A 55382-nucleotide genomic window follows, 5' to 3' on the forward strand; every position below is an offset into this window, starting at 1 on the left:
CACCCTGGACGACGCGGCCGGCGAGTGCTTCGACAAGGTGGCCCGGATCCTCGGCCTGCCCTACCCCGGCGGCCCCGCCATCGACCGCGCGGCCCGCGAGGGCGACCGGAAGGCGGTGCGTTTCCCGCGTCCGCTGACGGGTGCTCAGGACGCTCCCTACGCCTTCTCCTTCTCCGGCCTGAAGACCGCCGCCGCCCGCTGGGTGGAGGCCCAGGAGCGCCCGCACGTGCCGGACGCCGCCGCCGCCCTCCAGGAGGCGGTGGCCGACGTGCTCACCCGCAAGGCCGTCCGGGCCTGCACCGACCACGGGATCACCACCCTGGTGGTGGTCGGCGGGGTGGCCGCCAACTCCCGGGTGCGCGAACTGGCCGAGCGCCGCTGCGCCTCGGCCGGCATCACCCTGCGCGTCCCGCCGCTGGGCCTGTGCACCGACAACGGCGCGATGATCGCCGCCATCGGCGACCTGCTGGTCCGCGCCGGCGCCGAGCCCGCCCCGGCCGACGTCTCGGTCGACCCCTCCGCCCCGCTGGAGCACGCCGCGCTGGTCCCGCTCGCCCACCGGCGGCGGGCAGCAGCCTGACGGTACCGTCGGCCCCGGACGTACGACGGAGGAGGGGCATGACCACCACGGTGCTGGACGCCAGGGCGCTCAACCGGGCCACGCTGGCGCGCCAACTGCTGCTGGAGCGGGCCGGGCTGACGGTGCCGCAGGTGCTGGAGCGGCTGGCCGGGCTCCAGGCCCAGACCCCGCAGACCTGGTACGTCGGGCTGTGGAGCCGGATGGACCGCGACCCCGCGGCGGAGGCCTCGGCACTGCTGGCGGACGGCGCGGCGGTGCGGATCGCGGTGATGCGCGGGACGATCCACCTGCTCACCACCGAGGACGCGCGCTGGCTGCGGCCGCTGGTCGATCCGGTGATCGAGCGCGGCACGCTGTCCGCCTTCCGCCGCAAGCTGGCCGGGCTGGACCTGGCCGAGGTGACGGCGGCCGGGCGGGCGGCGTTCGCCGAAGGGCCGCTCACCTTCGCCGAGTTGGGGAAGCTGCTGGCCGAACGCTGGCCCGGGCACGACGGCGCGGCGATGGCACAGGCGGTGCGGGCGGCGGTGCCGCTGGCGCAGGTGCCGCCGCGTGGTCTCTGGGGCCGCAGCGGGCCGGTGGCCCACCTGCCGCTGGAGCAGTGGACCGGGCAGGGCCTGCGGGCCGCTCCGGTGGACGAGCTGGTGCGGCGCTACCTGGCGGCCTTCGGGCCGGCCACCGTCAAGGACGTGCAGCAGTGGTCGGGCCTGACCAGGCTGGCCGAGGTGCTGGACCGGCTCCGCCCGGAGCTGGTGACCTTCCGGGACGGGGAGGGCCGCGAACTGTTCGACCTCCCGCAGGCACCCCGCCCGGACGGGGACGTCCCGGCGCCGGTCCGCTACCTCTACGACTTCGACAACCTGCTGCTCTCGCACGCCGACCGGAGCAGGGTGCTGACGGTGGACTTCGCCGACCAGGGCTTCGCCGGGGTGAACGAGATGCCCCGGTCCGTGCTGGTGGACGGCTGGGTGGCGGCCACCTGGCGGATCGAGGCCGGCAAGCGGGAGGCGGTGGTGACGGTGCGTCCGTTCCACCGCCTGACGGCCGCGCAGCGGCACGACCTGGTGGAGGAGGGCACCGCGCTGGCCCGCTTCCTGGCCCCGGAGGCGGCGCGGCACGAGGTCCGGATCACCGCTCCCACGACCACCTGACACTGTCCCGGCCGGACCATGGCGACCTTCACGGCCCGTCCACATACTCGGTCGTGCGCCGAACCCTCGACGACGCGGCGCCACGGGCACGTTGACCGGAAGAGGTGATGGTCGGTGCGCAGGGTGAGTGCGACGGAGGGCTTCCTCGGTGCCGAGCCGTGGCGGGCGAACGGCCACTGGGACGTGGTGGTGGTCGGGCTCCCGTACAGCGGGAGCAGCGCGGCCGGGCGGGCCGACCTCGGCCCCGGGATGCTGCGCAGCGTCTCCCGGGCCGTCAGCCCGGGGCCGCTCCGCGGGCCCGTCCCGGGCTGGTGGGACCGGGCGGAGCAGGAGCTGCTCTGCGCCGGGCTGACCTTCGCCGACGCCGGCGACCTGCGGATGGACCCGCTCAACGCCGGACAGGACCTCGACCTGGTGCCGGAGGTGCTGGAGCGGCTGCGGGGCACCTGCCGGCTGCTGGTGGTGCTGGGCGGCGACGACTCGCTCGGCTACTGGGTGCACGAGGGCTTCGCCGGCGTGCTGGTGCACCTGGACGCGGAGCAGGACGACCAGGAGCCGCGCTGCCCCTCCGGGCCGACCAGGAGCGACTTCGTCCGCCACCTGGAGCGGCTGGAGGAGCTGCGGATCGTCCAGTACGGGCAGCGCGGCCTGGTGCAGGGGCGCCCCGAGGGGCCCGGTGACCGCCGGGACCTGGCCCGGGACGTGGCCGAGCTCAAGTCGCTGGTCGCGGGCTCCGGCGCGGCCGCCTGCGCGGTCCTGCTGGACGTGTCCGTGCTCGACCCCGGGGTGGTCCGCAGCGTCGCCGCGCCGCTGCCCGACGGGCTGACCACCGATCAACTCGGCGGCACCCTGCGGGCGGTGGGCTCGGCGGGCGTCCCGGTGCGGCAACTCACGGTGACCGAGTTCGCCCCCGAGGGGGCGGAGGGCGCGGCCGGGCGGCTGGACGCGATGCGGCTGGTGCAGCTGGTCGTCCGGGCCTGTCACGACTGGCTGACCTGAGGCGGTGCCCCGCGGTCCGTCACCGAACTGACCGCCCCGCTGGTCCGCCCCGACGGCTACGCCGCCTGGAGCTCGGCCTCCCCGGCCCCGCTCACCACCGCGCTGACCCGCCGGTTCGGCGAGCCGTCCGGCAGCTGACGGCGGTTCAGAGCAGCGAGAGCGCCTGGTCGGCGGCGGCCCGGATCCGGACCCGGTCCGGGGCGGCCCGGGCGATCACCCGGATCCCCTGGAGCAGCACCAGCAGGAAGCGGGCCAGTGCGTAGGGGTCCTTGGACCCGTCCAGCTCCCCCTGGGCGTGGGCCCGGACCAGCGCGGAGGTCAGGGCGGTCTCCAGGACCGTCCAGCTCCGTTCGACCTGGGCGGCCACCACCGGGTCGCGGGAGGAGAGCTCGATGGCCGCGTTGACCACCAGGCAGCCGCGCGGCTCGGAGTCGTGCAGGGCCTCGTGCACCCAGCTCTCCACCAGCGCCCGGACGGCCGGGAGGGCCGGGCCCGGCTGCGACAGGGCCGCGACGAACCCGGTCTCCCTGCTCTCCAGGTAGCGCTTGAGGGCGCTGAGGTAGAGGTCGTGCTTGCTGCCGAAGGTCCCGTAGATGCTGGCCCGGGCGATGCCCAGGTGCTCGACCAGGTCGGCCATCGAGGTGGCCTCGTAGCCGCGCTCCCAGAACAGGTCCATCGCCTGCACCAGCACGCTGTCCGGATCGAACTCCTTGGTCCTCGCCATGCCTCCGACCGTAAGTCATTCGAGACCGTTCGGTCCAGTAGCGGACCGGGGATCAGGGCGCCGGGCTCGGAGGGGCGATCATTGCTCTATCTGGACCAAGCGTTCTTGAACTGCTACGGTTCGGGAGCAGTCGAGGTCTGGCGAACTGGTCTCTATCTGGAACGATTGGTCTGGAAAAGCTGGAGGGGTGTCATGGCTGCGGATCCGGCCCTCGGGCCGCCGGTCTTACGGCAGCGGGCCGCGTTCGCACTGCTGGGGACGGTACAGGTGGTGCTGATCGCCACGATCACCGTGATCACGGTCGCGCTGCCCGCGATCCAGGCCGAACTCGGGCTCACCGAAACGGACTTGGTGCTCGCCATCTCGGCGTACAGCCTCTCCTTCGGCGGGCTGCTGCTGCTCGGCGGACGGCTGGCCGACCTGCTCGGCCACCGCCGGGTCTTCACCGCCGGAGTGCTGGTCTTCGGACTCGCCTCGGCCCTCGCCGCCGCCGCGCCGAACCTGGCGCTGCTGGTGGCGGCCCGCTTCGGCCAGGGCGTCGGTGCGGCCGCCGCGGCCCCGGCCGCGATGGCCCTGCTCGGCTCGGTCTTCCCGGCCGCCGAGCGGCGCGGACGGGCCCTCGCGGTCTGGGGCGTGCTGGCCTCGATCGGGGCCGGCACGGGGAACATCGTCTCCGGCGTGGTGCTGCACTGGGTCTCCTGGCGGTGGACCTTCGTGGCCCCCGCGGCGGTGGCCGCCGTGGTGGTGCTCGCCGCCCCCAGGGTGCTGCCGTCCGGGCCCGGGCCCCGGCGGGAGAAGCTCGACCTGCCCGGCGCGGTGCTGGCCACCGCCGGCCTGGCCGCCCTGATCTTCGGCCTGACCGAAGTCCACAGCCTGTGGATCGCGGTGGGGACCGTCCTGCTGGCGGCCTTCGGGCTCACCCAGCTCCGCGGCTCCAGCCCGCTGGTGCCGCCCTCCTTCCTGGCCTCGCCCCGCCGGGTGGCCGCCCTGACGGCGATCGCGCTGACCGCCGCCTGCATGGCCACCTACTTCTTCGTGCTCGCGCTCTACTTCCAACAGGTGCTCGGCTACTCGACCCTGGCCACCTCGGCGGCCTTCGTCCCGCCGGCCCTCGCGGTGGTGCCGGCCGGTTCGCTGGCCGGCCGGGCACTGGCCCGGTACGCCCCCGCCGCCGTCACCTCCGCCGGGCTCGGGCTCTCCGCCCTGGGGCTCGCGGTGCTCGGCGGGATCTCCGCCGACAGCGCGTACGTCGGCCCGCTGCTGATCGGGGTGGTCCTCTTCCCGGTCGGGGCCGGCTTCACCTTCTCCGCTGCCACGGTCTGGGCGGTCGGCGACGCCCCGGCCCACCAGGCCGGCCTGGCCGGCGGGGTGATGAACACCGCGATGGAGATCGGCCCCCCGATCGGCCTCGCCGTCCTGATCCCCCTCGCCACCGCCCACGCGGGCACCACTCCCACCCCGGCCGCCGTCTCCTCCGGCTACGCCTTCGCCTTCCTCCTCGCCGCAGCCACCCTCACGGTGGCGGCCGCCCTGACGCTGCTGCTGCGCACCAGAGCAACTCGCTAGAGCGGCGCACCTGGCTACGCCACCAGGGGTGCGAGGAACTGCGCGAAGCGGAAGGCGGCCCAGAGCCGGATCGGGGCACGTCAGCCAGTTGCACGCGCTGCCGTTCCCCAGCGCGCAGTTCCTCGCGCCCCCGGCCTCACCACCTACGTCCCTCACGCCCCTCGGGGCCAACCCATCTGCGAAACCTAGGAGTTCTCATGTCCGCCCGCTTCACCGACAAGGTCGTCCTGGTCACCGGCGCCGCCGGAGTCGTCGGCCGCACCACCGCCCTCGCCTTCGCCAGGGAGGGCGCCACCGTGGTGGTGGCCGACCGCAACGAGGACGGCGTCGACGAGACCGTGAAGCTGATCGAGGAGGAGGGCGGGAAGGCCGGCGGCGTGCTGGTCGACGTCGCCGACTCCGCCTCGATGGCCAACGCGGTGCGGCACGCCGTCGAGACCCACGGCGGCCTGCACGTGGCCTTCAACAACGCCGGGATCCTCCGCGGCGGCACCCCCATCGCCGAGCACGACGAGCAGGCCTGGCACGACTCCATCGCGGTCAACCTGACCGGCGTGTTCTTCGCCCTCAAGCACCAGATCGCCCACATGAGCGCCCACGGCGGCGGCACCATCGTCAACACCGCCTCCAACCTCGGCGCCCACTGGCGGCTGGCCAACATGGCGGCGTACTCGACCTCCAAGGCCGGCGTCTCCTACCTGACCAAGACCGCCGCGCTGGAGGCGATCCCGCACGGCGTCCGGATCAACTCGATCAGCCCCGGCCCGATCGACACCCCGATGTCCTACCTGCCGGGCGAGACCCGTGAGCAGCGCGACGCCCGCCTCGGCCCGACCGTCCCGCTGGGCCGGGTCGCCGACCCGGCGGAGATCGCCGAGGCGGTGCTCTGGCTGGCCTCCGAGGAGTCCAGCTTCGTGGTCGGCCACGACCACGTGATCGACGGCGGCGCCACCGCCTGACGCCGCGTCACACCGCTGGGCGGGCCCGGACCACCACCCCGTGGGTGGTCCGGACCCGCCCTGCCGCCACCCCCTGCGCCCTGTCCCGTTCTCAGCCCCGCTCGGCCGCGGAGCGCTCCACCTCGGCGATCACCTGCCCGGCCATCCGCTCCGCGAAGCGGTTTCCGACCACGCAGCCCACCACGATCGCCGCCACCAGCATCACGGTGCCCAGCCACACCATGGTCTCCACCGGCAGCACGTACGCGCAGACCGCCTTGACCGCGCACTCCGCGACCAGCACCGACCCCCAGGCCAGCGAGAAGTTCCGCTCGTTCCGGCGGAACGCCGCCGAGGTGGCCATCAGCCGCCCCCAGGCCGCCTCCCGCCCGGCCCGCCCCTTCACCACGAAGGGCTTCATCCCCGCCGTCATCAGCGGCCGCCCGAGCAGCGCGGTGACGATCATCGAGCCGCCGATCACGCTGCTCAACAGCGCGTCCTTGACCAGCATCAACCGGGCGTCCCCCGCCACCAGCGACAGTCCGATCCCGGCCACGTTGACCACCAGCATCACCGCCGCGAGCGCGTTCACCCGCCGCTCCCGCAGCAGCCCCGCCACCGTCCGCACCACCGGCACCGCACTCGCCACCGTCAGCGAGGCCACCAGCCCCATCCCCAGCACCGAGTGCGCCAGGTAGTACGCCCCCAACGGCAGCGCCACGTCCACCGCCAGCGGCTTCAACCCCGCCCACGCGTCCCCGCCCCGCCCCTGCTCCGCCTGCTGGACCGCCGTGCCCTCGATGACCGCCATGACCGCTCCCCGTTGTCCGTCCCCGCCGTTCTCCGACCCCTCAAGACTCCCGCCGACCAGGCCCCCTGATGCAGTGCCACCCGTTGCCGAAACCGCATGACGGTTGTCACGCCGTCGCCGACGGTGTCATCACTTCCAGGCGCGGATCGCCTCGAAGGTCGCGGGGTCGAGCACGATCGCGGCGGCGCCATCGGGGAGCCGCTCCATGGCCCGGAGCACTGCGGCGAACGGCGACCTGCGCAGGGCCAGGGCTCGCCGTTCCGCCTTGTCCGAAGCCCCCGACAGGTGGTGCCGGTGCCAGGCCACCAGGACGTCCTGGGCCGTGACGAAGGCGTCCTGACGGCCCGCTCGGAGTTCGATCCGGTTGAGGTCGAAGACCCTGATCGTCTCGGCGCCCCGGCGCGACTCGGGCTGGTACTCGCCTGAGGCGAGCAAGAGGGTGAGGTGCTCGGCGGGGTCCTCGCGGGACGGGTCGACGAGCAGTGCGTTGCCATCAGGGTCGCAGGGGTACTCGTCCCGCTTCTGGTTGCTGTTGCAGTGGGAGCACGCCAGCAAGTGGTTCGGCCAGTCGAAGGCGCGCTCCGGTGCGACGGCGATCGGCTGGAAGTGGTCGATGTCGGTGCCGAGGTTGTCTTCGCAGTACATGCACCTGTTGATGCCGCTGGCCATGCCCTGCAGCAACTCCCGGACGTCTCGCCTGGCCGGATGCGCCTTGCGCCATTCAGCGCGAGCGGCCTCCGAGCCTGTGCCCAACCGGCGGATGTTCGCCGTCCTGCGGTCGAGCAGCCGCTGAGTACTCGACGGCGCGGAGACCCGTCGTACCGGAATCACTCGAGTTCGCCCAGGCGCGCTGCGACTTCCGCGACGCGGGTCCCCAGAGAGCTGACCAGAAGTGAGCTCAACCCGCGGTACTCCTCGGTCTCGGCTGCACTCGCGGTACCGGCGTAGACCTTGCGCTCCAACACCACGAGCCGGCGGCGCTTCTGTTCTGCCCGGTCCGAGTACGGGGTATCGAGCCCGAAGAGCTCGGACAGGGCGGCGTCGTCCGCGCTCCCGAACACGATCCGCCGGTACAGCTCGTCGTCCACCACCTCTGGACCTCGCTGCTCCCCCGGGGCGGCCATCCGGATCAGTCCGCCAGGGTCGGCGTCCTGGCAGATGTAAGGGCTGTGACTGGAGACGACGAACTGGATCCGAGGGAAGTGGAGCCGCAACCAACCGGCGATCTCCTGCTGCCAACTGACGTGCAGATGGGCGTCCACTTCGTCGATGAGGACGACGCCGGGGGCGTCGATGACGACCCTGCCGTCGTTGTCGGAGCGAACGTCAAGGTCGCCGAACGACAGGTAGAGCTGCCGGAGCAGGTCCAGTACCAGCGCCGTGACGGCCCGGTACCCGTCGCTCATCTCGCGGAGCGGGTGGGGGGCTTTCCGATCCGGAGGAAGGACCCACAAGCCGTCCGAATCGATGCGTGAGACCTTGTGTCCCTCCGGCAGAAGCCCGTCGGAGAGGAGCGACAGGACGATCTCCAGTACCCGGGCCGCGTTCTTCCGATGCTCCAGGCGGCGGAGGTGGAGCTCGATCATCCAGGAGACGCTCTCCGCCAGCGAAGCGTCTTCGTGGAAGAGTGAGGCGAGCCGTGCGGTGGGACCCGGGGCAAGCATCAGGCGCTGGGCTTCCGAGGAACCGCCGAAGAGTCGGCGAAAGGGGCCGTAGCCCGCACAGAACCACCCTTGGGGGTTGTCGTCCCAGGGGCCGTGGGCAGCCTCCGGGTGTCCGAAGGTACCCAGTGAGAGGCGGAGCGCCCGTGGATCGTCGCTGCGTCCGGTCGGCTGGATCCACCTCAGGCCGAGCTCCCAATCGCCCAGCAGATGCTTGCCGCGGCCGAGTACGTAGTCGGCTCGGGGGTCCCGGACCACATCCACCCGTACCTGGCCCGACGTGCTCTCCTGGGAGAGCCAGCCACTGAAGTCAGGAACGAGGGACCGGGCCACGGACGGGCCGACGAGTGCGAGGGCCATTGCCCTCAGGAGTGTGGTCTTGCCGGAGCTGTTGCGGCCTGCGAGCACCGTCCAACTGCCGCGTGCGGGCAGGACGAGGTCCACCGAACGGTCACCACGGAAGCCCTTGATCCCCGCGAGGCTGATCCGCGAGACGTACACCCGTCTGCCCTCCTTGTCATGACGCGTACTCACCTTCTCACGCGCGGTCCGGCTCGGGTGGCGGGACGGGAGCCGGGCGGTGAGGGTGGGGCGCGGGGGTCGGCGATGGAGAAGGAGACGTGCGGATGGTCGAGGTGACGGGACCGTATGCGGTCGGGACGCCCTGTTGGGTGGACCTGACCTCGAAGGACCAGCAGGCGGCGCTGGACTTCTACCGGGACCTGCTCGGGTGGCAGGGGCAGGTCGGGCCGGAGGAGTTCGGCGGGTACGCGGTCTGTGACCTGAACGGCCGTCCGGTGGCCGGGGTGATGGGGCCGGTGCCGACGGAACCGGGTCAGCCGGCGGTGCCGCCGAACTGGACCACGTACCTGGCGACCGACGACGCGGACGCCACGCTGACCGCGATCGGCGACAACGGCGGGACGGTGCTGTTCCCGGTGATGGACGTCGGCACCATCGGCCGGATGCTGGTGGCCGCCGACCCGACCGGTGCGGTGTTCGGGGTCTGGCAGCCGCTGGAGTTCCCGGGTGCGGGGGTCTGGGGCGAGGCGGGGGCGGTGGTCTGGAACGAGCTGCGCACGCCCGCGCCGGACGCGGCCGGCGTGTTCTACAACGCCGTCTTCGGGGTGCAGATCGCCCCGATGGAGCAGATGCCCGAGTACCTGTCGTTCAACGTGAACGGCAAGAGCAGCGGCGGCGTCACGACCCTGGAGGGCGACCCGCCCGGCACCCCGCCGCACTGGCGCACCTACTTCGGCGTGGACGACACCGACTCCACCGTGGACGCCCTGGTCAAGGCCGGCGGCACCGTGCTGGAGCCGCCCACCGACTACCCGTGGGGGCGCAACGCCCTGGTCCAGGACCGGGACGGCGCGGTGTTCGCCCTGCTGAAGCCCAATCCGATGTGACGGACCGCCAGGCGGCCGGAGCCGCCCGTTCGCGACGCGCCAGAAACGCCGCGAATGGGCGGTTTTCCGTGTCATTCGGGCCAGACTGAAGGCCATGCTGGGGCTTCCGGACCACATCCACGCGTTCCTGTTCGACCTCGACGGCGTGTTGACGCAGACGGCCAAGGTGCACGCGGCCGCCTGGAAGGACATGTTCGACGCCTTCCTGCGCGAGGAGGCCGACCGCACCGGCGGAGCCTTCGTGCCCTTCGACCCGGTCGCCGACTACGACACCTACGTGGACGGCCGCCCCAGACTCGACGGCACCCGCACCTTCCTGGCCGCCCGCGGCATCACCCTCCCCGAGGGCACCCCGGACGATCCGCCGGGCACCCGCAGCGTGGCCGGGCTGGGCAACGCCAAGAACGAGACCGTGCTGCGGCTGATCGAGGAGCAGGGCGTGCAGCCCTACCCGGGGTCGGTGGAGTACCTGCACCGGCTGGCCGCGCTCGGCCTGCCCCGGGCCGTGGTCTCCTCCAGTGCCAACTGCCGGGACGTGCTGCGCGCGGCCGGCATCGACGGGCTCTTCGACGTGGTGGTGGACGGCCTGGTGGCGCAGCGGGACCACCTGCCCGGCAAACCGGCCCCGGACACCTATCTGGCCGCCGCGAAGGCGCTGGGCACCGAGCCGGCCCGGGCCGCCGTCTTCGAGGACGCGCTGGCCGGGGTCGCGGCCGGCCGGGCCGGAGGTTTCGGCACCGTGGTCGGGGTGAACCGCACGGGGCAGGCCGAGGCGCTGCGCGAGCACGGCGCCGACCTGGTGGTGGACGACCTGGCCGAGCTGATCCCGACGCAGGAGGACCGCGGATGACCGCGCACGGCAGCTTCACCGTCGACCCCTGGGGCGTGCTGGAGACCGGCCTCGACCTGGCCGCGATGGCCCGCTCCGAGTCGGTCTTCGCGCTCTCCAACGGCCACATCGGCCTGCGGGCCAACCTCGACGAGGGCGAGCCGCACGGCCTGCCGGGTACCTACCTGAACGGGGTCTTCGAGCTGCGCCCGCTGCCGTACGCGGAGGGCGGCTACGGCTACCCCGAGTCCGGTCAGAGCGTCATCAACGTCACCAACGGGAAGATCATCCGACTGCTGGTGGACGACGAGCCCTTCGATCTGCGCTACGGCGAACTCCGCAGCCACCAGCGGCGGTTGGACTTCCGGGACGGCCTGCTGCGGCGCGAGGCGGAGTGGACCTCCCCGGCCGGACGGACCGTCAAGGTGGTCTCCACCCGGCTGGTCTCGCTCACCCAGCGGGCGGTCGCCTCGGTGGACTACCGGGTGACGGCGGTGGACGGTCCGGTGCGGATCGTGCTGCAGTCCGAGCTGGTGGCCAACGAGCAGCTGCCCGGCGGCCAGGAGGCCGACCCGAGGGCCGCCGCCGTGCTGGAGGCCCCGCTGCTGGCCGAGGCCTCCTCGGCCGCCGGCACCAAGGCGGTGCTGGTGCACCGCACCCGGCACAGCGGCCAGCGGGTGGCGGTCGGCATGGACCACGTGATCGAGGGCCCGGATGGCTTCAACGTCACCGGGGAGAGCGACGAGGACCAGGCCCGGATCAGCGTCACCACCGTGCTGAAGCCCGGCGAGGAGCTGCGGCTCACCAAGTTCACCGCCTACGGCTGGTCGGCGACCCGTTCGCTGCCCGCAGTCCGGGACCAGGTGGAGGCCGCGCTGACCGCCGCGCGGTACACCGGCTGGAACGGGCTGGTGGCCGAACAGCGGGACTACCTGCGGGAGTTCTGGGAGACCAGCGACGTCCAGATCGAGGGTGACGTCGAGCTCCAGCAGGCCGTCCGGTTCGCCCTCTTCCACGTCCTCCAGGCCGGTGCCCGGAGCGAGGAACGGGCCATCCCCGCCAAGGGGTTGACCGGCCCGGGCTACGACGGGCACAGCTTCTGGGACACCGAGACCTTCGTGCTCCCGGTGCTCACCTACTGCCTGCCCGAGGCCGTCAAGCAGGCCCTGCGCTGGCGGCACACCACCCTGCCGCTGGCCCGCGACCGGGCGGCCCAACTCGGCCTGGCCGGCGCGGTGTTCCCCTGGCGGACGATCCGTGGCGAGGAGTGCTCCGGCTACTGGCCGGCCGGCACCGCCGCCTTCCACATCGGCGCCGACATCGCCGTCGCGGTGGCCCGCTACGTCCGGGCCACCGGGGACGTGGAGTTCGAACGCACCCACGGGCTGGAGCTGTTGGTGGAGACGGCCCGGATGTGGCGCTCGCTCGGGCACCACGACGCGGCCGGCCGGTTCCGGATCGAGGGCGTCACCGGGCCCGACGAGTACAGCGCGGTGGCCGACAACAACGTCTTCACCAACCTGATGGCGCAGACCAACCTGCGCGCCGCCGCCGAGGCCGCCGCCCGTCACCAGGTGGAGGCCGCCGCCCTGGGCGTCGGCACCGAGGAGACCGCCGCCTGGCGGGACGCCGCCCGGGCCATGTACGTCCCCTACGACGAGAAGCTCGGCGTGCACCCGCAGGCCGACGGCTTCACCGACCACCAGTTCTGGGACTTCGACGCCACCCCGCCGGAGAAGTACCCGCTGCTGCTGCACTACCCGTACTTCGACCTGTACCGCAAGCAGGTGGTCAAGCAGGCCGACCTGGTGCTGGCCATGCAGGTGCGCGGGGACGCCTTCACCGACGAGCAGAAGGCCCGCAACTTCGCCTACTACGAGCGCCTGACCGTCCGGGACTCCTCGCTCTCCGCCTGTACCCAGGCGGTCATCGCGGCCGAGGTGGGCCAGCTCGACCTGGCCTACGACTACACCGCCGAGGCCGCCCTGATGGACCTCCACGACCTCGGCGGCAACACCAAGGACGGCCTGCACATGGCCTCGCTGGCCGGCGCCTGCCTGGCCCTGGTGGCCGGCTTCGGCGGCCTGCGGGACCACGCCGAGCACCTCTCCTTCCGCCCCCGGCTGCCCGCCGGCCTGCGCCGGCTGGCCTTCGCCCTGGTGGTCCGGGGCAACCTGCTGCACGTCGAGATCACCCACACCCGCACCACCTACACCCTGCGCCGGGGCAACCCGATGACCGTCCTGCACGAGGGCGAACCCCTGCGCGTCGAAGCTGGCCGCCCCGCCTCCCGCCCGATGGCCGCCCCCGCCCCGGTGGAGCGCTGCGCCCAGCCCCCCGGCCGCGAACCCGCCCGCCGCCAGCAGACCCCCGGCCCGGCCGTCGGCAGTGGCGTCGAGCCCTCCACCCACCTCGCGGCCGAGTAGCCGCAGGACCCCTGACGTACCGTCCGACGAGAGCGGGAGGCCCTGTGGGCAGCAGCGTGGCCGAGCAGATGGTGGAGGTGCTCCGGGAGGCCGGGGTGGAGCGGGTCTACGGGGTGGTGGGCGACAGCCTCAACCCGGTGGTGGACGCGATCCGGCGGACGGAGGGCATCGAGTGGGTGCACGTCCGCAACGAGGAGGCCGGGGCCTTCGCGGCCGCCGGGGAGGCCGAACTGACGGGCCGTCCGGCGGTCTGCGCGGGCTCCTGCGGGCCCGGCAACACCCACCTCATCCAGGGCCTCTACGACGCCCAGCGCAGCGGGCTGCCGGTGCTGGCGCTGGCCTCGCACATCCCGTCCTCGCAGATCGGCACCGGCTTCTTCCAGGAGACCCACCCGGAGCGGGTGTTCACCGACTGCAGCAGCTGGTGCGAGACCGTCTCCACCCCGGCCCAGCTGCCCCGGCTGCTGCGGATCGGCATCCAGCACGCCCTCGGCTCGCCCGGCGTCGCGGTGCTGGTCTTCCCCGGCGACGTGGCCGCCCTCCCCGCCGCCCACCCGACCGGCACCGGCCACTACCTGACCGAACGGGCGGTGGCGGCCCCGCCCTGGTCCCAGGTGCAGGAGCTGGCACGGAGGCTGAACGCGGCCGAGAAGGTCGCGGTGTTCGCCGGGGCGGGGGTGCGGGACGCGCACGCCGAGGTGATGGAGCTGGCCGGCACGGTGCTGGCCCCGGTCGGGCACTCGCTGCGCGGCAAGGAGTGGATCCAGTACGACAACCCGTACGACGTCGGCATGAGTGGCCTGCTCGGCTACGGCGCCTGCCACCAGGCCCTGCACGAGGCCGACCTGGTGCTGCTGCTCGGCACCGACTTCCCCTACGACTCCTTCCTGCCGGGGCGCGACACCGTCCAGGTCGACCACGACGCGACCCGGCTCGGGCGCCGCACGCCGCTGGAGCTGGCGGTGCACGGCGACGTGGCGGCCACCCTGCGGGCGGTGCTGCCGCTGCTGGAGCAGAAGACCGACCGGGCCTTCCTGGACGACCTGCTCGACCGGCACTGCAAGGCGCTGGAGGAGGTGGTCGGCGCCTACACGAAGAAGATCGAGAAGCACGTGCCGATCCACCCGGAGTACGTCGCCTCGGTGCTGGACGAACTCGCCGACGAGGACGCCGTGTTCACCGTGGACACCGGCATGAACAACGTCTGGGCCGCGCGGTACCTGAGCCCGAACGGGCGGCGCCGGGTGATCGGGTCCTTCCTGCACGGCTCGATGGCCAACGCCCTGCCGCACGCGATCGGGGCCCAACTGGCCGCCCCGGGGCGGCAGGTGGTCTCGATGTCGGGGGACGGCGGGATCGGCATGCTGCTCGGCGAGCTGCTGACGCTGGCGAAGTACCGGCTGCCGGTGAAGACGGTGGTGTTCAACAACGGGGCGCTCGGCATGATCAAGCTGGAGATGCTGGTCAGCGGCTACCCCGAGACCGAGACCGACAACGGCGACGTGGACTACGCGGCGCTCGCCCGCGCGGTCGGCCTCCAGGCGATGCGGGTCACCGACCCGGCGAAGGTCCGCGAGGTCCTCGCCGAAGCCCTCTCCCGCCCCGGCCCCGTCCTGGTCGACGTCGTCACCGACCCCAACGCCCTCTCCATCCCGCCCCACATCACCGCGGCCCAACTCAAGGGCTTCGCCCTGGCCGCCGGCCGGACCGTCCTCTCCGGAGGCGTCGGCCGCATGATCGACCTCGCGAGGAGCAACCTCCGCAACATCCCGAGGCCGTGACGACGCTCGGCAGGGCAGCGACCTCAGGGGCGCGGGGAACTGCGCGAGTACGGAAGGCGGACCAGGGCCAGATCGGGGCACGCGAGCCAGTTGCACGCTCTGCCGTTCCCCCGCGCGCAGTTCCTCGCGCCCCTGGCATCACGTTCTGCCGCGCCCTGCGAGACGGCCACCTTGCCTCACAGGCAAAAAGCTTGCCCGGAGGGCAGGGAAGCGGTGGACTGGGTCCATGAACGCGGACCAGTTCGAGGTGGACGGCCTCGGGGCCCGGCTGCGGGAGCACCGCTCCGCCGCACGCCTCACCCTGGAGGCCGCAGCCGCCCGGGTCGGGCTCTCGCCAGCGTACCTGTCGAGGCTGGAGACCGGGCAGCGGCAGCCCTCCCTCCCGGCGCTGCTCGGGCTGGCCCGGGAGTACGGGACCACCGTGTCGGGCCTGCTCGGCGAGCAGCAGGGCGAGCCGGAGCCGGTGATCCGGGGCGGGGTGATCGAGCCGGGGCGGACGGGCGGCTGGGGGTACCGGCGGGCGGGCGCGCCCGGAAGGGCGATGCAGGCGCTGCACGTCCAGGTGCCGCCGGATGTCCAGGACGCCGTCGTGAGGGTCCACCCGGGGGAGGAGTGGCTCTGGGTGGTGAAGGGACGGCTCCGGCTGACCCTGGCCGACCAGGACCACTTGCTGGAGCCGGGCGACTCCGCGCACTTCGACTCGCTCACCCCGCACTGCATCGCCGCCGACTCCCCGGCCGGCGTCGAACTCCTCTTCCTGCACACCCTGTTGCAGAGTCCGGGCAGCAGCCTCTGCCTGCCCGCTCCCCACTGAAAGGGGCACCACCATGGCCAAGTCCACCCTCGTCCCGGGCCGCCGCTTCGACCGCCGCGTGCTCTGGCGGGTCGTCATCTACATGGCCGCCACGCACGCCTTCCTGGGCTTCCTCGCCCTGCTCTTCGAGATCGGCGCCCGCAAGGGCTGACCGGCCCTCACAGCCGCGCCAGCGTGCACAGCGCGTCCAGCGCCCCCGGGAAGGCGTGCTCCGGCGGGGTCGCGTACCCGATCACCAACCCCGACCTCGTCCCGGCCGGCGCAGGCCCGGCCGACGGCGTCCGGCACCCGCTCAACGTGTTCAACGACAGCCCCGACCACCCGGCGTGGCGCAGCAGTTCGGCGTCGCTCAACGAACCGGCCGGAAGCCGCAGCACCGCGTGCAGCCCGGCCGCGATCCCGGTCACCTCCACCTCGGGGGCCCGCTCCGCCAGGGCGGCCACCAGCCGGTCGCGCCGCCGCCGGTAGTGCAGGCGGCAGCGCCGGACGTGCCGGTCGAAGCCGCCGGAGACGATCAGCTCGGCCAGCGTCAGCTGGTCCGTCACCCCTGACTGACCGTCCGCCAACTCCTTCTGCCGGACGACCGGTTCGACCAGTTCGGCCGGCAGCGCCAGCCACCCCAGCCGCAGGCCGGGGGCCAGGCTCTTGCTGGCGGTGCCCGCGTACACCACCCGCTCGGGGTCCAGCGCCTGGAGGGCCCCGACCGGTTGGCGGTCGTAGCGGAACTCCCCGTCGTAGTCGTCCTCGATCACGAAGCCACCGCTCTCCCGGGCCCAGGCCACCGCGGCCGCCCGCCGGGCGGGACGCAGCGGCACGCCGGTCGGGTACTGGTGGGCGGCGGTGAGCACCACCGCGCCCGTCCCGGCCCCGGCGGTCAGCCCGCCGAGCAGGTCGGTGCGGGCGCCGCCGGCGTCCAGCGGGACGGAGACGGTCCGCAGACCGTTGGCGGTGATCACCTCCTGCTGCGGCGGCAGCCCGTACTCCTCCACCGCCACCGACCGCGCGCCGCGCTCGCCGAGCGCGCGGCAGAGCAGGCCGAGGCCCTGCTGGTAGCCGGCGCAGACCAGGATGCGCTCGGGGTCGGTGCGCACGCCCCGGGCGCGGGCCAGGTAGTCGGCCAGGGCTCGGCGCAGTTCGATCCGGCCGCGCGGGTCGGTGTAGCCGAAGGCCTCGTGCGGGGCGGTGGCCAGCGCGCGGCGGCCGGCCGCCAGCCAGGCGGAGCGGGGGAAGAGGCTGAGGTCGGGGCGGCCGGGCATCAGGTCGTAGCGGGCCGCCGGGACGCGCGGCGGGGTGCTGGGCGGGGCCACCGCCGGGGCACCGCCCCGGTCGGCGACCACGGTTCCGGAGCCCTGACGGGCGGTCAGCCAGCCCTCGGCGGTGAGCTGGGCGTAGGCCTCGGCCACGGTGTTGCGGGCGATGCCGAGGTCGGTGGCCAGGGCCCGGGAGGAGGGCAGCCGGGTGCCGGCCGGCAGGCGGCCGCTCCGGGAGGCCTCCCGGACCGCCTCCTCCAGGGCGGCCCGCAGGCCGAGGCCCCGGGCCCGGCCCGCCGTCAGGTCGAGGTGCAGGTCTCCGCCGAAAGTGGCCCACGATTCCATGGCGTCAATGAACCACGGGAGCGGGCCGCCGCGCACCTACGGTCGAGGCATGAGCAACGGAGAGAACGACTACGTGACCGCCCCCGAGCAGCGCTTCTCGATGCCGGAGCTGGCACCGGACTGGTACCGGGCGATGATCGGGATGGACCGGGAGTCGCGGACCCTGGTGGACCCGGCGCTGGCCGAGCTGGTCCGCACCCGGGCCTCGCAGATCAACGGCTGCGCCTACTGCGTGGACATGCACGCCACCGACGCCCGGCACGGCGGCGAGCAGGAGCACCGGCTGTACGCGCTGCCGGTCTGGCAGGAGACGCCCTACTTCACCGCGGCCGAGCGGGCCGCGCTGGCGCTGACCGAGGCGGTCACCCGGATCGCCGACGGGCCGGTGCCGGACGAGGTGTACCAGGAGGCGGAGAAGCACTTCGAGCCGGCCGCGCTGGCCCAGCTGGTGACCGTGATCATCGCGATCAACGCCTGGAACCGGATCGGCGTCACCGCGCGGATGAGCCCCGCGCCGAAGCGGAGCTGAGGCCTCCGGAAAGAAGTTTCCGAGCGGCCGTCACATCCGGGCCGCGGGCCGTGTCGGTGGGGTGAGAGCGGCCGGAGCGGCGAGCAACCGCCCCGGCTCCCCATCCCGAACGAGGAGCCCACCGATGAACGTCACCACCACCGTCGTCACCGTGATCGCCGCCCTGATGTCGGGCTTCTCGGCCTACGCGCTGCTGTCGCGCCAGGTCTGGGTGGTCCAGCCGCTGGAGCAGTACGGCGTGCCGAAGGGCTGGTGGAACCTGCTGGGCGCGGCCAAGGCGGCCGGCGCGCTCGGCCTGCTGGTCGGCCTTGCGGTGGAGCCGCTCGGCCTGGCCGCCGGGATCGGCCTGGTGACCTACTACGGCGGCGCGGTGGTCACCGTGCTGCGGGCCCGGGCGTGGGGGCACGTCCCGTTCCCGATGGTCTACGCCGCCCCGGTGGTGGCCGCGCTGGTGCTCGCCGCCTGAGCCGGCCGGCCGGGCCCGACGGGTCGGGTCCGACCAGCCGGGGTCGGGTACCGGAAACCGCCGGTCGGCCCCGCACGGAGCTGAGATGGTGAAGGACATGACGACGACTCAGAACGACCAGCGGGCCAAGGCCGAACTCCTGCACGCCCTGCACACCCCGGGCGATCCCCTGGTACTGGCCAACGTGTGGGACGCCGCGACCGCCCGCCTGGTGGAGGCGGCCGGGGCCCCCGCCGTGGCCACCGCGAGCGCCAGCGTCTCCTGGACCAGGGGCGTGCCGGACGGCGGCGGCCTCGACCTGGCCGGGGCGCTGGCCCAGACCGCCCTGGTGGTCCGGGCGGTGGAGGTACCGGTGACGGCCGACCTGGAGGACGGGCTGGCGCCCGACGCCGCCGGGGTCGGCCGGGCCGTCACCGAACTGCTCGCGCTCGGCGCCGTCGGCGTGAACCTGGAGGACGGCCTGCGCCCGGTCGCCGAGGCGGCCGAGCGGATCGCGGCGGCCCGGGCGGCGGCCGAGGCGGCGGGCGTGCGGCTGTACGTCAACGCCCGCACCGACGTCTTCGTCCAGGGCGACCGTGACGTCACCGAGACGGTGGAGCGGGCCCGGGCCTACCTGGCGGCGGGGGCCAGCGGGATCTTCGTGCCCGGCGCGGGCGACCCGGCGGTGATCGCCGAGCTGCTGGCCGCGCTCCCCGGGGTGCCGCTGAACGTGATGGCGGGCCCCGGCGCCCCCGCGGTGGCCGAGCTGGCGAAGCTCGGCGTGGCCCGGATCAGCCTGGGCCCCGGCCTGGCCAAGGTCGCCTACGCCGCCGCCCGCCGCGCCGCCGAGGAGCTGTACGCCCACGGGACCTACCAGGCCCTCGAAGGCGGCCTGGAGTACGGCGAGTTGAACGCCCTGTTCGACTGAGACCGCCCGATCGGGGTGGTGGCCACGCCTTCGGGGGCGCAGATCAGCAGAGCCCCGCGCCCCTGCGGGGCGCTCCCCGGTCCGCCTACTTCGGCACGGCCGTGCCCGCGCTGCAGAGCGGGGCGGCGGCGGAGGCGTTCTTGCCGAGCAGCGGGATGCCGCCGATCTGCTGGACGCAGGTCTCGGACGCCGAGGTGGAGGCCGAGGCCGACTTGCCGGAGTCGAGCTTGCCGCCCATGTTGCTGCCGGCGTGGGCGGCCGGGGCGGCGAGGGAGAGACCGGCCATGGTGAGGGCGGCGAGCGCCGTGATCTTACGCATGGCCGGTCCAACGACCGGGCCGCCCCGGCGGTCACCGGTGCGGGCCCGGATCAGCCCTGACGGACCAACAGGGTCCTGACGCTGTTGCTGACGAACGAGGCGATCGGCTCCGGCGCCGGACCGTCCGCGAGCCGCAGCCCGGGGAAGCGGGTGAAGAGCAGCCGCAGCGCGGTCTCCGCCTCCAGCCGGGCGAGGCCCGCGCCCAGGCAGAAGTGCGGGCCGTGGCCGAGCGAGAGGTGCTTGGCCGGGGCCCGGCTCAGGTCGAAGCGGTCCGCGTCCGGGAAGTGCCCGGAGTCCCGGCCCGCCGCCGCGTACGAGGCCAGCAGCGCCTCGCCCTGACGGATGGTCACCTCGCCGACCTGGATGTCCTCCGCGGCGTAGCGCAGCGGGAACTGGCCGACCGGGGAGTCGTAGCGCAGGGTCTCCTCGACCACCGCGCCCCAGCTGTACGTGCCGTCCAGCACCGCGGCCAGCTGGTCCGGGTGGGCCAGCAGGGCGCGGACCGCGTTGGTGATCAGGTTGAGCGTGGTCTCGTGTCCGGCCACCAGCATCAGCAGCAGGGTGCCGACCAGCTCCATCTCGGTCAGCCGGTCGTCGGCCTCCCGGGCGGCGATCAGGTCGGTGGTCAGGTCGTCGCCCGGCTCCGCCCGCTTGGCCGCCGCCAGCCCGCCGAGCAGGGCGAACAGGCCCTGCTGCGCGGCCACCGCGGCCCCCGGCGTGGCGGAGCTGCTGACCAGGGTGTTGGAGAGCTCGTGCAGCTCGTCCTGCTGCTTCGGCGGCAGGCCCAGCAGCTCGCCGATCACCTGCATCGGCAGCGGGTAGGCGAAGTGCTCGCGCAGGTCGAAGTCGCCCTCCAGCAGGGCGACCCCGTCCAGCAGGGCGGTGGCCCGGGCCTCGATGGCCGGGGCCAGCTCGGCTATCCGGCGCGGGGTGAAGGCCTGGGTGACCAGTCCGCGCAGCCGCCGGTGGTCCGCACCGTCGGCGGTCACCATGCCGGGCACGGTGACGAAGTTCATCAGCGGCCAGCCCTCGGGCAGCCGGCCCTCCCGGAAGGTGGTCCACAGCTGCGGGTTCTTGCCCACCCGGGGGTCGTTCAGCAGCGACTGGAGGGTGTCGTGGTGGGTTACCGCCCAGACCACCACCCCGCCAGGGAGTTCCACCAGGACCGCAGGCCCGGCCGCCCGGAGCCCGGCGTTCTCGGTGTGCTGGTCGGCTCCGAAGGGGTCGAGGCGGACGGGCTGGGGGGCGAGGGCGGAGTCCATGCGGGCCTTTCGACGGGGGGAGTGCGCGGGGGAGTGAAGGCGCTGTAGAGCACCGGCAGGGCGACCAGGGCGCGCGACCAGGGGGACGGCCGCCAGGCCAGTTCGTGGGCGGGGACGGCCAGTTGGAGGTCGGGCAGCCGGTGGAGCAGGGTCTCCACGGCGGTCTCCACGATCATCCGGGCCGGGTGCTGGGCCGGGCAGACGTGCCGGCCGGCGCCCCAGGCCAGGTGCGCCCGGTTGCCGCCGAGCCCCTCGCCGGAGGGCTGCTGCACCGCCGGGTCGGCGTTGGCGGCGGCCAGGCCGAGCACCAGCATGTCGCCCGCCGAGATGTACTGGCCGCCCAGCACGGTGTCCGAAGTCGCCCACCGGCCGGGGAAGTTCTGGGTGGGAGGGTCGCGCCAGAGCACCTCCTCCAGGGCGTCCGAGACGGTGAGGCGGCCACCGGTCAGGGTGGCCCGGAACCGGCGGTCGGTGAGCAGCAGGCGCAGCGTGTTGCCGGTCCAGTTGATGGTGGTCTCGTTGCCCGCCACCATCAGCACCACCAGGTGGTGCACCGCCTCCTCGTCGGAGAGCCCGGCGGGGTGCGCCAGCAGCCAGGAGGTCAGGTCGGCGGCCGGGGCCTGGCGCCGGCTGCGGACCAGGTCCAGCAGGATCGCCTGGAACTCGGCGTTGGCCCGCACCGACTTGTCGCTGCTGTCCACGAAGTGGCTGATCAGCTCGACGATGTGCGGCCCGGCCTCGGCCGGAAGGCCGATCAGCTGGGTGAAGACCATCAGCGGCAGCCGGCGCGCGTACTGGGCGATCAGGTCGGCGGTGCCGTCCGGGCCCCAGCCGTCGATCAGGGTGTCGGCGGCCGCCTCGGTCGCCTGCCGCAGCTGCCGGTGGTCGACCTGGGCCAGGGTGTCCGACACCGCCGCGCGCAGCCGGGCGTGCTCGGCACCGTCCAGGTTGAGCAGCGTCGGACGCCAGGAGGTCATCGGCAGCAGCCGGGAGTCGGCGCGCAGCCGCCCCTCGGCCGGCACCCGCCAGCGGCGCGAGTCCTTGGAGAACAGCTGCTCGTTGCGGGTCAGTTCGAGCAGCTCGGGGTAGCCGAGCACCAGCCAGGCCTCCACCCCCGGCTCCAGCTCGATCGGGGCCACCGGGCCGTACTGCGCGCGCAGCCGGGCGTACAGGCCGTGCGGGTCGTCGGCCACGGCGGCGCCGTACAGGCCGGTGACCGGGGGGGCTTGGTGCGCGGGGCAGCCGGGCGGCGGCGAGGCCGCCGCGTCCGGCTTGGGGGTGGTCATGGCTGGAGCTCCAGAACGGCGGTCGAGTGGAGGTGGTCCACGAAGTCGATCAGGACGTCGTAGGAGGCCCGGCGGTCCCGGGCGTCGCAGTGCAGGATCGGCACCTCGGGCAGCAGGTCGAGCGCCGCCCGGAGCTCCTCCTCGGGGTAACTCGGGGAATCCGGGAAGGTGTTGACGGCCACGGCGAAGGGGATCCGCTGCTGTTCCAGCTGCCCCAGCACGTCGAAGCTCTCCTCGATCCGGCGCGCGTCCACCAGTGCGATGGCGCCCAGTGCCCCGCGCGAGAGGTCCTCCCAGAGCGGCCAGAACCGCTGCTGCCCCGGGGTGCCGAACAGGTAGAGCGCCAGCCGGGGGTTGAGGGTGATCCGGCCGAAGTCCAGCGCCACCGTGGTGGTGGTCTTCTCCGGACGGCCCGTCAGGTCGTCCACGTCCGCCCCGGCGGCGGTCATGGTCTCCTCGGTGCGCAGCGGGTCGATCTCGCTGAGCGAGCCGACCAGCGTGGTCTTGCCGACCCCGAACGGGCCGGTGACCAGGATCTTCACGGCTCCCTGGACGGTGTCCGGCAGGTAGGACGGGTGTGGCTCAACGGAGTTGGCGGAGGCCAACGAGCACCTCCTCCAAGAGGGCGGTGGGCAGCAGGTCGGCCTGCGGCACGGGGGGACGGACGTGGACGGCTCCGGCGTCCCAGAGGTCGCCGATCAGCACCCGGACCACGCCCAGCGGCAGCCGCAGGTGGGCGGCGATCTCGGCCACCGAGAGCAGCTCCCGGCAGAGCGTCAGGATCCGCAGCTGCTCACGGTTCAGGCCGGGGGCGGGCTCGGTGCCGGTGGCGGCGACCAGGCTCTCCAGCGCGAGCGTGTTCCGGCTCGGCCGGCTCCGACCGCCGGTGATCACGTACGGCCGGACCGGGCCGCCGGCACTCACCGGGTGCTCCCGGCCGCCTGCTCCACCCGGGGCGGGCTGGTCAGGTGGGCCCCGATCCGCTCCACCAGCACCTGCATCTGGTACGCCACCAGCCCGGCGTCCACCGCCTCGCCGGTCACCACCGCGAGGTGCGCCCCGGCCCCGGCCGCCACCACGAAGAGGTAGCCGCCGCCGTACTCGACCACGATCTGCCGGGTCGAGCTCTGCGGGCCGCCGAAGCCCTGCGCCACGCCCCGGGCCAGCGACTGCAGGCCGGAGCAGGCGGCGGCCAGCCGCTCGGCGTCGTCGCGGTGGATCCGCTCGCTGCGGCCGATCTCCAGGCCGTCGTTGGACACCACGATGGCGTGCTGGACCTCGGGCACGTTGACGATGTCGGCGAGCAGCCAGCCGAGGTCAGGATTGGGGGTCATGGAAGTCTCCGGGGCGCTGGGGAAGTTCGGGGGAGTGGGAGAAGCCGTCCTGCTGTCGTCCGGCCGCCGAGCGGCCGCTGGCGGTGCCCGCCTGGAAGAGCGACATGAAGGCCCGGGCCTCCCGGGCGGAGCGCGGCGGCACGGGGGTGCCGCCGGTGGTGCCGCTCCTGGGAGCGGAGTCGCCGCGCCGGTTGGTGCGGCGGGGAAGGCTGCTGCCGGAGACCGGCGGGGGTTCCACCGGCTCGGGAAGCACGGCCCTGGTCTGGTGCGGCAGGGGCGTGGGCAGCGGTTCGGTGAGCAGCGCGGTCGGCAGCAGCACCACCACCCGGACCCCGCCGTACGGGGAGGGCGCCGAGCTGAGGGTGACCCGGAAGCCGTACTGCTCGGCCAGCCGGCCGACCGCCGCCAGGCCCAACTGCGGTACCTCGCCCAGCCGGGAGAGCTCCAGGGTGGAGCCTCCGGCCAGCGCGGCGGCGGCCTTCTCGACGGCGTGCTCGGCCATCCCGACGCCGCCGTCGTCGATCTCGATCACGGCGCCGTTGTGCACCGGCATCAGGGTGACGAAGACCTGGGTGCTGGGCGGCGAGTACCTGGTCGCGTTGTCCAGCAGCTCGGCCACCGCGTGGATCAGCGCCTCGGCGGCCGCGCCGATCACCGCGGTCTCGATCCGGCTGCTCACCACCACCCGCTGGAACGGCAGGATCCGCGACTGGGCGCCGCGCACCACGTCCTCCAGCGCCACCGGCTCCGGCCAGTGCCGCCCGGCCCGGGCGCCGCAGAGCACCGCCAGGGTCTGGGCCAGCCGGGCCTGTTGGGCCGCCGCGTGGTCGGCCCGCAGCAGGCCCTCCAGCAACTCCGGGTCGTCGTGGTTGCGTTCCATCTCGTCCAGCCCGGCCTGCTGGTCGTGCGCCATCACCAGGATGCGGCGGGCGACGCTCAGGAAGGCGCGCTGGGTGTTGGCGTTGAGCTCCTGCTCGCGCTGGACGGCGGCCGTCTCGGAGGTCCGCCGGGCGGCCTCCGCCCGTGCCCGCTCGTGGAGTTCGGCGTTCTCGCGCTCCTGCCGGTCCAGCGCGGTGCGCAGCGTCCGGCCGACCGCGCGGTACCGGGCGGCGGTCAGGAGGGCGAGGACGGCGACGGCTCCGAGGGCCGCCGCGATCCACTGAGTCATCGTCACGCGGCGAATTCTAGGGTGGTCATCCTACGGGCGGATGAACGGATCTGACGTTCAGTGACCTCATCGGACCGGATGGTGGGACGCCGCCGACCAGCTCTGACGCATCCGTGCAGGTCGGCGGCGGTACACCGTCAATTTTCGGTACCCACAGGTAATTTCAGTCGAGTACGGGGACCCGGTGCAGGAGCAGCAGGGCCACGTCGTCCGGCCGCGAACGCCGTTCGGTCACGTTCAGCGTGAGCAGGTCCGCCATCCGCTCCAGCCCCGCCTGCGGGGTGGCCCTGGTCGGCCCGCCGGTGCGCCGGCTCCACAGCTCCAGCCCGCCCAGCATCCGCCGCACCGAGTGGTCGTAGTCCTCCGCCCGGTCCTCGACCAGGCCGTCCGTGTACACCAGCAGGGTGTCGCCCACCCCGAGCCGACCCGTCGTCAACGGGTAGGCGGCGCCGGGCTCCACGCCCAGCGGCGGCCCGCCCGGCAGCTCCAGCTCCACGGCCCGGTGCCCCGACACCCGCACCGGCGAGGTGTGCCCGGCCCGCGCACCGGTCAGCTCCCCGGTGGCCGGATCCAGCACCAGGTACAGGCAGGTGGCGAACAGGTCGGTGTCCAGCTCGGCCAGCAGCCGGCTGGTCCGGGCCAGCGTCGCCGCCGGATCGTGCCCGTCGGTCGCGTACGCCCGCAGCCCGCTGCGCAGCTGCCCCATCACCGCGGTGGCCTCGGCGTTGTGCCCCTGCACGTCGCCGATCACCACGCCCACCCGGCCGTCCGGCAGCGGCAGCAGGTCGTACCAGTCCCCGCCGATCTGCATCCCCTCGGTGCTCGGCAGGTACCGCGCCGCCGCCACCACCCCGCGCACCCGCGGCAGGCTGCGCGGCAGCATCGCCCGCTGCAGCTCGGTCGCCCGGTGGTGGTGGGTGTCGTACAGCCGGGCCCGCTCCAGCGACTGCGCCAGGATCCCGGCGAAGGCCGAGTACATCGTCCGGTCCTCCCGGCCGAACACCCGCTCGGTGGCGAAGGTGATCAGGCAGGAGCCGACCTGCCGCCCGGAGGCCACCAGCGGCAGCACCGCCCAGGCCGCCGGAGTCAGCGGCCCCTGCGGCCGCGCACCGCCCGGCTCGCTGAACAGCGGCACCGACCGGGTCAGCGAGGACTGCATCACCCCCGCCGAGAGGTCGTGCAGCCGGCTCAGCTCGCTCCGGTACGGCCCGCCGAAGACCTCGTGCGAGATCGGCAGTAAGCGGCCCTCGTCCACCAGGTCCAGCACCAGCCCCGAGGCGCCCAGCGCCGGCCGGGCGATGTCCGTCATCGCCGTGGTCACGTCCCGCACCGTCACCGCCCGGGAGAGCGTCCTGGTCAGCGCCAGCAGCAGCGCCGAACGCGCCGCCGCCCCGGCCGACCCCTCCCCGTACGGCTGTGACCCGCACGGCTGTGACCCGTACGACTGCGCGGGCGGAGCCGCCCCCACCCGCTGACGGTCCGTCAACAGCCCCGCCACCCGCACCGGCCGCCCGTGCACGTCCAGCATCACCTCGCCGTCCTCCCGGACGTGCGTCAGCTCCCCGTCGGCCCGCACCACCCGGTACGCGAAGCGGTACGGGCCGCCCGAGGAGAGCGCCTCCGCCATCGCCGCCTGCAGGTCCGGCAGGTCCTCCGGGTGCACCAGCCCGGTGATGTCCGGCGCCGGCGCGGTGTCCGCCTCCGGCGGCGGTTCCAGCCCGAACAGCCGGTACGCCCGGGCGTCCCAACTGGTCTCGCCCGTCACCAGGTCCCGCTCGAACGCGCCCGCCCCGGCCGCCCGGGCCGCCAGCGCCAGCAGCGGCCGCCCGGCCGCCGCCGTCCCGGCCCGCACCCCCGGCGGTATGCGGTCGGCCGCCTGCACGTGGTCGATCAGGTGCGACAGCCGGTGCGCGACCGCCTCCGCGAGGGTCTCCAGCACGTCCACGTCCCGGCGCGGCACCGTCCCCCGGTGGGCCAGCGACAGCGCCAGCGAACCGATCGCCACCCCGTCCACCACCAGCGGCAGCACCGCCAGCGCCACCAGGCCGGTGCCCCGGCCGGCGTGCGTGCCCGGATAGTCCGCACCGGTCTGCTCCGGGCTCAGCAGCACCGGCTCCCGGCGCTTCAGCGCCAGCGCCGCGGGCAGCTCCGAGGCCGGGTCCACCAGGCCGTACCGCTCGTGCGCCCACTCCGGCAGGCCGTGCGAGGCCGCCAGCCGCAGCATCCCCTCGCCGTCCGTCAGGTACAGCGCCGACCCCTCGCCCGTGATCCACCCCGGGCCCTCCGACAGGATCGTCCCGAGCAGCTCGGCCGCCCCGTGCGCCCGCAGCAGCAGCCGCACGCAGCGCATCACCGTCCGCGGCCCCTGGGTACGGGCCGCCCCCTCCTCGGAGGCCAGCCACGGCTCGGTCAGGTCCATCGCAGACTCCGGCCCTTCCGCACGCGGGGTAGTGCGCCCATCCTATTTGCGCGCCCGCCCTTTCGGCGGCTCCGGCGCACCAACCCGGCCGTGCCGCGCCCGGCAGGACGGCGCCCGGCAGGGCAGCGACCCAGGGGCGCGAGGAACTGCGCGGGTCCGGAAGGCAGCCCAGCGTTGGGTCGGGGCACGTCAGCCAGTTGCACGTGGTGCCGTTCCCCCGCGCGCAGTTCCTCGCGCCCCTGCGGGGCGCTAGCCGAGGCGGCGGTGGACGACGACCACGGTGCGGTCGTCGGCGACGTCCGGGGCGACGGCGTCGAGGAGGGCGGTGGCGGGGTCGCCCACCGCGGAGCGGAGCAGCGGGGCGGCGGTGGCGAGCATCCGCCCGATCCCGTCGTCGATGTCCTCGCCGGGGACCTCGACCAGGCCGTCGCTGTAGAGCAGCAGCGAATCGCCGTGGTCGAGCTGGCCGTGCACGGGCGGGTACCGCGACCCGGCCAGGATGCCCAGCGCGGGCCCGCCGTCGGTGGCGAGCAGCCAACTGCCGCCGTTCGCCCGGTGGTAGTGGGCGGCGGGCGGGTGGCCGGCGTTGAAGAGGCGGTAGCCGCCGTGCGAGGGGTGCAGGGCCAGGTGGACGGCGGTGGCGAACTCCTCCTCCCAGTCGAGCCGGGCGAGGTAGTCGTTGGCGGTGGGCAGGAAGGCCTCCGGCGGCACCGAGCCGAGCAGCATCGCGAAGGCCCCGGAGAGGTGCATCGACCGCGCGGCGGCCCGGCTGCCCTTGCCGGAGACGTCCACCAGCACCACCTCCAGCAGGTCCTGCTCCGGCCGGTGCGAGGCGAGCAGGAAGTCCCCGGAGAAGAAGGTGCCGGAGACCGGCGCCAGCGCCTGATGGAAGCGCCAGTCGAGCAGCCGGCCCGGGAGGCGCCCGAGCGCGGTGGTCCGCTCGGAGAGTTCGAGCAGCATGGCGTCGCCCCGGGTGCCGCGGAGCCCGAGCCGGCTGCGGTGACGCGAGGTCAGCAGCACGGTCAGCGCGGAGACGATCACCACCCAGGTGGAGCCGGGGGTGAGGCCGAGCGGTTCGCGCCAGAGGAAGCAGGCGCCCAGGCCGAGCGCGACCGGGACCAGCAGGGCCAGCTGACGGCGGGTGTGGAGCAGGAAGCCGCCGAGGATCACCGGCAGCACCAGTGCGGACGGCGGGCAGCCGGTCGGGAAGACCACGGCCAGCAGGGCGAGCAGCAGGGCGAGCACCGAGAGCAGGCCGAGCGCGGCCTTCTCGGCGGACGGGTCCCCGTCCAGGAGCTGGCTGGCCCAGCGCCCGCCGGGCCCGCGCCGCAGCCGGTCCGCGAGGCGGCGGCCGATCGTGGTGACTGCGGGCACCTGACCTCCGCCGGTGGCTGACCTTCCGTCAGGCCACTCTAGGCAGGAACCCCGTGCGGCACCCGCCGGCCTGGGCCAACGGGCCTACCGGCGGCCGGACTACTGCCCGTCGCACTCGCCGTAGGACTCCTGCCGGCGGGCCGGGACGCTGCGCAGCGAGCGGATGCCGAGCGCGATGGCCAGCAGGCGGCGCCCGGTGGAGACGGTGGGCGCGGCGGCCGGGGTGCGGCCGGAGCCGGCGAGGGGGGTGCGCTGCGCCGGGACCAGCCCGGTGGCGGGCCGGGCGGCGGGCGTGGTCTGCGTCATGCGCACGTCCTTCGGACTGGTGTCGGTACGGGTACGTACCGGAAGGCTGTCAGTGTCACCCGGCCTCGGCGACGGTTCGGTATCGAAAACCACCCGAACGGATACCGTTCCCGTGAACTGGTATCTAACCCCCCGTCGGCCAGTTCCGCAGCCCCTCGACCACTACCCCGATCAGCCGCTCCCGAGTCACCGTCAGTTCGGCGCTCAGCCGGAACGCTCCGGCGGCGGCCAGCGAGGCGAAGCCGTGCGCCGTCGAACGGACCGCGCGGGCGGCGTGCACCGCCTCCTCGCCGGTCAGCCCGTAGCCGTCCAGGACGGTGAGGATCACGCCGACCAGGCGGGCGGCCGCGGCGGTGAGTTCGGGGTCGTCCTGGGGGGCCTGCGGGAGGGCGGCGTAGCGGCGCGGGTACCGGTCGGCGTAGTCGAGGTAGGCGCCGAGCAGCGCGGTGGCGGCCGAGTCCCGGCCGAGCCCCCGGACCGCCGCGGCCAGCCGCTCGGCCAGCTCCTCGGTGACCCGGACGGCGACCAGCCGGCGCAGCTCGGCCAGGCCGCCGGGGACGTGCTTGTAGAGCGAGGGGGTGGCGACGCCCGCGCGGGCGGCGACCGAGGCGAGGGTGAGGGCGTCGGGCCCCTGGGCGTCGATCAGCTCCACGGCGTGGTCCACCACGCCGGCGGGGGTGAGTCCGACCCTGGGCATCAGCGAACCTCGTGCAGGAAGGGGAGCAGGGCGTCGGCGGTGGCCTGCGGGTACTCCGCCATCGGGTAGTGCCCGGCACCGTCGATCATCACCTTACGGGCCGTCAGGGCCGCCGTCTGGCGGTCGGCCACCGCCTCCGGGTCCGGGAAGTCCGGGTCCTGGCCGCCCATCAGGACGAGTGCGGGGCAGCGGACCCCCGCCGTCCAGCCCACGGGGGAGGAGTCGCCGGTGACGTAGCCCCGGGTGGCCTTCTTGCGGCCGGGGGTGCGCAGGGCGGCGACCGAGGCCGCCTTGTACGCGGCGAAGTCGGCGGGCTTGGCGCCCGGGTAGGCCTTGTCCAGGTAGAGGCCCCAGAAGGCGGGGACGTGCACCAGGGCCAGGCCCAAGGCCTTGAGCAGGGCGCGCTGGGCGGCCGTCGGCGGCAGGTTCTCCACGAAGGCGTCGATCAGGGCGATCCCGGCGATCCGCTCCGGGGCGTCGGCGGCGGCCCTGACCACGGTGGCGCCGGTGTAGGAGTTCCCGGCCAGCGCGGCGCGCTCGACGCCGAGGTGGTCGAGCAGGGCCAGCACGTCGCCGGCCAGGGCGGCGGGGGAGTAGTCGTCCCAGTCGACCGAGGACTCGCCGAAGCCGCGCAGGTCGAGGGTGATCACCCGGTGGCCGGCCGCGGCCAGCAGCGGGCGCAGGTACCGGTAGACCGTGCGGGAGTCGAGCATGCCGGGGAGCAGGACCACCGGCAGGCCGGTGCCCGGGGTGTCGTCGTAGGCCAGCCGGCCGCCGGGGAGGTCGAGGTACCGGGTCTCGGGGTGCGTCAGCGTCGTCATGCCTCAAAGCTAAGGCTAATAGCCTTAGCCGTCAATGGGCACGGCGGTGCTAGCGTGCGGACCGGAGAAGTCCGAATGCGGAAGGGGCGTCATGCCGTTCATCAACGTCAAGCAGCTGTCCGGCCGGAGCGAGGAGCAGCGGGCGGAGATCGCCCGCGAGCTCACCGCGACCTACGCCCGGATCACCGGCGTGAGTCCGGAGAACATCTGGGTGGCGATCGAGGAGGTCCCGGCCGAGAACTGGTCCTCGGGCGGCGAGACCTTCGCGGCCAAGCGCGCCAAGGGCTGACGGCCGGTCAGGCGGGGGAGTCCGGTCGGGGGGCCGGCCGGGGAGGTCAGGGCGCGTCCACCCGGAACGGGTCGTGCTCGGCGAGGAGCTTCTCCAGCCGGGCCTGGTCGACCCGGGTGGTGATCTCCCCCTCCTCCTGGCGGTCCCGGATCACCTTCGCGAGGGTGAATGCCGAGGTGATCTCCCAGAGCAGGCCGACCGCGAGGAACGCCCGCATCCAGGCGTTCACCGGCAGGTACAGGACACCCAGGGCGAGGGCGGCGGTGGCCAGCGCGAAGGAGAGCACGGCCTGGGCGTAGTAGGCGTTGGTGGTCCGGGGCTGGGTGGCTGCGGTCATGCTCCCAGGATGGCCAACTCCCTTGCGCCGCACCTGAGTACGGGTGCTCAATCCCGGCCGGTGCGGGGGGCTGAGTACCCGGCCCGGCGGCCCCGGCCCGCGGTGTGCCGGAAAGAGATGGACTGCACCACTCAAGGCGCTTGGAATCATGGGCTCCTAGGATTAACGTTTGATAACGCAGCGCGGTCGGCAACGCCGTACCCGAACGGCACCGTGCGCCGTCGCCTAATCCCACGGCCCTCCCACGGGAGGGTCAGGGAGCCGGGGAACCACGTTCCTTGGGGTGAATCGGCCGGGCACCACCCGGCCGTAGGAGACCTTCCTGCTCCGAACCCGTCAGCTAACCCGGTAGGCGCGAAGGAAGGAAAGGAGCGCGCCTCCGTGGCGTCGACGCACACCCAGGCACACCCCCGGCACGACGGCAACGGCACCACCCAGCTGCTCGACCACCCCCTCCCGCAGGAGGCGGCCCGGCATCGGATGCCCCGTCAGACCCGCTCCTCCGGCCCGCTGCTCGGCGTCACCGCCATGGCCGCCTCGCTCGGCGCCACCGGCCTCGCGACCGCCGTCCCGGCCGCCGCCGCTCCCGCCCCGCCCGCCGTCGCCACCGCCGACCAGGCCGACGCGGACCGCACCGACGGGGAGCGTCCGCTCTCCGCCGACCCCGGGCTGGCCCTCGCCGCCCGCATCCAGCAGCAGGCCGACGGCCAGCGCACCACCGCGGAGGAGACGGCCCGGCTGGCCGCCGCGCAGGAGGCCGAGGCCAAGCGCAGCGCCCAGGCCGAGGAGCTCGCCGCCGCCGAGGCCGCCGCCGCGAAGGCGGCCCGGGCGGCCGACTTCACCCTCCCCACCAGCGGGTACCAGCTCACCGCGCACTACGGGCAGTCCGGCTCCTACTGGTCCCACCTGCACACCGGCCTGGACTTCGCCGCCGCCACCGGCACCCCCGTGGTCGCCGTCGCCGGAGGCACCGTCAGTTCGGCCGGCTGGTCCGGCGCGTACGGCTACCGGGTGATCCAGACCCTGCCCGACGGCACCGAGCTCTGGTACTGCCACCTCTCCTCGATCACCGTCGCCTCCGGCCAGGTCGCCCCCGGCACCGTGCTCGGCAAGGTCGGCGCCACCGGCAACGTCACCGGCCCCCACCTCCACCTCGAGGTCCGCCCCGCCGGCGCCACCCCGGTCGACCCGCTGACCTGGCTCCAGGCCCACGGCCTCAACCCCTGACACCCCGTCGGGCCCGCCGCCTCCCCGGCCGCGGGCCCGGTCCGTCAGCCCCGGTCCGGTCAGTCCTGCTCCTGCTCCTCGTACCCCTGGGCCGTCAGGTACGCCTCGATCTCCTCGTGCCCCGGCTCCGGAGCCAGGTCCGGGTACTCGTGCACCAGCAGGGCGGCCAGCCCCGGCACCGTCCACTCGCCGCACAGGCGCAGCGCCTCCTCGGCCACCGCCGCCTCGAACGCGTCGAAGTCCCCCGAGAGTTCCTCGGGCATCGGCAGCCCGAGCGCGTTCAGCCCCGCGAGGTTCCGGTAGGAGCGCTGCATCAGCCGGTTCTCCAGCAGCATCCGCGCCCCGTCCGTCGCCATCCCGACGGAGATCACCCGGGTCGGCCCCCACCCGCCGTCCGAGCCGACCTCGTCCAGCCCGGCCAGGGCCCCGTACGCCTCGGCCCGCTGCTCCGGCGTCAGCTCGCGGAACCCGTCCAACCAGGCCCGCACCGCGCCCTCGTCCGCCGTGTCCACCCCGTCCGCCCGCAGCAGCAGCGCGTACAGCCGCGGCCAGGTCACCAGGTGCGGCTGGCGCAGCAGGCCGCAGAGCAGCTCGCCCTGCCACTCGGCCTCCGCGTGCAGCTTCTCCTGCCGCTTGGCGTTCAGCCGCTTGGTGGCCCGCTGATGGTCGATCAGCAGCTCGACCGCCCTGCCGTACGCCTCCGGCTCGGACTCCGGCTGGACGTACAGGTAGAGCCGCTCGTACAGCAGTTGTTCCAGCACCGCGGAGGTCAGCTCGGGGAAGCCGTCGTGCATCCGGCCGTCGCCCAGCTCCAGCAGGGTGAGCACGGTCTGCAGCGCGGGCTCCGGCACCGGCGGCCGGCCCTGTTCGGCGGCCCAGTCGACCAGGTCGCCGGCGCGGGTACGGGGGCTGAGCAGGAGGTCCTCGTGGTTCACCCTCGTACGGTATCCGGTGACGGACCGTCGGGACGCCGGGGCGCCGGGCCGCCGCCCCGCGTAGGGTCGTGAGGCATGACCCCCGTCCGGCTCACCGGCCCCCGGCTCGCCCTGCGCGAACTGCACGGCACGCCCGAGGAGGCGGCCGCGCTGCACGCCGTCTACGGCGACCCCGAGACCGTCCGCCACCTCGCCTTCGAACCGGCCGACCTCGACACCTGCGCCGACCAGCTGGCCCTCGCCCTCGACCTGTCCGAGGAACACCCCCGCACCGGCTACCGACTGGCCGTCACCCGCCACGCCGACGGCCCCCCGGAGACCGCCCCGCTGATCGGCAGCGCCGTCCTCACCGTGGAGTCCGCCCACGCCGCCTCGATCGGCTACGCGCTGCGCCGCGACACCTGGGGCCGCGGCCACGGCGGCGAGGTCACCGAGCTGCTCTGCACCCTGGCCTTCCGCACCCTCGGACTCGCCCGCCTGGCCGCCCGGGTCGACCCCGCCAACACCGCCTCCGCCCGGCTCCTCCTGCGGGCCGGCTTCCGCCTGGAGGGCCGCGTCCGCCGGGACCTGAGGGTCGGCGGCCGCTGGTGCGACTCCGACCAGTACTCCCTCCTCGACGACGAGTGGCCCGGCCCCGTCCCCGCCCGGGGGTAGGGAGAACCCCACCCCCCACGCACCGGCGGACCTCATTCCGCCGCCCCGCACCGCCCTGCGACCGTAGGAGCGTGAGCCAGGAGCGGCAGGAAGCGGACGAGGAGCCGGTGATGACCAGTCAGACCCACACCTACGCGGCGCGGTACGGCGGCCGGACGGACGGCCCGGCCCGCCCCGGCTTCTGGCGGGCGCCGTTCAGTGCCGTCCCCTACCGCGAACTGGGCTTCCTGCTCACCGCGCTCCCGCTCGCGGTCCTCGGCTTCGCCTTCACCGTGGCCCTGTTCTCCGCCGGCCTGGGCCTCCTGGTCACCGTCCTCGGCCTCCCGGTCCTGGCCGCCCTCACCGCCGGCGGCCGCGGCTTCGCCGCGCTGGAGCGGCACCGCGCCCGCACCCTCCTCGACACCGAGGTCGGCGACCCGGAGCCGGTCCGCCGGAGCCGCCCCGGCTTCTGGGGCGGCGTCACCGCCCGCCTCTCCGACGGCCTCGGCTGGCGGGCCGCGCTCTACCAGTTCCTGATGCTGCCCTGGTCGATCGTCGCCTTCGTGCTCCCGGTGGTCACCCTCACCGTCGGCTGGGTCCTCGCCGCCTTCCCCGCCTACCAGTGGGTCTTCGCCCGCTACACCGACTGGCCCGGCTACCAGCTCTACGACTTCACCACCGACGCCGGGGTCCACCACGAGTACTACCTGACCTCCAACTGGCAGATCCTCGGCGTCTCCTTCCTCGGCTTCGTCTTCGTCTTCCTCACCCCGCCCCTGGTCCGCGGCCTCACCAACATCTCCCGCCTCGCCATCCGCACCCTCTGCAGGTGAAGCGCCTCCGCAGGACGCGCGCCCAGGGGCGCGAGGAACTGCGCGAATCGGAGGCATCCCACCGCAAGATCGGGGCAGACGACCCAGTTGCACGTGCTGCCGTGCACGCCCACCCCCACCGTGCTCCGATGACCAGATGAGCACCCTCGTCACCTCCCGCCCCCTCGACGAGTACTGCGCCCTGTTCGGCCTCACCCGCTCCGCGCTCGCCGCCCTCCCGGGCCCGCTCCTGGACTGCCCCGGCGGCACGGCCGGCCTCGCGGCCGAGGCCCGCGCCCTCGGCGTCACCGTCATCGCCGCCGACCCGGTCTACACCGCCACCCCGCCCCAACTGGCCGCCCTCGCCCGGGCCGCCCGCACCCGGATGGCCGACCGGATGGTGACCGCCCCCGAGCTCTACCCCTCGCCCCGGGCCCGCCCGACGGAGCGTTACCTGCGCAGCTGGGACCGGGCCCACGCCCTCTTCACCGCCGACCGCGCTGCCCACCCCGAGCGCTACGTGGCCGCCGCGCTGCCCCGGCTCCCCTTCGCCGACGGCAGCTTCGCGCTCAGCCTGAGCTCCTACCTGCTCTTCGCCTACCCCGAACTCTTCCCGCCCGAGCGGCAGTTGGCGGCCCTGCTGGAACTGGTCCGGGTCACCGCCCCGGAGGGCGAGGTCCGCGTCTTCCCGCTGCACGACGGAGCCGCCCGCCCCTGCCCGCACCTCCCCGCACTCCGGGCCCGCCTGGGCGAACACCGGATCGGCACCGAGGTGCGCCGATTCCCCCGCCCCGAGGACGGCCGCACCCGGCGGGTGCTCATTCTCCGCCGGGCCGACCACCGCCGACGCTCGGCCGCTCCGCCCCGTCCGTGACCGCGTCCCCGCCGCTCGCCTGCGACGGCAGGGACGGCACGGACGGCACCGCCGGCAGCACCGGATCCGCGAGCACCTCCGACGCCGCCGCAGCCGCGGCAGCCGCCACCTCCGAGGCCTCCGGCGCCTCCGGTACGGCCGCTCCGGGCACCGCCGCCTCCACCGTGAGCAGCTTCAGGATCTGCCCCGCCACCACCCGCCGCCGCGAATCCGGCGGCACCGCACGGTCGTTGCGCATCTTGTTCTCCACCGCGAACCGCAGCTCCCGCTGCTGCTCCGGCGCCAACCCGCCGTGCTCCACCGCCGCCTTGGCCGCCAGCAGGGCCTGGAGCAGCACGAACGGCGGCAGCTCGCTGCTCACCGCCCGCAGGATCAGGTGGTAGTTCTCCGGGTCCGGGTCGCCCTGGAGCAGGGCCAGCGCCTGGACCTGGAGGCCCTCGGTCTGGGTGGCGAAGAGCTTCTCCACCTCGGCGGTGGTGAAGTTCAGCTCCCGGGCCCGGGCGCGGGTCTGCCGGACCGAGTCGTCCAGGGTCTGCCGGTCGGCGGTGGAGAGCGCCTTGGCCAGCCGCAGGCGGGTCAGCAGCCAGCCGGAGAGGAAGCCGATCACCGTGAAGTACACCGTCAGCGCCGCCGCGAAGGCCGGGGCGCCGGGGCCGTTGCCGACCACCGGGGCCAGCGCGTGGCCGAGCTCGCGGAGCAGGCCCGGCAGCGAGCCGATCTGGGTCAGCCCGGCACCCAGCAGGATCTTGGTCAGCCAGTCGGAGACCTGCTCCAGATTGGTGTTGGGCGAGTAACTGCCCGTCGAGGTGGCGCTCATGTCGTCCGGCCGGGACGCCGCCCCGCTGGTCAGCAGCCTCGGGATGCCGAACAGGAAGCCCACCCCGGCCCCCGCCACCGCGAAGGCCGCGGCCACCACCAGCCCGCCGCCGAGGGCCCCGGCCCAGTCCGTCGAGGTCGAGGCGTAGAGCACCAGCCCGAGCAGTCCGGCCCCCACCACGGAGCCCATCCCGACCTTCGCCACGCCGTCCTTGTGCAGGTCCACCGCGCCCACCCCTCCCGAAGTCGCTGCGACTGTAGCGGACCGCCCACCGCCTGGGCAGGGCGTGCACGACCTCTGGCAGGTCGCGTCGGACCGCGCGTCGCGCCGGGCCGGCACCGCCCGCGGGAACGCAGACGGCCCGTGGGCTGCTCCTCGCCGACCGCCCCGGTGGGGGACGGACCGGTGAGGCACCGGGGATGTACCGGTGAGCACCACGGGCCGGGTGACTGCTGGGAATTCGCCTGCCGCCGGAGGTCGTACGCCCTCGGGTCCTGCGCAGGCAGGGGCGGCTCTAGCGAGCAGCCACCTCACGCATCCTGAAAGAACTCAACTCAGGATCACCTCCTTTCAGTGTGCGGCCACTGTAGGCAGGAGGGTCCGGAGCGCACAACGGGTTTTTCGCCGGGAACGGCGGAAGGCCCGGCAGACGATGTCTGCCGGGCCTTCCGTGCTACTGAGTAGCGGGGACAGGATTTGAACCTGCGACCTCTGGGTTATGAGCCCAGCGAGCTACCGAGCTGCTCCACCCCGCGTCGGTGAACCCAACAGTACGTGAGAGCTGCGCAGAAGCAAAATCGGTTATCCGGCGGCGGCCGGCAGCTCCCGGTGCCGGCCGGTCCTGGCCCGGGTGCGGGCCCACAGCGCGAAGCAGACCAGCGCGGCGAAGCAGGGCACCATCAGCAGCCCGTACACCAGCAGGAAGCCCCGGGTGCCCTCGCCCGCCGCCGCGTTCCAGGCGCCGTGCAGCGACATCGAGAGCAGCAGGCCCACCGGGGCGGCCAGCCGGGCCGCCCAGCGGCGGCCGGTGGTCAGGGCGATGGCGATGCCCAGCCCGGTCAGCGCGGTGAACAGCGGGTGGGCGAAGGGGGAGAGCAGGCCGCGCAGCACGAAGGTGTGCACGGTGGAGTCGTAGTCCCGCAGGCTCGGTTCGGCGCCCAGGCCGATGCTGTCCAGCCGGTCCTGCTGGTCGTCGGTGAAGGCCCGGCCCAGGTAGAGGGCGTTCTCGGTGAAGGCGAAGCCGCAGGCCGTCACCCCGCCCAGCACCACCCCGGCGGCCAGCGTGCGCGGGCTGGACCGGGCCCGCCGCCGCGCCGGGGTCCGCACCGGACGGCGGAAGTAGGCCGGCCGCAGCCGGGGCCGGAACTCGGGCCGCCGGTACGGGCGCAGCACCCGGACCACCCGGGCCACCCGCCGGGCGGGCAGGTGGGTCCGCCGGGCCAGCACCGCGCAGGTCCGCTCCACGTGGCAGCGCAGCCGCCTGCGCACCGGCAGCAGCAGCATCGCCAGCGCCGCGCCCTTGGCCGCCTCCTCGATCAACGGGGTGGCCACGTCGGCCAGCAGGGTCTCGCCCCGGACGCTGCCCTGACGGGCGATCAGGAAGTCCCCGGCCCAGCCGTTGGCCAGCAGCGCCACCGTGGTGGCCGCACAGGCACCCCAGGCCAGGCAGAACAGGGTGTGCCGCAGCGGCACCCGCGCGGTCTGGTTGAGCCAGGCCAGTGCCCCCAGCACGAAGGGCAGCGGCAGCAGCGCCAGCCCCAGCCCGACCAGCAGCCCGGTGGTCCCGGTCTGCCGGTGCACCAGCCGCAGGATCAGCACCCCGCACCCGGCCAGCGCGAACGCGGCCAGGGCCGAGGAGAGCGCCGGGTAGCGCAGCGCCCGGGCCCGTCGCAGCAGCTGCTCGGCCCGCACGTAGGGGTACCAGGGCAACAGCAGGCCGACCCGCCGCACCCGGGGCCCCGGGATGGTCGCGGGGCCGGCGGTGGACGGGAGCGGATCGGCGGTGGCGGCGCTGCCCCCGGCCGGAGCCGCGGGCCGGGGCGGGCCGCCACTGGGCGGACTGCTCACCCGGCACAGGGTAGGGGAACCACCCACCGCTCGGGGAGGGCTCCGGGCAAACCGGGCATCCGAGGCGGAGCGCCGTGATACGGCGTCAGGCCCCCGTCGCCCCGGGGCTCAGCGGCGGCGGAACAGCAGGTCGTGCACCACGTGGCCCTTGGCGATCCCGGCCCGCTCGAACTTGGTCACCGGCCGCCACTCGGGCCGCGGCGCGTAGCCGGGCACCGAACCCGCCGGGTGCTCCGCCGGCTCCAGCCAGCCGGTCCCGTCGCCCTCCGGGTGCAGGTTCTCCAGCTCGGGCGAGGCCGACAGCACGGCCAGCATCTGCTCGGCGTACGGCTCCCAGTCGGTGGCGCAGTGCACCAGCGCACCCGGCGCCAGCCGCGGCAGGACCAGCTCCAGGAAGGACTGCTGCACCAGGCGGCGCTTGTGGTGCTTCGGCTTCGGCCACGGGTCGGCGAAGTACACCCGCAGACCGGCCAGCGAGGCGTCCGGCAGCATGTCGCGCAGCAGGATCACCGCGTCGCCGGCCGCCAGGCGGACGTTCTGCGAACCGTTGCGCTCCAGCAGCTGCAGCAGGTTCCCGTGGCCCGGGGTGTGCACGTCGGCCGCCAGGATCCCCGTGCCCGGATCGGCGGCGGCCATCGCGGCCGTGGTCTCGCCCATCCCGAAGCCGATCTCCAGGGTGACCGGCAGCCCGCCGAACAGCTCCCGCAGGTCCAGCGGAGTCCCGTCGATCGCCAGCCCGTACCGCTCCCAGCCGCGGTCCAGCGCCCCCGCCTGCGCGGGGGTCATCCGGCCCCGGCGGGGCTGGAAGCTGCGGATGCGGTGTTCGCGGTGCTGCTCCTCGGTGGCCCGGTGCGGGTACATCGGCGCGGGGTAGCCGGCCGGGGCGGCCGACAGGCGCGCGGACGGGGAGCTCTGGGGTGCGGGGGCGGTGGCAGTCACAATCACCCGAGTCTAGGACAACGCTCGCCCGAGCCGGAGGGGCGGGGAAATTGGTCACACCGGGGGCGCGAGGAACTGCGCGAACCGGAAGGCGGCCCAGTGTGAGGTCGGGGCAGGTGAGCCAGTCGCAGCACGTGCCGTTCCCCCGCGCGCAGTTCCCCGCGCCCCCGGTGGAACCACCTACGGCAGGGCGGCGAGTGCCCGTGCGGCGATTTCGCGGCCGATCGGGAGCGAAGCGGTCGCCGCGGGCGAGGGTGCGTTGAGGACGTGGACGGTGCGGCCGGAGCCGGCGAAGGCGAAGTCGTCGAGGAGGGTGCCGTCCGGGGCGACGGCCTGGGCGCGGACGCCGGCGGTGGCGGGGACCAGGTCGGCGGCGGTGACGGCGGGGAGCAGCCGCTGGACGGCGGTGGTGAAGGCCTTCTTGGAGAGCGAGCGGTGCAGTTCGCCGAGCTCGTAGCGCCAGTGCCGCCGGGCGATCTTCCAGGTGCCGGGGAAGCGGGCCGTCTCGGCCAGGTCGGGGAGGCTGACGGTGCGCCAGTCGTAGCCCTCGCGGGCCAGTGCCGGTACCGCGTTCGGGCCGACGTGGACGTCGCCGTGGACGCCCCGGGTGAGGTGGACGCCGAGGAACGGGAAGGCCGGGTCCGGCACCGGGTAGACCAGGCCCCGCACCAACGACCGGCGCTGCTCGGTGAGTTCGTAGTACTCGCCGCGGAAGGGGACGATCCGCACGCCCGGCTCGTCCCCGGCCAGCCGGGCGATCCGGTCGCTGTGCAGGCCGGCGCAGTTGACCAGCACCTCGCAGTGCAGCTCGCGGCCGCCCGCGTGCAGGGTGAGGCCGTCGGCCCGGCGGTGCACCAGGGTGAGCGGGGTGGAGGTGAGCAGCTCGGCCCCGCCCTTGGCGGCCAGTTCGGCGTAGCGGCGGGCCACCGCAGGGAAGTCGCAGATGCCGGTGGTGCCGATGTGCAGGCCGGCCAGGCCGGTGACCTCGGGCTCGTGCTCCGCGATGCCGGCCCGGTCGAGCTCGGCGACGGGGATGCCGTTGGCCCGGCCGCGTTCGGCCAGGGCGGCCAGCCGGGGGAGTTCGTCGGCCCGGGTGGCCACGATCAGCTTGCCGGTGACCTCGTGCGCGATGCCCTGCTCGCGGCAGAACTCCACCATCGCGCTCGCGCCCTCGGTGGCGTACCTCGCCTTCAGGGAGCCGGGCTTGTAGTAGACGCCGCTGTGGATGACCCCGCTGTTGCGCCCGGTCTGGTGGGCGGCGAACTCCGGCTCCTTCTCCAGCAGCGCGACCCGCACGCCCGGCCGCGCCGCGGTCAGCGCGTACGCGGTGGAGAGCCCGACGATCCCCCCGCCCACCACCACGACGTCGTACTTCTCGCCCATGAACCCGCCCCTCGGTCCCGCATCCCAGCCGACGAGCAGTCAACCTAGTGCCTGCCCCGGCGGAGTGTGCCCCGTCGGGCAAACCCCGCCGGGGGCGGGCACTACTCCCAGGGCCAGCCCGTGTCCCGGCCTCGCTCCAAGAGCGGGATCAGGCCGAAGGCGGCGTCCGAGAGGCCGCCGAAGACGTGCCGGGCGCCGCCGCCGGACGGGGCGTAGCCGGTGGCGTACCCGGCCAGGTTCCAGGTGTAGACCGGGACTTCGGCGGGCACGGCGGCGAGCACGTCGCCGCGGGCGGCCTGCTCGTCCGTCAGGATCACCACCCGGTCGTGGCCCCGGTAGTTGTCCCGGACGGCCGCGGCGGTCTCGGTGCCGCCCAGCCAGCCGAAGCGGTCCATGATCCGGAGCACCTCCTCGCCGGGAGCGTGCTCGACCCGCTGGTGGCCGGAGCCGAACTCGACCAGGTCGGCCCGCTCGGCGCGGAGCGTCAGGGCGGTGCCGAACAGCGCGGCGGAGTCGGCCCGGTTGAGCTCGGTGCGTTCGCTGAGCCGGTCGAACATCGAGCCCGAGCGGTCCACCAGGACCAGCGTCCGGCCGGGCAGCGCGGGGACGTTGGCCAGCGAGTGGCCGAGCGCGGTCTCCAGCGCGGTGCCCCAGCGGGACTTGGCGGCGTGCCGGTACGCGGCCAGGTAGCGGAACGGGAACTGCCGGGAGCGCCGCACCTCCTCCGGGTCGGAGATCCGCCGGGCCACCTCGGCGGCGGCCTGCTCGCCGATGCCCGCCCGGTCGAAGTTGCGCAGGTTGCGGACCAGCGCCATCGGGCCCATGGACGGGATGACGGCCTCCCAGACCGCCGCGTCCAGCGGGCCCTGCAGCCAGCCGGCCAGCGACTCCCAGGTCATCCCGGCCGCGGCCAGCCGCTCCGCCCCGCCGGGGGCGGTCACCAGGGCGCGCCGCTGCTCCACCGGTACCCGCGTCAACTCGTCGTGGGCACACAGCAGTTCGATCCCGGCGGGCGGCTCGGCGCTCTCCGGGTGGTGCCGGCGGTCCAGCGCGTAGCGGAACAGCTCGGACTGACCCGGCCGCTGCGGGTCGGGCACGGGGTGGGTCAACTCCAGCACGTCGCCGAAGCGGTAGCCCTTGGCCGCGGTGTCGTACTTGAGCAGGGCCGGGGCGGTGTAGAGGCGGCGGACGGCGTCGGCCACGCCGCGCTTCAGCGGCTTGGGCAGGGCCCGGCTGTAGCGGGAGGTCCAGTACGCCAGCAGCTCGCCCGGCTCGTCCGCCCGGCGCAGCACGGTCTCGACCACCTGCCGGGAGAAGCCGGGCGCCCCGGCGTCGAGGCGGGCCCGGGTGAACTCGGCGGCGCCGACCAGGGCGGCGGTGCGCAGTCCGGCCCCGTACCGCAGCCAGCGGAGCAGGGCCAGGGTCCACTCCGGATCGCTGACCGCCAGCCGGCGGACCAGCAGCGAGTAGCGGTCGTCCCGGTCGGCGGCCTGCTCGTAGAACGAGCGCTGGCCGACCAGGTTGGCCACCGCGAGCAGGAAGAGCTCGGAGCGGGCGTCCCGGAGGTGCCCGGTGCCGCCGTTGTGATTGGTCGTCACCTGCCCCGTGCCGGTCACCGCCGAAGCCGGACCGCGGCGCGGCACCGAGGGCCGCCGGAGGTTGAACCGGGACATGCTGGACATCCTCACTCGCTCGGAGACGGAAACACCTCGGGGCGCCCGGTGCGGGCACCCCGAGGTGACGAGAGCGTCCAGAGGACAAGAGCGGCGGAGGCGTTGCTGTTGCTCTCCCGAACTGAGCTACACCGCCGGAGCGGCAGCGGGATTCGAACCCGCGACCCACAGAGCCGAAGTAGCCCCCACCTGCGCACCTGGACGAGGACGAGACTAACCGGGCGGCGCGGGAGGGGGCACGTGGATTTACGCCGGGGCGACCAGCATCAGGCGGGCCCGTTCGGTGAGTTCGCGGACCCGGCGTTCCTCCTGGTGCGGCTCCAGGCGGCGGAGCAGCTCCAGCACGTACTCCCGGCTGCGCTGGGAGGAGATCCGGCCGGCCACGTCCACCGCCCGTTCGCCGGCGGCCACCGCCGCGTCCAGGTCGCCGGCCTCGGCCTCGGCCATCGCGGAGACGATCAGGCGTAAGCCGTGCGAGCGGACGAACCCCTCGGTCGGCCGGGCCAGCGCCTCGCGGGTGAACTGACGGACCTTCGACAGCTCGCCCAGGTCCCGGAAGCACTCGGCGGCGTCGGCGGCCAGCCGGTCGTAGGCGTAGAAGTCGATCCAGGCCGGATCGGAGTCGCCCGCCCGCGCGCGCTCCAGGGCGCTCTCGGCGGCGGAGAGCGCCCCCGCGCAGGCGGCGGCGTTCCCGTTCCGGGCGTGCGCGCGGGCCTCCACCAGGTGGAAGAAGCTCATGGTGCGCGCGGTGGCCAGCCCCCGGTTGCGCTCCAGCGCGGCCTGGGCGAGGTCGACCGCCTCCTCCGCGAAGCCGCGGTAGCAGGCCTGCAGGCTCATCGAGGCCAGCACGTAGCCGCCCAGCGGCACGTCGGCGGCGGCCCGGGCCAGCCGCAGGGCCTGGATGTAGTACCGCTGGGCCGCCTCGTGCTGCCCGGTGTCGAAGGCCATCCACCCGGCCAGCCGGGTCAGTTCGGCCGTCGCGCCGAACAGCGCCCGGCCCACCGCGTCGCTGTACGAGCCGAGCAGCAGCGGCGCCGCCTCCACCCGCAGGCACTCCGGCACCATCGAGGAACGCCAGTCCCCGCCGCCGTACTTGGAGTCCCAGCGCCGGGCCTCCTGGGCCGCCTCGCGCAGCTTGGCCGCGTCCGAGTGCCCCACCCGGTACCCGCTCGGGTCGGCCACCCCGGCCTCCCGGGCGACCGAACCGTCGGCCGGGGTGATCAGCCACCGGGAGACCGGCGTCGCGTACGCCGAGACCGAGAAGGTCCCGGCGAGGCTGTCGCTCCACCGCCCGCCGCCGGGGCCCCGGCGCAGCTCCAGGTCCACCCGCCACAGGTCGGTCGCCGACCGCACCGCCTCCGGCACGTCGCGCGGGAACGCCAGGCCGAGCTCCGGCGCCGGGTCGGTGTCGCCCAGCCCGATCTCGTCCAGCGGCACCGGGCGGCCCAGCTTGGAGCCGATCGCGGTGGCGATCAGGTGCGGCACCGGCCCCTGCGGGATCATGCCCTTGCTGACCCAGCGGGCCACCGAGGTCTTGTCGTAACGGAGCGTCAGACCCCGCTGCGCGCCCAGGTCGTTGACCCTCCTGGCCAGGCCGGCGTTGCTGATCTGGGCGACGGTGAGGAGCGTGCCGAGCCGCTCGTTCGGCCCTCGTGAACTGGCGGTCATGGTGGCGGCGGCACCCCCTGGCGCGGTGCGGCGGGTCTGCGGAGTGAGCGCGCCCGTGCACGGTGGCTTGATCGTGAACGGCGCGGAGGCCGTGGGTGGGTGGCGGACGGGGTGGCGTGCCCGCCGACGGCGTCCGGCGCGAGCCACTGCTTGCACCACCTAGCGTAGTCGTCCGGGTTCCGAGGGTTAAGAGTCCGGATTCCGGATGGCGGGATCGTGTGCCGCTCTACGGGTCGCGCGGGGGGTGGTGCGCGGGCGCCGCAGCCTCCACGGGGTCGTGCCGGACGGGCGTGCTCCGGTCCGGTGCAGACGTGCGCCCGGCTGTGCCCCCTGGCCCGATGGGCTGGTCGGCGATTCGCTGGGGGCTGTGGGTCGGCCCGTCGTCGAGGACCCGGCGGGCCGGGGGACACCTCCGCCGACATCCCCGCGGGCGGGGGTGGGGTCCGGGAGGGCATGCGGATGCCCTCCCGGGCGGGGTGACGCATTTCGGCCATTCCGCGATGCCCACGTCAACGGACGGCCCGGGCCCCGGAGGGGAAGGCCCGGTCCGTCCGCGCGGCCCGGTGGCCCGGAGGGCCATCAGGGGCGCGGGGAACTGCGCGCTGGGGAACGGCACCACGTGCAACTGGCTCGCCTGCCCCGATCTGGCGCTGGCCCGCCTTCCGTACTCGCGCAGTTCCTCGCGCCCCTGGGGCCTTCGGCCCCGAGGCGCCGCCGGGCCGCGTTCCTGACGGTCCGTCTACTGCCGCAAGTCCCGTGATCCCGTGGGGAGATGGTGGCACGATGGCCTCCGGAGGCTTCGGGCTGGCGGGAGGCGCGATGCGGTGGCTCACGGGATGGTGCGGGAGCTCGCCCGGGCCGGGGCTCGGAGAGGTGCGACCGATCGCCGCCACCGTGCTCTGGCCCGGCGTCAGTCCGCTCTGGGCGGTGGGTGACTGGCGCCCGGACGAGATCCGGCTGGTGACGCTGCGCCCCGGGGCCCCGGCCGTGGTCACCACCGGCCCGCCGCCCGCCGACCCCGCGGCGGAGCCGCCCGGCACCGTCCGCCTCGCCGTCCTCGGCCGCTGCGGTGCCTCCGACGCCGAGCTCGCCGCCGGCCTCGCCACCGCCCGCGGCGGCGCCGTCCACCACCTCACCACCTGGCCCGGCAGCTACACGGCGGTGCTCCGCACCGGCCCCCGGTCCACCGTGCTGCTCACCGACCTGGCGGGCGTCCTGCCGGTCTTCCACACTCCGTACGAGGGCGGCACCGCCTACGCCACCGCCGCCCTCCCGCTGGCCGACCTGGTGGGTGCGCCGCTGGACACCGGCCACCTCGCGGCCCGGCTGGCCTGCCCGGAGTCCCCCGAGGTGCTCGGCGAGTCCACGCCGTACCGCGGGGTGCGGAAGGTGCCGCCCGGTCATCTGCTCGGGATCCGCAACGGAAGGGCGCACGTCTCCGGCTACGAGCCGGAGCGGGGCGGCGCACCGACCCCGCGTGAGGAAGCCCCTGCGGTCAGGGAGTTGACCCGCGCGCTGCTGGAGTCGGTGCGCTGCCGGGTCCGCGCCTCCCGGGGCGGCACCGGCCGGCCCCGGCTCGGGGCGGACCTCTCGTACGGCACCGGTTCGGCCACTGTGGCGCTGCTGGCCGCCGCCGTGCCGATCGCCCCGGGCCCGGAGGGGCCGCCGCCCCGTCAGGACGAGGGCCGTGACGACGAGGCCCCCGCGCCCAGGAACGGTGCGGTCAAGGGCTCCTGGGCCCGCCCGGCGGGCCGCCGCCCGGGCCCGGCGGCACCCGAGCGCCTCACCGCGGTGACCCTCCCCGAGGAGGTCCCGCCCGGCGCCGAGCTGGAACTGCCGCGGCTGCGGCAGCTGTTGGTGCCCTCCCCGCTCCCCTACGCGGAGCTGGCCGCGCTCTCCGGCGTCGGTGCGCCGCCGCCCGGGCCGCTCACCGACGAACCCGGCACCGCCCTGGTCGCCGCCGCCCGGCTGGGCCACCGCTTCGAGGCGGGCGGCGCCGACCACCTCACCGGCTACGGGGCCCGCCAAGTGCTCGACGGTCATCCGGCCCGACTGGCCGACCTGGTCAGGGCCGGACGGGCCCGGCGGCTGGCCGCACCGGTGGCCGCGCTGGCCGGGGCCGAACGGGCGGCGGCTACCGGCGCGTTCGGCACCCTGCGCACGCCCCTGACGGTCTGGCGCGCCGCCCACCGGCTGGCCCGCGCCCGGTACGCGGAGGCCCTGGACGACGCCGCGGTCCGGTTGACGGCCCGTCACCGGACGGCCGGGGGCGGCCCCGGCGAACGGTCGACCGCCGAACTGGCCTGGTGCGTCCCCGGCCCGGCCGCCCGCTGGCTCTCCGACGACGCCCTCTCCGCCGTCGCCCTCCGGCTCCGGCTGGCCGCCCGTGGCCCCGCCCCCGCCGAACCGCCCGGCGCCCGCCGGGCCCGGCAGGCCCTGCACCGGCACGCGGCCGAGTACCGCACCCTGCTGCACGCCGCCGAACAGCAGGGCCAGCGCCTGCACGCCCCCTTCCTGGACAACCAGGTGGTCCGGGCCGCCCGCCTGCTCCCCGACGAGACCCGCCTCCAGCCCGGCGCCCGGCACGCCCTGCTGCGCGCCGTCCTGGCCGGGGCGACCAGCGCCGACCTTCCCCCCGGCTGGGGTCCCCACCCCGACCGCACCACGGCGGACCTCGCCGGACTCCACCTCGCCGCGGACGGGCTCACCGCACTCTTCCGCGCCCCGCTCCTCGCCGAGGCCGGCCTGATCGACCTCCCCGCCGTCCACACCGCCCTCGCCTCCCTGGGCCCCCGCGCCACCGAGATCCCGCCCGACACCGTCGCCGGCCTCGCCGAACTGGTCTCCACCGAACTCTGGCTCCGCCGCATCCACGCCCGCCGCCACGGCTCCGCCTGGACCGGACTCCCCACCCCGACCCGCCCGGCCCTGGCCCGCCCCGCCTGAGCTGAAGAGGCGGCAGGGCAAGCGCCCGGGGGCGCGAGGAACTGCGCGAGTCCGGAAGGCGGACCGGTGTGAGGTCGGGGCAGTCGAGCCAGTTGCACGTGCTGCCGTTCCCCGCGCCCCCGGGGCCGCAGCCGCGTCTGCCCGGGTTCGGGAGTCTGACGGGCCATCATGGGGGAGTGTCGAGTGCGGAGCAGGTGACGGCCCCCGAGAGTCTGCCGGTGTCCGAGGAGGAGCCCGTCGGTGGTCCGCCCGGGGTGCTGGCGGCGTGCGACGGTTCGGACGGCTCGCTCTGGGCGCTCGACCGGGCGATGGGCGAGGCGGAGCTGTACGGCCTGCCGCTGTACGTGCTGGCGGTGGTCAACCCGTCCCCGACCGGCTACCCGCCGGGGATGATCGAGCTGGTGCAGGAGAGCATCGAGCGCCTCTCGGCCAGCATGGCCGACGGTCTGCGCCGCTCGGTCGCCACCGTCGAGTCCACCCGCGGCCGCCCCTTCCAGGGCCCGCTCTCCCTGCACGTGGTGCTCGGCAACGTCGTCGAGGTCCTGCTCCGCTGCACCCGCGGCCAGCACACCCTGGTGGTCGGCACCCGGGGCAACGGCGGTTTCAGCCGCCTGCTCCTCGGTTCGGTCAGCACCGCCGCCGTCCACCACGCCGCCTGCCCGGTCCTGGTGGTCCCGGCCCCGCCCGCCGTCTGACGCCGTCTGACCGCCCCACCGCGGTGAGGGCCGTCACAGCGCCCCTCCATCCGCCCGGGAATCAGGACAGCTTGGTTGATAGTTCACCTTTCCGTCCCCCGAACACCCGGAGCAGCAGGAGAGTCATGAAGGTCGAGATCTGGTCGGACATCGCGTGCCCGTGGTGCTTCGTCGGCAAGCGTCGCTTCGAGCAGGCGCTGGACCGCTTCGAGGGCAAGGACGGCGTCGAGGTCGTCTACCGGCCGTACCAGCTGGTGCCGGACGCGCCCGAGACCGCCTCCTCGCACCGCGAGTGGCTGGCCGAGCGCTACGGCCCGCAGTCCGTGGCGATGGACGCCCGGGTGACCGAGCTGGGGAGGACCGAGGGGATCACCTTCGACTTCGCCACCGCGCTGCACGCCAACACCCTCCTCGGCCACCGGCTGCTGCACCTGGCCGAGACCGAGTACGGCCCCGAGGTGCAGGGCGTGCTCAAGGAGGCCCTGCTCAAGGCGCACTTCAGCGACGGCGTGGACATCGGCGACCGCGCGGCGCTCACCGACATCGCGGCCGCCGCCGGTCTGGACCGCGAGCGGGTGGCCGGCTACCTGGCCGGGGACGAGGGCGCCGAGGAGGTCCGGGCGCAGATCGCCGAGGGCCGTGAGATCGGCATCACCGCCGTGCCGACCTTCGTCTTCGAGGGCAAGTGGGCGGTCCAGGGCGGCCAGGAGGCCGAGACCTTCCTGCGCGTCCTGGAGCAGGTCGCCGCCGAGACCGCCGCCGAGACCCCCGCGGCCCCCGTCTGCGACGACGACAGCTGCGCGGTCTGACCATCCGTCAAGCGGCGGCCCCGGATGCCCGGATCAGCTACAGCTGATCCGGGCATCCGCCCAGCTGGCCAGGTCGATCAGGCCCCAGCCCCCGGACTCCGGCCGGGCGACCAGGCGGAACGAGCGCTGCCCGGTGAGGTCGGCGGTCACGGGCACGGCCCGGCCGCCCGGGGTCAGCGGGCCGGAGCGCCAGAGCACCGTGCCGTCCCCGCCCTCGACCGAGAGGCGGACCGTGCCGAACCGCAGGCCGCCGTCGTCCAGCCCGGCCACCGCACGGAACGAGGTGCAGGACCGGTTCAGGTCCACCGTCGTCTGCGAGGGCACCCGGGCGCTCAGCCCGCGCTGGTAGCGGGTGCCGCCGATCCACAGGCCGGTGCGCTGCCAGACCCAGCCGCCGCCGCGGCGGATCGTCGGGGTCGGCGGCGGGTCACGGTGACCGCCCTGCGGGCCGAACGGCAGGTCGTCGGCCCAGAAGTCGACGACCTCGGGCGGGGTCGGGGTGGGCGACGGGGTCGGCTTCGGCACCGTCGGCGGGGTGGGCGTCGGCGGTGGGGTGACCACCGGCGGTTCCGGCGGGGTCGGCGTCGGCGCGGGCGGCTCCGGCGCCCGGCTGGGTGTGGGGCTCGGGCTCGGGCTCGGCGAAGGCGTCGGTGACGGGGTCGGCGAGGCTGCCGGCCGCACCGGAGCGGGCGTCGGGCGGGCGGGCGTCGGCGTCGGCTCCTCCGGGGGTTCCGGCGTGGGCGTCGGAGTCGGCGGGGCCGGCACCGGCTTGGGTGCGGCGGCCGCCGACGGCGGTGCCGCAGGGGCCGAGACGGCCGGTGCGGCCGCCGGGTGCCTGGGCTCGGGCGTGCCGGTGAAGGCGTACGCGGCCACCGCCGCCGCGACCACGGCGATCCCGGCCGCGATCCCGGCCTTGGCGGCCGTCCCCAGCCCCTCGCCGGCCACCGCCCCGGCACCGGAGGACCCTCCACCGGAGGCCGCACCGGCTCCCGCTCCCGCGCCCGCTCCCGCTCCGCCCGCCGTCGCTCCGCTCCCGGCCGCGGTGGCCCCCGCCACCGCCCCGGCACCGACCGCGCCGAGCCCCATCGCGGCGGCGGCAGCGGTGAAGTACCCGGCCCCGACCCAGACCAGCACACCCCCGGGCAGGAGCGCCCGCAGGCCGGTGTTGATCTCGGTCAGCTCCAGGTAAGCGGCCGTGCAGCGGTCGCACTCCTGGACGTGCCGGCCGACCTCGGCCGAGGCGCGCTTGCGCAGCGAACCGCGCGCGTACGCGCCGAGCCGGTTGGCGTAGGCCTCGCAGTCCCGGTCCTGACTGCCCGACACGTGGGCCTGGAGGAAGGCGGCGGCCAGCCGGTCCCGGGCCCGGTGGGCCTGGACGGCGGTGGCGTTGGCGGTCTTGCCGAGCATCACCGCGACGGTCTTCGGCGACTCCCGCTCGACCTCGGTGTGCCAGAGCACCACCCGGTCGTCCTCGGGGAGTTCGGCGTAGGCCTGCATCACCATCCGCTGGTCGGCCATCGCCATCGCCCAGGCGTCCGCACCCGGGTCGGCCAGGTCCAGGTCGATGGTGGCGGCCGAGGTCTTGGCGAACGTGCTGAAGTCGTCGACCAGTTGCTCGCGGCGTTCGCTGCGCGCCCAGGCGGCGGCCACGTTGCGGACGGCCGTCAGCAGGTAGGCGCGGACCGCGAACTCCGGCCCCTTGCCCGCCCGCAGGGCCTGCAGGGTGCGGGCGAAGACCTCGCCGGCCAGGTCCTCGGCGGTGAAGCTGTCCCGGCAGCAGGTCCGGGCGTAGCGGCGCACCGAGTCGGCGTGCCGCCGGTAGATCTCCTCGTACGCGCCGTCGTCACCGGCCCGCACCATGGCGGTCAACTCGGCGTCGGAGGGCGGCCGTTCACCGTCGACCGGATCGGCCGGGGCGGGCACCACCGGGCGGGCCGGCGGCTCCCCGGGCACGCCCATGAAGGCCTCCGGGGTGACCCCGCCCTGTCCGGCGGCGGCCTGCCCGGGCACCCGGCCCGGAGGCACGGCGGCGGCCCGGCCGCCCGGCAGCGACTCGCGGATGGGGGCGCCGGCCTGGTCCGGCACCTGGCCGGGCGCGTCGAGCCCGTGGCCGTGCTCGTTCTGCTCCTCGGCGCTCAACGTGCCTCCCACCGGGCCGGGGTGCGCCCGGAGACCGTCCGGCCGGGCACGGAGACCCTACGACCGGGCACGGTGACCGCCCGGCGCACCGACCCGGCGCGGGCCGCGGCTCCGGCCGGGCGAACGGCGCGCAACGGGACAATGGCTCCAACCACGGCCAAAGAATGGCATAGCGGAGCGGACACGGGAAGCCGCAGCCGTCCTGACCCACCCGTACGGGCACCGCCGGGGGTCCGGGGCCGGAAGACCTCCGGGCCCCGGACCCACCGACAGGATGCGCGCTCGGTACGGGTGTTGACCGCTCAGCGGGCCCGCAGCCCGTGCAGCAGGATCTGCAACAGCCGCTCCGCCGGGGCGTCGTGGAGTTGACCCTCGGCGGGCTCGGCGCCCTCCTCGCGCGCGGCCCTGGCGTGCACCGGCACGGCGGCGGTGAGCACCAGCACCACGTCCGCGACGGTCACCCCCGGCCGCAACTCGCCCGCCGCACCCGCCCGCGCCACCAGCGCGGCCAACAGGTGCAGCAGCTGGCGCGGGTCCGCGTCCCCGGCCGGCTCGGCCGCGCGCCGTCCGGCGGGCTCCGCCGTGTACGCCGCCGGCTCCGCCGCGTACGCCCCGGGACCCTCCGAGCGGCGCAGCTGCTCCGGCACCTGCGGCTCCGCCGCGTCCCGGAAGGTGGCCAGCTCCTCCGCGTAGCGGAACGCCGAGGGCGGCAGCAGCCGGCCGGCCCCGGAGCCGACCGCCCGGGACAGGTACCCGGCCAGCGCCTCCCAGGGTCCGGAGCCGCCGTACAGCGACTCCTTGGCCTGAGCGGTCAGCCACGCCACCTCCTCGGCGGCGATCCGCTGGACCAGCACCTCCTTGCTCGGGAAGCGCCGGTAGACGGTGCCCACGCCGACGCCGGCGCGACGGGCGACCTCCTCCATCGGGGCCCCGTAACCGAGCTCGCCGAACACCTGGCGGGCGGCGCGCAGCACGCTCTCCAGGTTCCGCCGGGCGTCCACCCGCAGCCGTGCCGCGCCCGAGGGCTCGTCAGGCGCGGCATAGCTCTCCCGGGCACCCGGCCCGCGCTGCTCCGGCACCACTCCGGCCGGGTTGCGATCCGCCGCTAGTGGCACGGGCAGCCCCAACAGTTGTTCCTGATCAGTCATGACAACCTCCCCCGAAGGCGCCCGGACGGGCGCCACACAGTCCGGCCGCTCGGGCACCCCCCAGGTGCACGGCGGTGCCCGAGCAGGACGGTGCCGCCCCGGATCGGGCGGACTTCCGCACCAACCTTCCCCGGTCGGGCCCACTGCAGTCGGACAGCTCCACGGGGCCGGCACCGGTCCGGCCCAACGCACAATCCGACCATAGTTCAAGGAAGTTCGCGGCAGAAGTGGACCTAAAGGCCGGGACGACGGCAAATCCCGGCCACCCGGGGTCCACCTGCCGGCCCACTCTTCGGCCGGTTTCCACCACCCGATCCGGTACGGCCTGTGGACAAGACACCACCCGACAGGGCGTCATGGAGGACGCGGCCGGGCGGGCCCCGGCCGCGCACCCGTGCTCACCCCGGAAAGAGGTGGCCCCATCAGGATCCTGATCGTCGGCGGCGGCTGCGCCGGAACCGCCACCGCCCTGCGCCTGCAACAGCTGCTCAAGGCCGAACTCCGCGACGGCCGGGCCGAGATCACGCTGGTGGAGCCCCGGCCGTACCTCACCTACCAGCCACTGCTGGCCGAGGTCGCGGCCGGCTCGGTCGACCCCCGCCACGTGGTGGTGCCGCTGCGCCGCCTGCTGACCCAGTGCCGGGTGCTCACCGCCCGGGTGGTCCGGATCGAGCACGCCGAGCGCCGGGTCACCCTCACCCCCGTGGACCGGGACGGCGCCGTCGAGCTCACCGAACTCCCGTACGACGTCCTGGTGGTGGCCCCCGGCTCGGTCTCCCGCACCGCCCCCGTGCCCGGCCTGGCCGAGCACGGCCTCGGCTTCGCCACCGTCGGCGAGGCGGTCGCCCTGCGCAACCACGTGCTCGAACAGCTCGACCTGGCCTCCACCACCCGCGACCCGGAGCTCCGCCAGTCCGCCCTGACCTTCGTCTTCGTCGGCGCCGGCTACGCCGGGGTCGGCGCCCTCGCCGAACTGGAGGACATGGCCCGGTACGCCGCCAAGGGCTACCACAACCTCCAGCCCGAGGACCTGCGCTGGATCCTGGTCGAGGCCCGCGACCGGATCCTCCCCGAGGAGCCGCCCGAGCTCGCCGACCACACCCTGGCCGAGCTGCGCGAGCGCTCCATCGACGTCCGCCTCGCCACCACCCTGGACTCCGCCGCCGACCGCCTGATGAGCCTCTCCGACGGCAGCCGCTTCTGCGCCCGCACCCTGGTCTGGACGGCCGGCGTCCGCCCAGCCCCGCTGCTGCGCGACTCCGACCTCCCGCTCGACCGGCACGGCCGGGTGCGCTGCCTGCCCACCCTCCAGGCCGCCGGACCTGACGGAGTCGCGGTGAACGCGCTCTGGGCCGCCGGCGACTGCGCCTCCGTCCCCGACCCGACCGCCCCCGAGCGCCTCGGCCACCCCGCCGACTGCGCCCCCAACGCCCAGCACGCCGTCGCCCAGGCCACCCTGCTGGCCGAGAACCTGGCCGCGGCCCTGACGGACCGTCCCCTGACGCCCTACCAACCCGGCCGGGTCAGCTGCTCCACCTCGCTCGGCCTGCGCCGCGCGGTCGCCCACACCAGCCGCGGCGGGCGGCTCACCGGCCGCCGCGCCTGGTGGCTGCACCGGGCCCGCCACCTGCGGGGCCTGCCCAGCACCGAACGGCGGATCAGGGTGCTCACGGGCTGGCTGCTCGGCGGGCTGTTCAGCCGGGAGGTGGTCTCGCTGGGCGCGGTCGAACACCCCCGCTCGGAGTTCGAGGCGGGCTTCAAGCCGTGACCGGGACGGACCGGCCCGGTGCGGCTCCTGCCGCAGTACGTCCCACAAGGTGGGACGAAACACCCCGCAATGGTCGTACGACTTCCGGAATCGCACTCAGGCCTGACAGGATCAGCCCGTCCGGACCATCACGCCGAGTGGCCTGTCGAGCACACGATGTGATGATCCGTCAGAAACTCGCCCGGGGACTCGCGGACCCGCCGAGCTGGTCCCCCGAAGGAACGGCCCTCGCTTGAACCTCATGCGCTGGAGCGCCAGGCTCACCGGAGCAGCCTGGCGCCCCGCCCCGCCCTCCGCGCCCGGCGAGCCGGTCAACCTGCCCGCCCCGCGCGAGCCCGGCGTGCCCGGCGCCCTGCTCGACCTGCGCGAGATCGACGAGCTCTACGACCTGCGGAACGTCCTCGGCCGCCTCCCCGCCCCGGTCGCCGTCACCTACGGCCCCCTCCACCAGCTCGGCTACGCCAACCGCGCCTACCGCGAGCTCTTCGGCGACCGCCCGCCCGGCCTCCCCGCCGTCGAAGCCCTCCCCGAACTCGCCGGCCTCGGCGTCCTCCCCCTGATGGACCAGGCCCTGCGCAGCGGCCGCCCCCGCAGTGTCAAGGCCCGCAGGATCATCGGCCTCGACGGCAGCCGCTACTACAACGTCTCCTGCGTCCCGCTCGGCAGCGAGGGCGGCACCGACCCGGCGGCCGCGGCCGCCGCCACGGCCGCCCTCGTCGGCGCCGGCCCGGCCCCCCTCGCCCCGCCCGAGGGCCCCGGCACCCACGACGACGCGGTCCGCCACCCCGTCGGCGTCCTCGTCTACGCCGCCGAGGTCACCGACCAGGTCCTCGCCGCCACCCGCCTGCGCGAGGCCGAGAGCCGCCAACGCGAAGCCGCCGTCACCCTCCAGCGCAGCCTCCTCCCGCAGAAGCTCGAACAGCCCGCCGGCCTCACCGTCGCCGCCACCTACCAACCCGGCGGCGCCGAGGCCGCCGTCGGCGGCGACTGGTACGACGTCATCGGCCTCGGCGGCGGCCGCACCGCCCTGGTCATCGGCGACGTCATGGGCCGCGGCCTGCGCGCCGCCGCCGTGATGGGCCAGCTCCGCACCGCCGTCCGCGCGTACGCCCGCCTCGACCTCCCCCCGCACGAGGTGATGACCCTCCTCGACGGCCTCGCCATGGAGATCGACGCCAACCAGATCGCCACCTGCACCTACGCCGTCTGGGACCAGGCCCCCGCCACCCTCGTCTACGCCTCCGCCGGCCACCTCCCCCTCCTCCTCCGCGGCCCCGACGGCACCGTCCTACGAGGAGAGGAACAGAACGGCCCCCCGCTCGGCACCGGCAGCGGCACCCACATCTCCCACACCCTCCGCCTCCTCCCCGGCACCACCGGCGTCCTCTATACCGACGGCCTGGTCGAACGCCGCGACGAGGACATCGACCACGGCATCGACCAGCTGGCCCACACCCTGGCCGGCGCCGTCGGCAACCCCGACGTGGTCTGCGCCCGCCTGCTGCGCACCATGGGCGTCACCACCGACCACGACGACGACGTCGCGGTCCTGGCCTTCCAGGTCCCGTCGGACAGGCCTCCAGCCACGGGTTGACGTCGCCCTCGCAGAGGTCTAGTGTTCTCCGAGCTGCCTGACAGGGAGAACCGGACGCGCGCTCTGCACGGACGGTCCCGGGGTGGCCGATCTCTTGAAACACCACTTCTCATTCGAACTGGCTCGCGCCTTGTCGCGGGTCGGTCTGATTTGTCGTGTGCAAATTCAGAAGATCGGGCCGAATTCGCTTTACAAGGCGGGTATCGGTTAGAGTTTGAAACGTCGGACGGGCCGTCAGGTCGCAGAAGACGCAAGCGAGTTGGATGAACGAAGCGCCGGAAACGGGGCGGAAAACATCTGGTAAGCTAGGAACACGAAAGAACGAAGCGCCCGGAGGGCCCGCTGGAAGGCGGACCGAAGGAAGTCACCGTTCCTTGAGAACTCAACAGCGTGCCAAAAGTCAACGCCAGATATGTTGACATCCCCGGCCTCACCGTTCGGTGGGGTTGGAGATTCCTTT

Annotated in this window: 50 protein-coding genes, 1 tRNA gene, 2 pseudogenes and 1 riboswitch; of the genes and pseudogenes, 25 read left to right on the plus strand and 28 right to left on the minus strand. The window is 74.6% G+C overall.

Translation table 11 applies throughout. From position 1 onward, the window contains the following. The 4 genes and pseudogenes from ACWEPF_RS28935 to ACWEPF_RS28950 all read left to right on the plus strand — a co-directional run. Positions 1–580 (plus strand): Kae1-like domain-containing protein (locus tag ACWEPF_RS28935; protein WP_452174858.1); only part of this gene is annotated, 580 nt, incomplete at its 5' end. Positions 581–618: 38 nt separating this feature from the next. Next, positions 619–1728, plus strand: coding sequence for a winged helix DNA-binding domain-containing protein (locus ACWEPF_RS28940; RefSeq protein ID WP_452174859.1), 1110 nt, complete (start codon positions 619–621; stop codon positions 1726–1728). Positions 1729–1842: 114 nt separating this feature from the next. Further along, positions 1843–2727 (plus strand): arginase family protein, encoded by an 885-nt coding sequence (locus ACWEPF_RS28945; protein WP_452174860.1) that lies wholly within the window; start codon positions 1843–1845, stop codon positions 2725–2727. A gap of 24 nt (positions 2728–2751) precedes the next feature. Then, positions 2752–2865, plus strand: a pseudogene (locus ACWEPF_RS28950) (aromatic-ring hydroxylase C-terminal domain-containing protein); the annotation flags it as partial. Positions 2866–2872: 7 nt separating this feature from the next. Here ACWEPF_RS28950 and ACWEPF_RS28955 read toward each other — a convergent pair. Next, positions 2873–3451: a TetR/AcrR family transcriptional regulator gene (locus ACWEPF_RS28955; protein ID WP_345280353.1), complete on the minus strand. Its 579-nt coding sequence runs from the start codon at positions 3449–3451 to the stop codon at positions 2873–2875. Positions 3452–3643: 192 nt separating this feature from the next. Between ACWEPF_RS28955 and ACWEPF_RS28960 the strand changes: the two genes are divergently transcribed. Further along, complete coding sequence (locus tag ACWEPF_RS28960; RefSeq protein ID WP_452174861.1) at positions 3644–5017, plus strand: MFS transporter; 1374 nt, start codon at positions 3644–3646, stop codon at positions 5015–5017. 197 nt (positions 5018–5214) lie between these two features. Then, positions 5215–5976 (plus strand): SDR family NAD(P)-dependent oxidoreductase, encoded by a 762-nt coding sequence (locus ACWEPF_RS28965; RefSeq protein WP_452174862.1) that lies wholly within the window; start codon positions 5215–5217, stop codon positions 5974–5976. 91 nt (positions 5977–6067) lie between these two features. On the opposite strand, the gene ACWEPF_RS28970 is transcribed toward ACWEPF_RS28965, so the two are convergent. From ACWEPF_RS28970 to ACWEPF_RS28980, 3 genes are all read right to left on the minus strand, one after another. After that, complete coding sequence (locus ACWEPF_RS28970; protein WP_452174863.1) at positions 6068–6766, minus strand: VC0807 family protein; 699 nt, start codon at positions 6764–6766, stop codon at positions 6068–6070. Positions 6767–6895: 129 nt separating this feature from the next. Further along, positions 6896–7411 carry an HNH endonuclease gene (locus ACWEPF_RS28975; protein WP_452174864.1) on the minus strand — a complete coding sequence of 172 codons (516 nt, stop codon included), beginning with the start codon at positions 7409–7411 and terminating at the stop codon, positions 6896–6898. 182 nt (positions 7412–7593) lie between these two features. Then, on the minus strand, positions 7594–8928 hold the full coding sequence (locus ACWEPF_RS28980) for an AAA family ATPase (protein ID WP_452174865.1): 1335 nt from the start codon (positions 8926–8928) through the stop codon (positions 7594–7596). 125 nt (positions 8929–9053) lie between these two features. Between ACWEPF_RS28980 and ACWEPF_RS28985 the strand changes: the two genes are divergently transcribed. The 6 genes from ACWEPF_RS28985 to ACWEPF_RS29010 all read left to right on the plus strand — a co-directional run bounded on the left by ACWEPF_RS28985 (position 9054) and on the right by ACWEPF_RS29010 (position 15837). Then, positions 9054–9836, plus strand: coding sequence for a VOC family protein (locus tag ACWEPF_RS28985; protein ID WP_452174866.1), 783 nt, complete (start codon positions 9054–9056; stop codon positions 9834–9836). A 94-nt stretch (positions 9837–9930) separates the two neighbouring features. Continuing rightward, positions 9931–10686 carry an HAD family hydrolase gene (locus ACWEPF_RS28990; RefSeq protein WP_452174867.1) on the plus strand — a complete coding sequence of 252 codons (756 nt, stop codon included), beginning with the start codon at positions 9931–9933 and terminating at the stop codon, positions 10684–10686. Further along, a complete protein-coding gene (locus tag ACWEPF_RS28995) occupies positions 10683–13091 on the plus strand; it encodes a glycoside hydrolase family 65 protein (protein ID WP_452174868.1) in 2409 nt (802 codons plus the stop codon). The genes ACWEPF_RS28990 and ACWEPF_RS28995 overlap by 4 nt, the downstream gene beginning before the upstream one ends. A 44-nt stretch (positions 13092–13135) precedes the next feature. After that, complete coding sequence (locus ACWEPF_RS29000) at positions 13136–14872, plus strand: pyruvate dehydrogenase (protein WP_452174869.1); 1737 nt, start codon at positions 13136–13138, stop codon at positions 14870–14872. 226 nt (positions 14873–15098) lie between these two features. Beyond that, on the plus strand, positions 15099–15686 hold the full coding sequence (locus tag ACWEPF_RS29005; RefSeq protein ID WP_345280336.1) for a helix-turn-helix domain-containing protein: 588 nt from the start codon (positions 15099–15101) through the stop codon (positions 15684–15686). Between the two features lie 13 nt (positions 15687–15699). Further along, the gene (locus ACWEPF_RS29010) at positions 15700–15837 is read left to right on the plus strand and encodes a DUF6126 family protein (RefSeq protein ID WP_452174870.1); all 138 of its coding nucleotides are present in this window, start codon (positions 15700–15702) and stop codon (positions 15835–15837) included. 7 nt (positions 15838–15844) lie between these two features. Here ACWEPF_RS29010 and pdxR read toward each other — a convergent pair whose 3' ends face one another. Continuing rightward, complete coding sequence (gene pdxR, locus ACWEPF_RS29015; protein ID WP_452174871.1) at positions 15845–17281, minus strand: MocR-like pyridoxine biosynthesis transcription factor PdxR; 1437 nt, start codon at positions 17279–17281, stop codon at positions 15845–15847. 49 nt (positions 17282–17330) lie between these two features. Here pdxR and ACWEPF_RS29020 point away from each other — a divergent pair, with 49 nt between their 5' ends. The 3 genes from ACWEPF_RS29020 (at position 17331) to ACWEPF_RS29030 (ending at position 19183) form a co-directional block, all read left to right on the plus strand. Continuing rightward, positions 17331–17810 carry a carboxymuconolactone decarboxylase family protein gene (locus tag ACWEPF_RS29020; RefSeq protein ID WP_345280331.1) on the plus strand — a complete coding sequence of 160 codons (480 nt, stop codon included), beginning with the start codon at positions 17331–17333 and terminating at the stop codon, positions 17808–17810. A gap of 124 nt (positions 17811–17934) precedes the next feature. After that, positions 17935–18276, plus strand: a complete 342-nt coding sequence (locus ACWEPF_RS29025) for a DoxX family protein (protein WP_452174872.1) — start codon at positions 17935–17937, stop codon at positions 18274–18276. Between the two features lie 97 nt (positions 18277–18373). Next, the gene (locus ACWEPF_RS29030; protein WP_452174873.1) at positions 18374–19183 is read left to right on the plus strand and encodes an isocitrate lyase/PEP mutase family protein; all 810 of its coding nucleotides are present in this window, start codon (positions 18374–18376) and stop codon (positions 19181–19183) included. Positions 19184–19268: 85 nt separating this feature from the next. Here the strand turns inward: ACWEPF_RS29030 and ACWEPF_RS29035 are convergent, their stop codons facing one another. The 12 genes from ACWEPF_RS29035 to ACWEPF_RS29090 all read right to left on the minus strand — a co-directional run bounded on the left by ACWEPF_RS29035 (position 19269) and on the right by ACWEPF_RS29090 (position 30169). Beyond that, a complete protein-coding gene (locus tag ACWEPF_RS29035; protein WP_380150562.1) occupies positions 19269–19502 on the minus strand; it encodes a hypothetical protein in 234 nt (77 codons plus the stop codon). 50 nt (positions 19503–19552) lie between these two features. After that, a complete protein-coding gene (locus ACWEPF_RS29040; protein ID WP_452174874.1) occupies positions 19553–20641 on the minus strand; it encodes a cytochrome P450 family protein in 1089 nt (362 codons plus the stop codon). Continuing rightward, positions 20626–22050, minus strand: coding sequence for a cytochrome P450 (locus tag ACWEPF_RS29045; protein WP_452174875.1), 1425 nt, complete (start codon positions 22048–22050; stop codon positions 20626–20628). Before ACWEPF_RS29045 ends, ACWEPF_RS29040 begins: the two co-directional genes overlap by 16 nt. Then, entirely contained in the window at positions 22047–22655 is a 609-nt protein-coding gene (locus ACWEPF_RS29050) for a GTP-binding protein (protein WP_452174876.1), read from the minus strand. The genes ACWEPF_RS29045 and ACWEPF_RS29050 overlap by 4 nt, the downstream gene beginning before the upstream one ends. Continuing rightward, the gene (locus ACWEPF_RS29055) at positions 22633–22974 is read right to left on the minus strand and encodes a DUF742 domain-containing protein (protein WP_345284381.1); all 342 of its coding nucleotides are present in this window, start codon (positions 22972–22974) and stop codon (positions 22633–22635) included. Before ACWEPF_RS29055 ends, ACWEPF_RS29050 begins: the two co-directional genes overlap by 23 nt. Next, a complete protein-coding gene (locus ACWEPF_RS29060) occupies positions 22971–23384 on the minus strand; it encodes a roadblock/LC7 domain-containing protein (protein ID WP_345284383.1) in 414 nt (137 codons plus the stop codon). The genes ACWEPF_RS29055 and ACWEPF_RS29060 overlap by 4 nt, the downstream gene beginning before the upstream one ends. Then, complete coding sequence (locus tag ACWEPF_RS29065; RefSeq protein ID WP_345284413.1) at positions 23368–24552, minus strand: sensor histidine kinase; 1185 nt, start codon at positions 24550–24552, stop codon at positions 23368–23370. Before ACWEPF_RS29065 ends, ACWEPF_RS29060 begins: the two co-directional genes overlap by 17 nt. Positions 24553–24715: 163 nt before the next feature. Continuing rightward, positions 24716–26971 carry a SpoIIE family protein phosphatase gene (locus ACWEPF_RS29070; protein ID WP_452174877.1) on the minus strand — a complete coding sequence of 752 codons (2256 nt, stop codon included), beginning with the start codon at positions 26969–26971 and terminating at the stop codon, positions 24716–24718. A gap of 249 nt (positions 26972–27220) precedes the next feature. After that, positions 27221–28345, minus strand: a complete 1125-nt coding sequence (locus ACWEPF_RS29075; protein WP_345284387.1) for a PP2C family protein-serine/threonine phosphatase — start codon at positions 28343–28345, stop codon at positions 27221–27223. A gap of 99 nt (positions 28346–28444) precedes the next feature. After that, entirely contained in the window at positions 28445–28651 is a 207-nt protein-coding gene (locus ACWEPF_RS29080; protein WP_452174878.1) for a hypothetical protein, read from the minus strand. 124 nt (positions 28652–28775) lie between these two features. Continuing rightward, on the minus strand, positions 28776–29348 hold the full coding sequence (locus ACWEPF_RS29085; protein WP_345284390.1) for a TetR/AcrR family transcriptional regulator: 573 nt from the start codon (positions 29346–29348) through the stop codon (positions 28776–28778). Beyond that, entirely contained in the window at positions 29348–30169 is an 822-nt protein-coding gene (locus ACWEPF_RS29090; RefSeq protein ID WP_452174879.1) for an alpha/beta fold hydrolase, read from the minus strand. Before ACWEPF_RS29090 ends, ACWEPF_RS29085 begins: the two co-directional genes overlap by 1 nt. A 91-nt stretch (positions 30170–30260) precedes the next feature. On the opposite strand from ACWEPF_RS29090, the gene ACWEPF_RS29095 reads away from it, so the two are divergent. After that, positions 30261–30458 (plus strand): tautomerase family protein, encoded by a 198-nt coding sequence (locus ACWEPF_RS29095; protein ID WP_345284394.1) that lies wholly within the window; start codon positions 30261–30263, stop codon positions 30456–30458. A 46-nt stretch (positions 30459–30504) separates the two neighbouring features. Here ACWEPF_RS29095 and ACWEPF_RS29100 read toward each other — a convergent pair whose 3' ends face one another. After that, positions 30505–30795, minus strand: a complete 291-nt coding sequence (locus ACWEPF_RS29100; protein ID WP_345284396.1) for a YiaA/YiaB family inner membrane protein — start codon at positions 30793–30795, stop codon at positions 30505–30507. A gap of 212 nt (positions 30796–31007) precedes the next feature. Beyond that, a riboswitch (cyclic di-AMP (ydaO/yuaA leader) is annotated at positions 31008–31164 on the plus strand. Positions 31165–31176: 12 nt separating this feature from the next. Between ACWEPF_RS29100 and ACWEPF_RS29105 the strand changes: the two genes are divergently transcribed. Next, entirely contained in the window at positions 31177–32022 is an 846-nt protein-coding gene (locus ACWEPF_RS29105) for a M23 family metallopeptidase (RefSeq protein WP_452174880.1), read from the plus strand. A gap of 59 nt (positions 32023–32081) precedes the next feature. On the opposite strand, the gene ACWEPF_RS29110 is transcribed toward ACWEPF_RS29105, so the two are convergent. Beyond that, positions 32082–32957, minus strand: coding sequence for a hypothetical protein (locus ACWEPF_RS29110; RefSeq protein WP_452174881.1), 876 nt, complete (start codon positions 32955–32957; stop codon positions 32082–32084). Between the two features lie 75 nt (positions 32958–33032). Here ACWEPF_RS29110 and ACWEPF_RS29115 point away from each other — a divergent pair, with 75 nt between their 5' ends. The 3 genes from ACWEPF_RS29115 to ACWEPF_RS29125 all read left to right on the plus strand — a co-directional run bounded on the left by ACWEPF_RS29115 (position 33033) and on the right by ACWEPF_RS29125 (position 35276). After that, positions 33033–33611, plus strand: coding sequence for a GNAT family N-acetyltransferase (locus tag ACWEPF_RS29115; protein WP_452174882.1), 579 nt, complete (start codon positions 33033–33035; stop codon positions 33609–33611). 110 nt (positions 33612–33721) lie between these two features. After that, positions 33722–34423 carry a sensor domain-containing protein gene (locus tag ACWEPF_RS29120; protein ID WP_452174883.1) on the plus strand — a complete coding sequence of 234 codons (702 nt, stop codon included), beginning with the start codon at positions 33722–33724 and terminating at the stop codon, positions 34421–34423. Between the two features lie 136 nt (positions 34424–34559). Next, positions 34560–35276 carry a class I SAM-dependent methyltransferase gene (locus tag ACWEPF_RS29125; protein ID WP_452174884.1) on the plus strand — a complete coding sequence of 239 codons (717 nt, stop codon included), beginning with the start codon at positions 34560–34562 and terminating at the stop codon, positions 35274–35276. On the opposite strand, the gene ACWEPF_RS29130 is transcribed toward ACWEPF_RS29125, so the two are convergent. From ACWEPF_RS29130 to ACWEPF_RS29160, 7 genes are all read right to left on the minus strand, one after another. Beyond that, complete coding sequence (locus ACWEPF_RS29130; RefSeq protein ID WP_452174885.1) at positions 35221–36318, minus strand: hypothetical protein; 1098 nt, start codon at positions 36316–36318, stop codon at positions 35221–35223. The two genes, ACWEPF_RS29125 and ACWEPF_RS29130, sit on opposite strands and share 56 nt — an antisense overlap. A gap of 456 nt (positions 36319–36774) precedes the next feature. After that, positions 36775–36848 (minus strand) — tRNA-Met (locus tag ACWEPF_RS29135). Between the two features lie 46 nt (positions 36849–36894). Then, positions 36895–38160, minus strand: a complete 1266-nt coding sequence (locus tag ACWEPF_RS29140) for a PrsW family intramembrane metalloprotease (RefSeq protein ID WP_452174886.1) — start codon at positions 38158–38160, stop codon at positions 36895–36897. A gap of 108 nt (positions 38161–38268) precedes the next feature. Further along, complete coding sequence (gene trmB, locus ACWEPF_RS29145) at positions 38269–39099, minus strand: tRNA (guanosine(46)-N7)-methyltransferase TrmB (RefSeq protein WP_380150559.1); 831 nt, start codon at positions 39097–39099, stop codon at positions 38269–38271. Positions 39100–39279: 180 nt separating this feature from the next. Beyond that, complete coding sequence (lhgO, locus tag ACWEPF_RS29150) at positions 39280–40482, minus strand: L-2-hydroxyglutarate oxidase (RefSeq protein ID WP_345282662.1); 1203 nt, start codon at positions 40480–40482, stop codon at positions 39280–39282. A gap of 101 nt (positions 40483–40583) precedes the next feature. After that, positions 40584–42155: a TROVE domain-containing protein gene (locus ACWEPF_RS29155; RefSeq protein WP_452174887.1), complete on the minus strand. Its 1572-nt coding sequence runs from the start codon at positions 42153–42155 to the stop codon at positions 40584–40586. A gap of 246 nt (positions 42156–42401) precedes the next feature. Then, positions 42402–43823, minus strand: coding sequence for an MFS transporter (locus ACWEPF_RS29160; protein WP_380150558.1), 1422 nt, complete (start codon positions 43821–43823; stop codon positions 42402–42404). Between the two features lie 873 nt (positions 43824–44696). Here ACWEPF_RS29160 and ACWEPF_RS29165 point away from each other — a divergent pair. From ACWEPF_RS29165 to ACWEPF_RS29175, 3 genes are all read left to right on the plus strand, one after another. Continuing rightward, on the plus strand, positions 44697–46769 hold the full coding sequence (locus tag ACWEPF_RS29165; RefSeq protein ID WP_452174888.1) for an asparagine synthase-related protein: 2073 nt from the start codon (positions 44697–44699) through the stop codon (positions 46767–46769). A 176-nt stretch (positions 46770–46945) separates the two neighbouring features. Beyond that, the gene (locus tag ACWEPF_RS29170; RefSeq protein WP_345282667.1) at positions 46946–47464 is read left to right on the plus strand and encodes a universal stress protein; all 519 of its coding nucleotides are present in this window, start codon (positions 46946–46948) and stop codon (positions 47462–47464) included. Positions 47465–47589: 125 nt separating this feature from the next. Next, positions 47590–48273, plus strand: coding sequence for a DsbA family oxidoreductase (locus ACWEPF_RS29175; protein WP_452174889.1), 684 nt, complete (start codon positions 47590–47592; stop codon positions 48271–48273). A 33-nt stretch (positions 48274–48306) separates the two neighbouring features. On the opposite strand, the gene ACWEPF_RS29180 is transcribed toward ACWEPF_RS29175, so the two are convergent. Both ACWEPF_RS29180 and ACWEPF_RS29185 read right to left on the minus strand, forming a co-directional pair. Further along, positions 48307–50412, minus strand: a complete 2106-nt coding sequence (locus tag ACWEPF_RS29180; RefSeq protein ID WP_452174890.1) for a sigma-70 family RNA polymerase sigma factor — start codon at positions 50410–50412, stop codon at positions 48307–48309. 302 nt (positions 50413–50714) lie between these two features. Beyond that, positions 50715–51560: a TetR/AcrR family transcriptional regulator gene (locus tag ACWEPF_RS29185; protein ID WP_345282673.1), complete on the minus strand. Its 846-nt coding sequence runs from the start codon at positions 51558–51560 to the stop codon at positions 50715–50717. Positions 51561–51954: 394 nt separating this feature from the next. On the opposite strand from ACWEPF_RS29185, the gene ACWEPF_RS29190 reads away from it, so the two are divergent. Both ACWEPF_RS29190 and ACWEPF_RS29195 read left to right on the plus strand, forming a co-directional pair. Beyond that, positions 51955–53328: an NAD(P)/FAD-dependent oxidoreductase gene (locus tag ACWEPF_RS29190; RefSeq protein WP_452174891.1), complete on the plus strand. Its 1374-nt coding sequence runs from the start codon at positions 51955–51957 to the stop codon at positions 53326–53328. A 232-nt stretch (positions 53329–53560) separates the two neighbouring features. Further along, positions 53561–54910, plus strand: a pseudogene (locus ACWEPF_RS29195) (PP2C family protein-serine/threonine phosphatase); the annotation flags it as partial. Positions 54911–55382: the final 472 nt, after the last annotated feature.

Source organism: Kitasatospora sp. NPDC004289, assembly GCF_053602875.1.

Coding starts and splice junctions, on each gene's coding strand:
- ACWEPF_RS28995 (WP_452174868.1), top strand. CDS start 10,683: ATGACCGCGCACGGCAGCTTCACCGTCGACCCCTGGGGCGTGCTGGAG.
- ACWEPF_RS28990 (WP_452174867.1), top strand. CDS start 9,931: ATGCTGGGGCTTCCGGACCACATCCACGCGTTCCTGTTCGACCTCGAC.
- ACWEPF_RS29025 (WP_452174872.1), top strand. CDS start 17,935: ATGAACGTCACCACCACCGTCGTCACCGTGATCGCCGCCCTGATGTCG.
- ACWEPF_RS29030 (WP_452174873.1), top strand. CDS start 18,374: ATGACGACGACTCAGAACGACCAGCGGGCCAAGGCCGAACTCCTGCAC.
- ACWEPF_RS29095 (WP_345284394.1), top strand. CDS start 30,261: ATGCCGTTCATCAACGTCAAGCAGCTGTCCGGCCGGAGCGAGGAGCAG.
- ACWEPF_RS28985 (WP_452174866.1), top strand. CDS start 9,054: ATGGTCGAGGTGACGGGACCGTATGCGGTCGGGACGCCCTGTTGGGTG.
- lhgO (WP_345282662.1), bottom strand. CDS start 40,482: ATGGGCGAGAAGTACGACGTCGTGGTGGTGGGCGGGGGGATCGTCGGG.
- ACWEPF_RS29185 (WP_345282673.1), bottom strand. CDS start 51,560: ATGACTGATCAGGAACAACTGTTGGGGCTGCCCGTGCCACTAGCGGCG.
- ACWEPF_RS29160 (WP_380150558.1), bottom strand. CDS start 43,823: ATGACCGCCAGTTCACGAGGGCCGAACGAGCGGCTCGGCACGCTCCTC.
- ACWEPF_RS29065 (WP_345284413.1), bottom strand. CDS start 24,552: ATGACTCAGTGGATCGCGGCGGCCCTCGGAGCCGTCGCCGTCCTCGCC.
- ACWEPF_RS29115 (WP_452174882.1), top strand. CDS start 33,033: ATGACCCCCGTCCGGCTCACCGGCCCCCGGCTCGCCCTGCGCGAACTG.
- ACWEPF_RS29090 (WP_452174879.1), bottom strand. CDS start 30,169: ATGACGACGCTGACGCACCCCGAGACCCGGTACCTCGACCTCCCCGGC.
- pdxR (WP_452174871.1), bottom strand. CDS start 17,281: ATGGAATCGTGGGCCACTTTCGGCGGAGACCTGCACCTCGACCTGACG.
- ACWEPF_RS29020 (WP_345280331.1), top strand. CDS start 17,331: ATGAGCAACGGAGAGAACGACTACGTGACCGCCCCCGAGCAGCGCTTC.
- ACWEPF_RS28965 (WP_452174862.1), top strand. CDS start 5,215: ATGTCCGCCCGCTTCACCGACAAGGTCGTCCTGGTCACCGGCGCCGCC.
- ACWEPF_RS28940 (WP_452174859.1), top strand. CDS start 619: ATGACCACCACGGTGCTGGACGCCAGGGCGCTCAACCGGGCCACGCTG.
- ACWEPF_RS29120 (WP_452174883.1), top strand. CDS start 33,722: ATGACCAGTCAGACCCACACCTACGCGGCGCGGTACGGCGGCCGGACG.
- ACWEPF_RS29060 (WP_345284383.1), bottom strand. CDS start 23,384: ATGACCCCCAATCCTGACCTCGGCTGGCTGCTCGCCGACATCGTCAAC.
- ACWEPF_RS28955 (WP_345280353.1), bottom strand. CDS start 3,451: ATGGCGAGGACCAAGGAGTTCGATCCGGACAGCGTGCTGGTGCAGGCG.
- ACWEPF_RS29010 (WP_452174870.1), top strand. CDS start 15,700: ATGGCCAAGTCCACCCTCGTCCCGGGCCGCCGCTTCGACCGCCGCGTG.
- ACWEPF_RS29100 (WP_345284396.1), bottom strand. CDS start 30,795: ATGACCGCAGCCACCCAGCCCCGGACCACCAACGCCTACTACGCCCAG.
- ACWEPF_RS29045 (WP_452174875.1), bottom strand. CDS start 22,050: ATGACCACCCCCAAGCCGGACGCGGCGGCCTCGCCGCCGCCCGGCTGC.
- ACWEPF_RS28975 (WP_452174864.1), bottom strand. CDS start 7,411: ATGTACTGCGAAGACAACCTCGGCACCGACATCGACCACTTCCAGCCG.
- ACWEPF_RS29070 (WP_452174877.1), bottom strand. CDS start 26,971: ATGGACCTGACCGAGCCGTGGCTGGCCTCCGAGGAGGGGGCGGCCCGT.
- ACWEPF_RS28970 (WP_452174863.1), bottom strand. CDS start 6,766: ATGGCGGTCATCGAGGGCACGGCGGTCCAGCAGGCGGAGCAGGGGCGG.
- ACWEPF_RS29035 (WP_380150562.1), bottom strand. CDS start 19,502: ATGCGTAAGATCACGGCGCTCGCCGCCCTCACCATGGCCGGTCTCTCC.
- ACWEPF_RS28960 (WP_452174861.1), top strand. CDS start 3,644: ATGGCTGCGGATCCGGCCCTCGGGCCGCCGGTCTTACGGCAGCGGGCC.
- ACWEPF_RS29080 (WP_452174878.1), bottom strand. CDS start 28,651: ATGACGCAGACCACGCCCGCCGCCCGGCCCGCCACCGGGCTGGTCCCG.
- ACWEPF_RS29175 (WP_452174889.1), top strand. CDS start 47,590: ATGAAGGTCGAGATCTGGTCGGACATCGCGTGCCCGTGGTGCTTCGTC.
- ACWEPF_RS29155 (WP_452174887.1), bottom strand. CDS start 42,155: ATGTCCCGGTTCAACCTCCGGCGGCCCTCGGTGCCGCGCCGCGGTCCG.
- ACWEPF_RS29085 (WP_345284390.1), bottom strand. CDS start 29,348: ATGCCCAGGGTCGGACTCACCCCCGCCGGCGTGGTGGACCACGCCGTG.
- ACWEPF_RS29005 (WP_345280336.1), top strand. CDS start 15,099: ATGAACGCGGACCAGTTCGAGGTGGACGGCCTCGGGGCCCGGCTGCGG.
- ACWEPF_RS29125 (WP_452174884.1), top strand. CDS start 34,560: ATGAGCACCCTCGTCACCTCCCGCCCCCTCGACGAGTACTGCGCCCTG.